At 58.3% G+C, this 55,754-nt stretch carries 55 protein-coding genes and 2 tRNA genes; 29 read left to right on the top strand and 28 right to left on the bottom strand.

Annotated elements, in window-relative coordinates; translation table 11 throughout:
- The first annotated feature begins 89 nt into the window (after window positions 1-89).
- Window positions 90-947, top strand: coding sequence for a LysR substrate-binding domain-containing protein (locus UN63_RS08510; RefSeq protein WP_104486348.1), 858 nt, complete (start codon window positions 90-92; stop codon window positions 945-947).
- A gap of 17 nt (window positions 948-964) precedes the next feature.
- On the opposite strand, the gene UN63_RS08505 is transcribed toward UN63_RS08510, so the two are convergent.
- Window positions 965-1,897, bottom strand: coding sequence for a LysR family transcriptional regulator (locus UN63_RS08505; RefSeq protein WP_104486347.1), 933 nt, complete (start codon window positions 1,895-1,897; stop codon window positions 965-967).
- A gap of 145 nt (window positions 1,898-2,042) precedes the next feature.
- Between UN63_RS08505 and UN63_RS08500 the strand changes: the two genes are divergently transcribed.
- Both UN63_RS08500 and UN63_RS08495 read left to right on the top strand, forming a co-directional pair.
- Entirely contained in the window at window positions 2,043-3,455 is a 1,413-nt protein-coding gene (locus UN63_RS08500) for a sodium:solute symporter family protein (protein ID WP_104486346.1), read from the top strand.
- Between the two features lie 310 nt (window positions 3,456-3,765).
- A complete protein-coding gene (locus tag UN63_RS08495; protein ID WP_104486345.1) occupies window positions 3,766-5,004 on the top strand; it encodes an NAD(P)/FAD-dependent oxidoreductase in 1,239 nt (412 codons plus the stop codon).
- Between the two features lie 85 nt (window positions 5,005-5,089).
- Here the strand turns inward: UN63_RS08495 and UN63_RS08490 are convergent, their stop codons facing one another.
- The 3 genes from UN63_RS08490 to UN63_RS08480 all read right to left on the bottom strand — a co-directional run bounded on the left by UN63_RS08490 (window position 5,090) and on the right by UN63_RS08480 (window position 8,665).
- Window positions 5,090-6,553, bottom strand: coding sequence for a sodium:solute symporter family protein (locus UN63_RS08490; RefSeq protein WP_104486344.1), 1,464 nt, complete (start codon window positions 6,551-6,553; stop codon window positions 5,090-5,092).
- 358 nt (window positions 6,554-6,911) lie between these two features.
- A complete protein-coding gene (locus UN63_RS08485) occupies window positions 6,912-8,123 on the bottom strand; it encodes a M24 family metallopeptidase (protein ID WP_104486343.1) in 1,212 nt (403 codons plus the stop codon).
- Between the two features lie 167 nt (window positions 8,124-8,290).
- A complete protein-coding gene (locus UN63_RS08480; RefSeq protein ID WP_104486342.1) occupies window positions 8,291-8,665 on the bottom strand; it encodes a diacylglycerol kinase in 375 nt (124 codons plus the stop codon).
- A 204-nt stretch (window positions 8,666-8,869) separates the two neighbouring features.
- On the opposite strand from UN63_RS08480, the gene UN63_RS08475 reads away from it, so the two are divergent.
- Entirely contained in the window at window positions 8,870-10,576 is a 1,707-nt protein-coding gene (locus UN63_RS08475; RefSeq protein WP_104486341.1) for a phosphoethanolamine transferase, read from the top strand.
- Here the strand turns inward: UN63_RS08475 and UN63_RS08470 are convergent.
- The 4 genes from UN63_RS08470 to UN63_RS08455 form a co-directional block, all read right to left on the bottom strand.
- Entirely contained in the window at window positions 10,558-11,811 is a 1,254-nt protein-coding gene (locus tag UN63_RS08470) for a sensor histidine kinase (RefSeq protein ID WP_104486340.1), read from the bottom strand. The two genes, UN63_RS08475 and UN63_RS08470, sit on opposite strands and share 19 nt — an antisense overlap.
- Before the next feature lies 1 nt (window position 11,812).
- Window positions 11,813-12,487, bottom strand: a complete 675-nt coding sequence (locus tag UN63_RS08465; RefSeq protein WP_104486339.1) for a response regulator transcription factor — start codon at window positions 12,485-12,487, stop codon at window positions 11,813-11,815.
- A 9-nt stretch (window positions 12,488-12,496) separates the two neighbouring features.
- A complete protein-coding gene (lpxH, locus tag UN63_RS08460; RefSeq protein ID WP_104486338.1) occupies window positions 12,497-13,231 on the bottom strand; it encodes a UDP-2,3-diacylglucosamine diphosphatase in 735 nt (244 codons plus the stop codon).
- 75 nt (window positions 13,232-13,306) lie between these two features.
- Complete coding sequence (locus UN63_RS08455) at window positions 13,307-13,804, bottom strand: peptidylprolyl isomerase (RefSeq protein WP_104486337.1); 498 nt, start codon at window positions 13,802-13,804, stop codon at window positions 13,307-13,309.
- 153 nt (window positions 13,805-13,957) lie between these two features.
- Here UN63_RS08455 and cysS point away from each other — a divergent pair, with 153 nt between their 5' ends.
- From cysS to UN63_RS08440, 3 genes are all read left to right on the top strand, one after another.
- Complete coding sequence (gene cysS, locus UN63_RS08450; protein ID WP_104486336.1) at window positions 13,958-15,337, top strand: cysteine--tRNA ligase; 1,380 nt, start codon at window positions 13,958-13,960, stop codon at window positions 15,335-15,337.
- 125 nt (window positions 15,338-15,462) lie between these two features.
- A complete protein-coding gene (locus tag UN63_RS08445; RefSeq protein WP_104486335.1) occupies window positions 15,463-15,750 on the top strand; it encodes a hypothetical protein in 288 nt (95 codons plus the stop codon).
- 315 nt (window positions 15,751-16,065) lie between these two features.
- Entirely contained in the window at window positions 16,066-16,410 is a 345-nt protein-coding gene (locus UN63_RS08440) for a hypothetical protein (RefSeq protein ID WP_104486334.1), read from the top strand.
- Between the two features lie 222 nt (window positions 16,411-16,632).
- Here UN63_RS08440 and UN63_RS08435 read toward each other — a convergent pair whose 3' ends face one another.
- Together UN63_RS08435 and folD are read right to left on the bottom strand one after the other, a co-directional pair.
- Entirely contained in the window at window positions 16,633-17,451 is an 819-nt protein-coding gene (locus tag UN63_RS08435; protein WP_104486333.1) for an ion transporter, read from the bottom strand.
- Between the two features lie 34 nt (window positions 17,452-17,485).
- The gene (gene folD / locus UN63_RS08430) at window positions 17,486-18,343 is read right to left on the bottom strand and encodes a bifunctional methylenetetrahydrofolate dehydrogenase/methenyltetrahydrofolate cyclohydrolase FolD (RefSeq protein WP_104486332.1); all 858 of its coding nucleotides are present in this window, start codon (window positions 18,341-18,343) and stop codon (window positions 17,486-17,488) included.
- Between the two features lie 184 nt (window positions 18,344-18,527).
- Between folD and UN63_RS08425 the strand changes: the two genes are divergently transcribed.
- Window positions 18,528-18,604: transfer RNA gene (locus UN63_RS08425), tRNA-Arg, on the top strand.
- Between the two features lie 6 nt (window positions 18,605-18,610).
- Window positions 18,611-18,686, top strand: a tRNA-His gene (locus UN63_RS08420).
- A gap of 141 nt (window positions 18,687-18,827) precedes the next feature.
- On the opposite strand, the gene UN63_RS08415 is transcribed toward UN63_RS08420, so the two are convergent.
- The 6 genes from UN63_RS08415 to pspA all read right to left on the bottom strand — a co-directional run bounded on the left by UN63_RS08415 (window position 18,828) and on the right by pspA (window position 23,397).
- Entirely contained in the window at window positions 18,828-19,115 is a 288-nt protein-coding gene (locus tag UN63_RS08415; protein ID WP_104486331.1) for a hypothetical protein, read from the bottom strand.
- A 569-nt stretch (window positions 19,116-19,684) separates the two neighbouring features.
- On the bottom strand, window positions 19,685-20,698 hold the full coding sequence (locus tag UN63_RS08410) for a YcjF family protein (RefSeq protein ID WP_104486330.1): 1,014 nt from the start codon (window positions 20,696-20,698) through the stop codon (window positions 19,685-19,687).
- Window positions 20,695-22,128, bottom strand: a complete 1,434-nt coding sequence (locus UN63_RS08405; RefSeq protein ID WP_104486329.1) for a YcjX family GTP-binding protein — start codon at window positions 22,126-22,128, stop codon at window positions 20,695-20,697. Before UN63_RS08405 ends, UN63_RS08410 begins: the two co-directional genes overlap by 4 nt.
- Window positions 22,125-22,514, bottom strand: coding sequence for an envelope stress response membrane protein PspC (gene pspC / locus UN63_RS08400; protein WP_104486328.1), 390 nt, complete (start codon window positions 22,512-22,514; stop codon window positions 22,125-22,127). Before pspC ends, UN63_RS08405 begins: the two co-directional genes overlap by 4 nt.
- Window positions 22,499-22,732 carry an envelope stress response membrane protein PspB gene (gene pspB / locus UN63_RS08395; RefSeq protein ID WP_104486327.1) on the bottom strand — a complete coding sequence of 78 codons (234 nt, stop codon included), beginning with the start codon at window positions 22,730-22,732 and terminating at the stop codon, window positions 22,499-22,501. The genes pspC and pspB overlap by 16 nt, the downstream gene beginning before the upstream one ends.
- Complete coding sequence (gene pspA, locus UN63_RS08390; RefSeq protein ID WP_104486326.1) at window positions 22,732-23,397, bottom strand: phage shock protein PspA; 666 nt, start codon at window positions 23,395-23,397, stop codon at window positions 22,732-22,734. Before pspA ends, pspB begins: the two co-directional genes overlap by 1 nt.
- 206 nt (window positions 23,398-23,603) lie before the next feature.
- Here pspA and pspF point away from each other — a divergent pair, with 206 nt between their 5' ends.
- The 6 genes from pspF to UN63_RS08360 are packed head-to-tail and all read left to right on the top strand — an operon-like array spanning window position 23,604 to window position 29,855.
- Window positions 23,604-24,605, top strand: a complete 1,002-nt coding sequence (pspF, locus tag UN63_RS08385) for a phage shock protein operon transcriptional activator (protein ID WP_104486325.1) — start codon at window positions 23,604-23,606, stop codon at window positions 24,603-24,605.
- Window positions 24,606-24,607: 2 nt separating this feature from the next.
- Window positions 24,608-26,209 (top strand): ABC transporter substrate-binding protein, encoded by a 1,602-nt coding sequence (locus UN63_RS08380; RefSeq protein ID WP_104486324.1) that lies wholly within the window; start codon window positions 24,608-24,610, stop codon window positions 26,207-26,209.
- A 2-nt stretch (window positions 26,210-26,211) separates the two neighbouring features.
- Window positions 26,212-27,174: an ABC transporter permease gene (locus tag UN63_RS08375; protein WP_104486323.1), complete on the top strand. Its 963-nt coding sequence runs from the start codon at window positions 26,212-26,214 to the stop codon at window positions 27,172-27,174.
- Window positions 27,158-28,051 carry an ABC transporter permease subunit gene (locus tag UN63_RS08370; RefSeq protein WP_104486322.1) on the top strand — a complete coding sequence of 298 codons (894 nt, stop codon included), beginning with the start codon at window positions 27,158-27,160 and terminating at the stop codon, window positions 28,049-28,051. The genes UN63_RS08375 and UN63_RS08370 overlap by 17 nt, the downstream gene beginning before the upstream one ends.
- Window positions 28,051-29,052, top strand: coding sequence for a peptide ABC transporter ATP-binding protein (locus UN63_RS08365; protein ID WP_104486321.1), 1,002 nt, complete (start codon window positions 28,051-28,053; stop codon window positions 29,050-29,052). The genes UN63_RS08370 and UN63_RS08365 overlap by 1 nt, the downstream gene beginning before the upstream one ends.
- Window positions 29,049-29,855 (top strand): peptide ABC transporter ATP-binding protein, encoded by an 807-nt coding sequence (locus UN63_RS08360; protein ID WP_104486320.1) that lies wholly within the window; start codon window positions 29,049-29,051, stop codon window positions 29,853-29,855. Before UN63_RS08365 ends, UN63_RS08360 begins: the two co-directional genes overlap by 4 nt.
- A 233-nt stretch (window positions 29,856-30,088) precedes the next feature.
- On the opposite strand, the gene miaE is transcribed toward UN63_RS08360, so the two are convergent.
- Window positions 30,089-30,865: a tRNA isopentenyl-2-thiomethyl-A-37 hydroxylase MiaE gene (miaE, locus tag UN63_RS08355; RefSeq protein ID WP_104486319.1), complete on the bottom strand. Its 777-nt coding sequence runs from the start codon at window positions 30,863-30,865 to the stop codon at window positions 30,089-30,091.
- 289 nt (window positions 30,866-31,154) lie between these two features.
- Between miaE and rbsD the strand changes: the two genes are divergently transcribed.
- The 11 genes from rbsD (at window position 31,155) to galU (ending at window position 40,407) form a co-directional block, all read left to right on the top strand.
- Window positions 31,155-31,574: a D-ribose pyranase gene (gene rbsD, locus UN63_RS08350; RefSeq protein WP_104486318.1), complete on the top strand. Its 420-nt coding sequence runs from the start codon at window positions 31,155-31,157 to the stop codon at window positions 31,572-31,574.
- A 7-nt stretch (window positions 31,575-31,581) separates the two neighbouring features.
- On the top strand, window positions 31,582-33,084 hold the full coding sequence (rbsA, locus tag UN63_RS08345) for a ribose ABC transporter ATP-binding protein RbsA (protein ID WP_104486317.1): 1,503 nt from the start codon (window positions 31,582-31,584) through the stop codon (window positions 33,082-33,084).
- Entirely contained in the window at window positions 33,081-34,046 is a 966-nt protein-coding gene (gene rbsC, locus UN63_RS08340; RefSeq protein ID WP_104486316.1) for a ribose ABC transporter permease, read from the top strand. The genes rbsA and rbsC overlap by 4 nt, the downstream gene beginning before the upstream one ends.
- 33 nt (window positions 34,047-34,079) lie before the next feature.
- On the top strand, window positions 34,080-34,961 hold the full coding sequence (gene rbsB / locus UN63_RS08335; RefSeq protein ID WP_104486315.1) for a ribose ABC transporter substrate-binding protein RbsB: 882 nt from the start codon (window positions 34,080-34,082) through the stop codon (window positions 34,959-34,961).
- Window positions 34,962-35,042: 81 nt separating this feature from the next.
- Window positions 35,043-35,954, top strand: a complete 912-nt coding sequence (rbsK, locus tag UN63_RS08330) for a ribokinase (protein ID WP_104486314.1) — start codon at window positions 35,043-35,045, stop codon at window positions 35,952-35,954.
- A complete protein-coding gene (locus UN63_RS08325; protein ID WP_104486313.1) occupies window positions 35,954-36,955 on the top strand; it encodes a substrate-binding domain-containing protein in 1,002 nt (333 codons plus the stop codon). The genes rbsK and UN63_RS08325 overlap by 1 nt, the downstream gene beginning before the upstream one ends.
- 113 nt (window positions 36,956-37,068) lie before the next feature.
- On the top strand, window positions 37,069-37,944 hold the full coding sequence (locus UN63_RS08320; RefSeq protein WP_104486312.1) for a DMT family transporter: 876 nt from the start codon (window positions 37,069-37,071) through the stop codon (window positions 37,942-37,944).
- Between the two features lie 83 nt (window positions 37,945-38,027).
- Complete coding sequence (locus UN63_RS08315) at window positions 38,028-38,564, top strand: septation protein A (protein WP_104486311.1); 537 nt, start codon at window positions 38,028-38,030, stop codon at window positions 38,562-38,564.
- 81 nt (window positions 38,565-38,645) lie between these two features.
- Window positions 38,646-38,945 carry a YciI family protein gene (locus tag UN63_RS08310; protein WP_104486310.1) on the top strand — a complete coding sequence of 100 codons (300 nt, stop codon included), beginning with the start codon at window positions 38,646-38,648 and terminating at the stop codon, window positions 38,943-38,945.
- Between the two features lie 164 nt (window positions 38,946-39,109).
- The gene (locus tag UN63_RS08305; protein ID WP_104486309.1) at window positions 39,110-39,400 is read left to right on the top strand and encodes a ComEA family DNA-binding protein; all 291 of its coding nucleotides are present in this window, start codon (window positions 39,110-39,112) and stop codon (window positions 39,398-39,400) included.
- Window positions 39,401-39,501: 101 nt separating this feature from the next.
- A complete protein-coding gene (galU, locus tag UN63_RS08300; protein WP_104486308.1) occupies window positions 39,502-40,407 on the top strand; it encodes a UTP--glucose-1-phosphate uridylyltransferase GalU in 906 nt (301 codons plus the stop codon).
- A gap of 24 nt (window positions 40,408-40,431) precedes the next feature.
- On the opposite strand, the gene UN63_RS08295 is transcribed toward galU, so the two are convergent.
- Entirely contained in the window at window positions 40,432-41,406 is a 975-nt protein-coding gene (locus UN63_RS08295) for a response regulator (protein ID WP_104486307.1), read from the bottom strand.
- 138 nt (window positions 41,407-41,544) lie between these two features.
- Between UN63_RS08295 and UN63_RS08290 the strand changes: the two genes are divergently transcribed.
- From UN63_RS08290 to UN63_RS08280, 3 genes are all read left to right on the top strand, one after another.
- Complete coding sequence (locus UN63_RS08290; protein ID WP_104486306.1) at window positions 41,545-42,225, top strand: DnaT-like ssDNA-binding domain-containing protein; 681 nt, start codon at window positions 41,545-41,547, stop codon at window positions 42,223-42,225.
- Window positions 42,209-43,054 (top strand): DnaA ATPase domain-containing protein, encoded by an 846-nt coding sequence (locus UN63_RS08285; protein ID WP_104486305.1) that lies wholly within the window; start codon window positions 42,209-42,211, stop codon window positions 43,052-43,054. The genes UN63_RS08290 and UN63_RS08285 overlap by 17 nt, the downstream gene beginning before the upstream one ends.
- 101 nt (window positions 43,055-43,155) lie before the next feature.
- Window positions 43,156-45,969 carry an HD domain-containing phosphohydrolase gene (locus tag UN63_RS08280; RefSeq protein ID WP_181068210.1) on the top strand — a complete coding sequence of 938 codons (2,814 nt, stop codon included), beginning with the start codon at window positions 43,156-43,158 and terminating at the stop codon, window positions 45,967-45,969.
- 86 nt (window positions 45,970-46,055) lie between these two features.
- Here UN63_RS08280 and UN63_RS08275 read toward each other — a convergent pair whose 3' ends face one another.
- The 10 genes from UN63_RS08275 to ubiH all read right to left on the bottom strand — a co-directional run.
- Window positions 46,056-46,298, bottom strand: a complete 243-nt coding sequence (locus UN63_RS08275; RefSeq protein WP_104486303.1) for a hypothetical protein — start codon at window positions 46,296-46,298, stop codon at window positions 46,056-46,058.
- 4 nt (window positions 46,299-46,302) lie between these two features.
- Entirely contained in the window at window positions 46,303-46,698 is a 396-nt protein-coding gene (locus tag UN63_RS08270) for a phage holin family protein (protein WP_104486302.1), read from the bottom strand.
- 131 nt (window positions 46,699-46,829) lie between these two features.
- Complete coding sequence (locus UN63_RS08265; RefSeq protein WP_104486301.1) at window positions 46,830-47,141, bottom strand: ElaB/YgaM/YqjD family protein; 312 nt, start codon at window positions 47,139-47,141, stop codon at window positions 46,830-46,832.
- 193 nt (window positions 47,142-47,334) lie between these two features.
- On the bottom strand, window positions 47,335-47,808 hold the full coding sequence (locus UN63_RS08260) for a hypothetical protein (protein WP_219821095.1): 474 nt from the start codon (window positions 47,806-47,808) through the stop codon (window positions 47,335-47,337).
- A gap of 120 nt (window positions 47,809-47,928) precedes the next feature.
- A complete protein-coding gene (locus UN63_RS08255; RefSeq protein ID WP_104486300.1) occupies window positions 47,929-48,318 on the bottom strand; it encodes a host attachment protein in 390 nt (129 codons plus the stop codon).
- Between the two features lie 217 nt (window positions 48,319-48,535).
- A complete protein-coding gene (gene gcvP, locus UN63_RS08250) occupies window positions 48,536-51,418 on the bottom strand; it encodes an aminomethyl-transferring glycine dehydrogenase (RefSeq protein WP_104486299.1) in 2,883 nt (960 codons plus the stop codon).
- Between the two features lie 276 nt (window positions 51,419-51,694).
- Window positions 51,695-52,084, bottom strand: a complete 390-nt coding sequence (gcvH, locus tag UN63_RS08240) for a glycine cleavage system protein GcvH (protein WP_104486297.1) — start codon at window positions 52,082-52,084, stop codon at window positions 51,695-51,697.
- Window positions 52,085-52,116: 32 nt separating this feature from the next.
- Window positions 52,117-53,220, bottom strand: a complete 1,104-nt coding sequence (gcvT, locus tag UN63_RS08235; protein ID WP_104486296.1) for a glycine cleavage system aminomethyltransferase GcvT — start codon at window positions 53,218-53,220, stop codon at window positions 52,117-52,119.
- 320 nt (window positions 53,221-53,540) lie between these two features.
- A complete protein-coding gene (locus tag UN63_RS08230; RefSeq protein ID WP_104486295.1) occupies window positions 53,541-54,752 on the bottom strand; it encodes an FAD-dependent oxidoreductase in 1,212 nt (403 codons plus the stop codon).
- A 3-nt stretch (window positions 54,753-54,755) separates the two neighbouring features.
- Window positions 54,756-55,754, bottom strand: a 999-nt coding sequence (ubiH, locus tag UN63_RS08225) for a 2-octaprenyl-6-methoxyphenyl hydroxylase (RefSeq protein ID WP_104486294.1), incomplete at its 5' end; no start/stop codon positions are given.

Below are 55,754 nucleotides of genomic sequence, written 5' to 3'. Positions count from 1 at the left end.
TTCGTCTGTTTTTCTTTACCGGGGGCTTTCATTTATTAAATTAATGTTAATAATGTGCCCATTGATTTATACAATGATGAGATTTAAAGATGAAGAACCTGCCCACGGATCTGCTGCGCACCTTCGTCACCATCAATCAGCTGGGGGGCTTTACCCCGGCCGGGGAGCGACTGGGCCGCTCGCAACCCGCCGTCAGCCTGCAGGTAAAACGGCTGGAAGAACTGCTCGATATCCGGCTGTTTCACCGTTCCAGCGGCCTGCAGCTGACGGAAGAAGGTCAGCTGCTGCTGGGCTATGCCCAGAAGATGCTGGATTTGAACGACGCTGTGGTGTCGCGACTGAGTTCGCCCAAGGTCAGCGGCTCGGTGCGGCTGGGGATTCCCAACGACTTTGAAGTCTCGTTTCTGGCCACCACCATAGGGCGTTTTTCTCAGGCCTACCCCAACGTAACCCTGGACGTGAGCAGCGACATCAGCGCCAACCTGCTGCATGACTACGGCAAGGGCGAATACGATCTGGTGATGGCGATAGAAGAAAGCAACCGGCCCCAGCCGCAGCTGACCGATTACATCATAGAGCCGCTGGTGTGGGTACGCGGTAATAACCTGATACTGGAGCCCGAGGCGCCGCTGCCGCTGATCCTCTATCCCAAGGGCTGCCTGTATCGCAAGGCGATCATCAACGCCCTGACCCAGGCCAACCTGCCCTGGCGCATCGTGTACTGCACCTCCAGCCTGCTGGGGATTCATGCCGCCATCAAGGCGGGCCTGGGGATCAGCGCCTTGACCAGAAGCACGGTACCCGAGGGGCTGGAAGCCTCGGTCAGCTATGCCCCCTGCCCCACCCTCGGCAATCTGTCCATCGGCTTCTGTTACGACGCCAATGCGCTGACTTCCGCTTCCCGCATGCTGCTCGACTACCTCAAGCATGGACTCAACGCACTCTAGATTAACGAAGGAAGAGCTTATCGTTCGAACCTCTCTGTTGAGAAAGACGTTGCCATCTGATCAAATTCCTCTTTCAAAGCGGTCTGAAACTGATGGCAAAGCCGGGAGACCAAATGAAATTTCGGTAGAATGATAGCCACTTCGAACTCGACTTGCGGCGTAAAAGGCCGTAACACCACTGTGTTGTCATTTCTTTTTCCATATTCCATCGCAGTGACCGGATCGATCAGCGCATAGCCGACCCCCTCATTGACCAGAGCCATCGCCGAGGGGAACAACTGCGTTTCTGCGACCACATTGAGAGAACAGTTGTGTTTGTAAGCCAGGCTGCGCAACTGCATGGTGCTCTGATGCGCATCACCCAGGGTAATGATCGGCCTGCCCTCCAGATCTTCGATGGTGATTTCCTTCTTGTCGGCCAGTGGTGAGCCTGGTGGCAACGCACAAAACATCCGGAAACTATAGGGAAAGATCTCCAGCTCATTTTTTGCTTGTGGTTTTTCCACTATTCCAAGGTCGAAATGGCCGCCGGCAACCCATTCTTCTACCTTCCGGGATGGAAAGGTCTGCAAAGACAGCTTCACGTCTGGATTGTTACGCATAAAGCCGGCAACAATCCTGGGTGCCAGGGTTGCCAGTCCCGGCATGCAGCCTATCTGTAACTTTCCGACCCTGCCATTCTTCAGGTTTTCGGCCAGCTCCTCCAGATTACTCAGCGCCTTCAGTGCTCGCTCAACCCCTTCGGAAAAGGTCTTGGCCTCGATGGTCATCTCGGTGCCGTAGTGGTTCCGCTTGAACAACATAAAGCCCATATCACTCTCAAGGTTGGCAATGGCCGAACTCACCGCCGGTTGCGTAAGACCCAGGCGACGCGCCGCCTTGCTGATACTACCGCTACTCATAACCTCTTGAAATATATAAAGTTGTTTTGCATTTATCTTGGGAATCATGAATAACCTCGAGCAGCGTATGATGTTAACCAACAGGGTAAAGATTTATCTTATACATCCATCAAAAAGTATTATTTGATCTTATACCTCAAGGATTAACATAATGAATACATTCTCACAACAAAAATGGACGTAGGAGAGTGTTATGCACTACTTGGATGTGATGGGCCTGCTGGCCTACTTTATATTGCTGGGGTACATCGGTTACCGAAGTGTCAAAAAGGTAAACTCCAGCGCCGACTTTGCCGTTGCCGGCAACAAGATAACCTGGCCCATCCTGTTTGCCACTCTGGCCGCCTCCTTCCTCGGCGGTGGTGCCTCCATGGGCCGGGCCGGACAGGCATTTGATCACGGCTACGCCTTCATGTTCGCGGCCAGCGCCTTTCCGATAGCTACCGTATTAACGGGGATATTCATTGCTCCCAAACTGAAGCGGTATATTGGCGCTCATACGGTTGGCGACATCATGGAACAACAGTTCGGTCGTTATGCACGGCTGATTACCGGTATCTTTTCACTGATATTCTGTATCGGGATCCTGGGTGCCCAGGCACTGGCGGTCGGGACCGTATTCAATGCCATTATCGGCATTGATATTACCACCGGCATTCTGATCGGCATGGGCGTCGTGCTGCTTTACTCCACCATTGGCGGCATGTGGGCGGTAATACAGACCGACGTGGTCCAGTTTCTGATGCTGGCCATCTTCATGCCGATCACTCTGATGATCGGCATCAATGAAGTGGGTGGGGCAGAACAGCTGATTGCCCGGTTACCCGACAGCCATTTCAGCATCATGGGCGACTACGGCCCCGGCATGTTCCTGAGCCTGTTTATCGCCTTCCTGCTGGGTGAAACCCTGGTGCCACCCTATACCCAACGCGCACTGGCGGCACCCGACTCTCGCAATGCCAAGATAGGCTATACCATCTCGGGTGTGTTTGGTTTTCTGTTCTATTTTGTCAGCTCGACTATTGGTCTGATTGCTCTGATCCTGTACCCGGATATCAGCCCGGACCTGGCCATGCCCGAACTGATCAGAACCGCCTTGCCCCTGGGCATCACCGGTCTGGTACTCGCCTCCCTGCTGGCAGTGGTGATGTCGACTGCCGATTCCTACCTCAACTCGGCGTCGGTCATCTTCGTCAAGGATATCTATCAAGGCTTTATCAACCCCGATGTCGGCGAGAAAAATAAACTGTGGATTGAGCGCCTGGTAAACCTGTTAATTGGTATCGGCGCCGTTGTGTTCGCCCTGTATGCGACCTCCATCATCGATGCTCTGCTGATCAGTTATTCACTGTGGGCGCCAACCATACTCATTCCTTTTGTGCTGGGTGTGCTCCTTGACCTTAAATGCAGCAAGTCGGCCATCGGTGCCATCATCGCCGGTGCCCTGGTCACCATTGTGTGGAAATGGGGCCCCTGGGATCTGAGCGGCATGACGGGACTGTCCGCTCTGGTCGCCGGTGTATCGGCCAATCTTCTGACCTTTACCGTGATTTATCACACCTTTAAAAACAGCCGGCCGGCCACACTCATCACCAAAAACAGTTAACAAGGAGTTCATATATGCATTGGTTCGAATTCGCCATTTATGCCACATCCGCCACCTGTATTCTGACTGCGCTGGCTATCGGTGTTATGTCCTACAGATTCTATAAAGAAAATTAATTAGCAGGGGGGCGCTGCCCCCCTATCAACCCTTATTGCCCTGTTAAATAACCGATGCTCGCTACTTTAGGCCGCAATCAGCTTCCCTCTGGTGCGCCTGGGGTCTGAGCCGATGGGTTCGGCAACATCACGAGCCGTTATTTAACAACGCATCTTGTCACTGCCATTAAAATCAATCAGGTGGTTTTATTAACATGAAACATGTCATCGTGGTCGGCGCAGGTATTGTTGGCCTGTCCGTCTCTAAAACATTACTGGACAAGGGTTATCGAGTGACCTTGCTGGATGAGAGTCAACCCGGCTCGGGTACCTCGTCGGGCAATGCCGGTCTTATCGCCAATTATGCCACCACTCCACTATCCAACCCCGACAGTCTGCGCTCCATGTTCAAGGAAATAATCCGCAGCAAACGCGCATTGTCGATCGCTCCTCATTATCTGCCTGAGCTGACCAGCTTTGGTCGCGCTTTCCTGCACGCCATAGGCAAAGGCCCCTTTACCGAAAACAAGCGAACCCTGGTCGAGCTGGTTGCCAGGGGAACCCTGTTGCAGCAGCAGTTACTGAAAAGCCTGGGCTCGGATGAGGTCTACCAGACCAGGGGATGCCTGCAAGTCTATCGCCAGGCTGCCGCCATGGGCCCGCAACTGGCAAAACTGGCCGCCGCCAAGCAACGAGACGGGGTGCAATGTGAAGCTCTGGATCGGGAGGCGTTGCTGAAACTGGAGCCGGGACTGAACCCCCAAGGTCTGGAAGGAGGCCTCTGGTATCCTGACACCTGGTCGTTGCGTCATCCCCGGCAGCTCTGCACACAACTCCACGAGCAACTGCTGGAGCAAGGTCTGGATTATCATCCGTTATCGGTTGATACGCTCAGGCAGTCGGGTGACAAGGTGCTGGTCCGGGCTGGTGAGCAGGAACTCGTTGCCGATGCCGTGGTGCTCTGCGCCGGTATGGGCAACCAGCAGCTGCTGGCCCCTTTGGGGGTCAAGCTACCGGTGGTCAGCGAGCGCGGCTATCACCTGATGCTGGACGATCCGGATCTGGTGCTGAACCGGCCCGTCGGCTGGCTCGCTCATTATTTCTATGCCACTCCCATGGACAACGGCATCCGCATCGCCGGTACCACACAATTTGCTCAGCCTGCAGCATCTGAAGCAAAAGACCGATATCGGCATATGCAAGAGTGGGCATCAACCCTGTTTGGTCGCCCGGTCTCGGTAGCCTCACGATGGATGGGAGTACGCCACAGCACCCCCGACTCATTGCCCGTTATCGGTCCCCTGCCGGACAATAAACGCGTCATCCTGGCCTTTGGTCATGGCCACTTGGGCATGACTCTGGCCGCGGTGACCGGTCAGTTGGTGGCTGACTGCCTGGCCGGTCGACAACCTGATGAACTGGCCACTGCACTATCACCGGCACGCTTCCTGTAACTGTCCACAATCTCGGTCCGAATAACATGAAAAAGCCCGGAAGATCCGGGCTTTCGATTTAGCTATTACTTGACCATTCAGCGACTCAGTAGCTACGTGCCATGGCGGCGGATGCCACTCCCTGGGTAAGCTTGCTCACCGCCACGTAGATGACGCTGGAAGCCAGGCAACCGTAGAGCGGCCCTTCTACCCAGCCCACATCGGTGAACAGCAGGAAGCTACCACTGGTGACCAGCCCGGTGAACATGGCTGCCAGGGCGCCATAGGCGTTACCCTGCCAGAAGGAAGAGATAAACACGGGGCCTATCATCACCGCCAGCAGGGTGCCGGAGCCGAGAATACCCAGCCAGGACAACATGAAGGGCGGCGCGAACAGCATCATCAGGAAACCGACCACACCGAGAATCGCTACCCAGCTGCGGTTGATCCACAGGATACGCTGGTTGCTGGCGTTACTGTTGGGGAACAGGGCGGTACGCAGGTCGTGAGACGCGGCGCTCGACACCGTATGCAGCAGCGAGTTGGCGGTGGACTTCATGGCAAACAGGATGAACAGGGTGATGATCCCCGCCAGCGCCGGATGCAGGAAGGTAGCCAGATATGCCGGCATGGCCTGATCCGAGTCGGCCAGTTCGGGATGAGCGATGCGCACATAGAGGCCGATAATCGGCACCAGGCTCAGCAAACAACCCAGAGGCGCAACCCAGATAGCCACATGATGCATCTTCACCGACGGTTTGAACGCCAGGAAGCGCACCGCCATATAAGGCAACACAGCGGTAAACAGGAAGGCATAGGGCAACACCAGGAACACCGAGCTCTTGCTCTCGCCGTAAGGCGCCGCGGTCGAAGGATTGAGCAGCTCCGGATCAACCGCGTTCAGCCGATCCACGAATTCGGTCAGGCTGACGTCGGTGAAAATCTGCACCATCATCACCACGGCGCCGATGCACATGCCCACCACCATCAGGGTATCGGTCCAGGCCACGGCGGCCAGGCCACCCAGCATGGTGTAGAGGATGATCACCCCAATCATCAAGACCGCGCTTTCCGTCAGGCTGATGCCCAGCCAGGAAGCTCCCAGCAGACCCACGGCCTTGATCTGACTGGTCAGAAACACCAGCAGCAGCACTATGGTAATGGCGGCGGCAACACCCTTGACCCAACGCTCGATCCGCGAACCACCACCGTGCACCTGAGATACATATTCGGGGATGGTACAGCTGCCCAGTTCTTCTGCCCGCTTGCGCAGGAAGTTGGCAAAATACAGCACGGCAATCACCATGGCCGGGGCAAAGAAGAAGTTACCCAGCACTTCTATCGAACCAAACTCGTAAGCCACCCCGGGGGAGCCCATGAAGCCCCAGCCGCTGAAGCCGGTGGCCACTATGGTACCCGCACCCACGAAGGGCCCCAGGCTGCGACCCGCGACCAGAAAGCCGGCGGCGTCGCTGTCTTTGATCGCCCGACTCGACAGGTAGCCGATCAAAATCAAAACGCCAAATGACCCCAGTAGCAGAGACCAGTTCAAAAATTGATAATTTTCCATCACAAATTCCCTTTAATCCAGGTTTGTCCGACAAACAGGCATCATGGCTCAGCGACCACGACCACCTTTGTGGATAAACTCGCGGTAGCCGTAAGCCAGTACGGACCAGACAATAATCGTGGCATTCAGATAAACGAACCATTCCATGGTCCAGGATTGAGACAACATAATTTCTACCTCTTTGAGCGGCGTATCGCTACGCTGGTTGCACATTCCCTGATTCCACCGGTTTACACCGGCCTCACCAGAAGTAGTCTGGCAATAACGAGTCTCCCTATTATTGCCGGTATCGATATTCTGTTGTTTAAGGTTGTTTAAAGACAAAAAGGGCCCGCCTGAACCGGCGAGCCCCAATCAATTAGCCCTTGATGATGTTGTGCTCGGGACCGAACGGGAAGCGGGTGATGTTCTCTACTCCGCTGTCGCTGATCACCAGGATATCGTGTTCACGATAACCACCGGCACCCGGCATGCCTTCCGGCAGCATGATCATCGGCTCCATCGACACCACCATGCCCGGCTCCAGTACTGTTTCGATATCTTCACGCAGTTCCAGTCCGGCTTCGCGGCCGTAGTAGTGGCTCAGGGTACCGAAGGAGTGACCGTAGCCGAAGGTGCGGTATTGCAGCGCATCCTGCTCGGCGAAAATTTCGTTCAGCTCGTGGGCGATGTCACAGCAGCGAGTACCGGCCTTGATCAGTTCCAGACCGCGGCGGTGTACCTTGCAGTTGAGTTCCCACAGCTCCAGGTGACGGTCAGATACATGCTCGCTGAACAGGGTACGTTCCAGCGCGGTGTAATAGCCACCGATCATCGGGAAGGTGTTCAGGCTCAGGATGTCGCCGGCTTCAATCTTGCGGCTGGTGACCGGGTTGTGGGCGCCGTCGGTGTTGATACCGGACTGGAACCAAACCCAGGTGTCCATCAGCTCGCCATGAGGGAAGGTTTTAGCAATTTCGCGCACCATGGCCTGAGTACCGGCCAGGGCCACTTCGTATTCCGGCACGCCAACAGCGATGGCGTCACGGATGGCTGCGCCGCCCACATCGGCCACACGGGCACCCTGCTTGATCACGGCGATTTCTTCCGCCGACTTGTACATGCGCATCTTCATGGTGGGCACGCCGATATCGACGAACTCGGCTTCCGGCAAGGCGGCCTTGAGCTTGTCCAGGTTTTGCAGGTTGATGTGGTCGAATTCTACGCCCACGCGGCGGGCGCCGCCGATCAGCGACTTGACCGCATAGAAGAAGTTGTCTTTCTGCCAGTCCGTGTACACCAGGTTGTCGCCCAGGGCGTTGCGGCGGTAAGGCTGGCCGCCGTCAATGTTGGCGGTAATGGTGGTGTGAATGTTCTGGGTCACGGCCAGGCCATAGTCACGGCCGAAGCGGCAATAGACGAAGTCACTGAAGTAGTTGATGTTGTGATAAGAGGTAAACAGCACAGCGTCTACGTCGTTGGCGGCCATGTAGCTGCGCAGCTTGGACTGACGTGAGGCCATTTCTTCTTTGGAAAACATGCCCTGGACTTTTTCGCCGTTGGGAATATTCAGGGTCTGTGGCATTTGCATGATAAGGCTTCCTTCCTCTATGACAGTAACTGGGTTGTTTGCGCTGCTGGAACAACCGGGCTTAGCGCATGACCTGATACTAAGTTCGGCCTTGTCATAATAGAAATGAATACTTTAAATCCCATCATTAACAAAGTTAATGATGTGTTATGCAAAAGTGAATGCGATTAACCCACAAACAGGGCATCAAGCAACACCAGACCCCATACCAGCCCCATCAGCAGCATGGTCAGCAGCACCGCCGCCGATCCCATGTCCTTGGCCCGGCCCGACAGCTCGTGATGCTCGGGGCCAATTCTGTCCACCACCGCCTCCAGCGCCGAGTTGAGCAGCTCCACTATCGGCACCAGCATCAGGCTGCCGATCAGCAACAGGGTTTTCACCAATCCCGGGCTCCAGATCAGCGCCACCGGCAGCAGTACCGCCACCAGCCAGCATTCCTGACGAAAGGCCGCTTCATGACGATAGGCGCTCTTCAGCCCCTGCAACGAATAGCCGCCGGCGGCGATGATGCGCGCCAGTCCTGTTTTACCCGGTTTCATAAGCTGCAGTTCCGTTGGTTTGTGTTGTTAAGGCCGTCGATTATATGCCAGAGCGCCCTGCGCCAGCCAGCAAGAGGCTCATCATGATGTGGGGCCGGTGAAAAAAAGGTCGAAAAACGGCGGGCCGATTTGACCTTTTTTTTACCTGCAGGGGCATAGCATGAGGTGATAGTCATCACTTCACCTCAGACAGGGAGCCTGCTCATGGCCTCATTAACCGAGTCGCCGCAAACGACGACACCCCAGCACAAGACCGCAAAAACCGGTTTGTCGCTGACACCGACCCGCTTTGTTTTTTTCGTTTCCTGCTACTTTTTTCTGATACTGAATGTGGCCCTGCTGGCCAAACTGGTCACCATTATCGGGGGTCTGGATCAGGTCCGGCTGGGATTTGTGCTCACCATACCGCTGTTTTTTATCGCCTGCTTCAATGCCATCTTCAGCCTGTTCACCGCCTTTCGTTGCGAAAAACCGGTGATAGTCACTTTCATCCTGGTGTCATCGCTGCTGAGCTATGCCATGTATAACTACGGCATCATTGTGGACCGGGACATGATCGTCAATATTCTGGAAACCAACACCGGCGAGGCCAAATCCTACCTTAATTTCACCGCGGCACTCTGGTTTGTGCTGACCGGCGTCCTGCCTGCAGCCCTGGTCCTGAAAGTGAATATCAGGCGCAGCAGCGTCGTCGGTGAGCTGTTGATGAAGCTGGCCTCCATTATAGTGTCGGTGCTGGTGATCCTGGCCATAGCGGCGTTTTACTACAAGGACTACGCCTCGGTCGGACGCAACAACGCCTACCTCAACAAGATGATCATCCCGACCCACTTCGCCCATAGCCTCTATGGCTATGTGAACGAAAAATACTTCAAGGAAGAAATTCCCTACCGGACCCTGGGTGAAGACGCCAAGGTGACCGGCAAGACCCAGGATGGTCGCAAAAACCTGCTGGTGCTAATGGTGGGCGAAACCGCTAGGGCCGACAACTTCCAGTATGGGGGGTATGAGCGCGACACCAATGCCTTTACCCAACCGCTTGGGGTCACCTACTTTCAGCAGGTGTCCTCTTGCGGTACCGCCACCGCAGTATCGGTGCCCTGCATGTTCTCTCGTTTGTCCAAGTCGGATTTTTCCGACACCCAGGCAAAACATCAGGACAATCTGATGGACATAGTGCAGCGGGCTGGCATCAATACGGTGTGGCTGGACAACGACGGCGGCTGTAAAGGGGTCTGCGGCAATATAAAGACCATCGAATTCAAACCCGATGCCAACAATCCGGTGTGTGACGGGGACTATTGTCAGGATCAGGTGCTGCTGGACGGACTGAGCGACCAGCTCGATCAACTGACCGAACAGAACAACATCATAGTGCTGCACATGGTGGGCAGCCACGGCCCGACCTATTACAAGCGCTACCCTGCGGAGTTTTCCCACTTTCAGCCGGATTGTCAGCGCAGCGATATCCAGAATTGCGATGCCCGCCAGCTGAACAATACCTACGACAACACCTTGTATTATTCCGATTACATCATGAGTGAGGTGATCAAGTTATTGAAGCAACGGCAGGATCTGAGCGCGGGCATGTTGTATCTGTCGGATCATGGCGAATCCCTGGGTGAGTCGGGCCTGTACCTGCATGGCATGCCTTATTCGCTGGCGCCCACAGAGCAGACCCATGTGCCCATGCTGACCTGGTTCTCGGACGCCTTTGTGGCCGACAAGCAGATAGATGAGCAATGCCTGGGACAGGCGGCCAACACCAACGCCTATTCGCACGACAACCTCTTCGACTCCATTCTCGGTTTGATGGATGTGTCGACAGACCTCTACCGACCGGTGCTGGATATGTTCAACGGCTGTCGAGGCCAGGGCCGGCTGGCACTGAATCAGGTCTCGTCAAAATAAACCGTCACCCGGGTGCCGGCGGGCTCATTGGCCGATAACGCCAACCGCCAGCCCTGGTGCTCACAGATACGCTCGACGATCGCCAGACCCAGCCCGAAGCCCGTGGGGTTGGCTTCGCTAATCCCACGGGTGCGCACCTGGTCCTGCAAAGCGGCGGTAATACCGCTGCCGGTATCGGATACCTGCAGTGTGTGCGCACCCAGACGGAGACAAATTTCTCCCTCGGTGGTGTGTTGCATGGCATTGCGCAGCAAGTTGTTCAGCACGGCTATCATCATGGTCGCCGGTCGCTCCCCCACCTCGCCGTTTATCTCAAGCCGCAGCGTCAGTCCTCTGGCATCGGCCAGCGGTTGCCAGTGCGCTAGTTGCCGGGCGGCAATGTCCGCCAGGGGCATGGTCGCATCACTGCCGGACAGCGAGTCGGGGGTGCGGGACAGCTGCAGGAACAATTCCGTCTGCTGCTGCATTTGCTGCAGGGCATCGTCGATTCGCTGCAACTGGCGCAGTACGGCCGCTTGCGGCTCGCTTTCTTTCAGCATGTCGACCGCGCCCCGAATGACCATCATGGGGGTGCGCAGCTCATGACTGGCATTGGCAGAAAACTGCTGCTCCCTGAGCAGCAACTCATTCACTCGCAGCACATAATGGTCAAAGCTGCGCGCCAGCTGGCCGGTTTCGTCATCCGGGTAGTTCATCTCGAGTCGGTGGCCGGGCTGCTGCGGCAAGGTGGCCACCTCGGTAGCGAGTCGCGACACCGGCTGCAATATCTGTCGGCTCAAGCGGCGGGACAAGACAAAGCCCAGCCCCCAGACCAGCAAAACACCGAGGCTCACCCCGGCAAACACCATCAGCTCGTAACGCTCGAACTCGCTCTGATCCTGCACCAGCACATGTGTCCAGCCGCCGTCATGACGCACGAGCAGGTTATAGGCCTTGTTGGGCAGCAGCACTTCGTGCCCACCCTGGGGGTAACCGCGAAAGGCCTCAGGCAACAGCCGCTGATCGGCTCTGGGCAACTTGTAATAGGTCGTATCCGTCATCGGCAATACCAGCGGCTTGGTCACCGCCTGATGGTTGCGGATCTGGTCACTCAGGTCGCTTTGCAGATGGTTGTAGAACAGGGTGTCTTCAAACCAGAAAATCAGCAATACCATGCCCACCGCCGCCAGCGAGCTGGTGGCCACTATCACCAGGTTCAGCACCAGTTGCAGCCGGGACTTGATGGTCATCGGCATATTAGTCGTCCCCGGCCACCAGGCGGTAACCCTGGCCGTGTACCGTTTGCAGCAAGGCGCGGTCAAAAGGTTTGTCCAGCTGGCTGCGCAACAGATAGATGTGGGATTTGAGGCCGTCGCTGTCCGGCGGATCATCGGCCCACAACTGGTCGAACAGCGATTCGCGACTCACCACATTAGGCGAGTAACGCATCAGTATTTCGAGCAGTTTCAGACATTTGGGGTTGAGGCTGAGCAAGTGCCCGCCACGGCTGGCCTGACGGCTGTCGAGATCCAGCGTCACGTCCGCCACCTGCATCCGCCGCACCTGTTGTTTCTGGCTGCGCTTGAGCACCGCCTGAATGCGTGACCACAACTCGGGCAGGGCGAAGGGCTTCACCAGATAATCGTCGGCCCCCACCTCGAAGCCGCCGAGTTTGTCGTTCAGGGTATCCCGCGCGGTCAGCATCACCACCGGCAGCGGATTCTGCTCGGCGCGTAGTTGCCGGCACAGCGCCAGGCCATCCATCCCCGGCAGCGACAGGTCCAGCACCAGCAGATCATATTCCTGCTGTCGGATCTGGTTCAGGGCGGCGGCCCCGTTGTACAGGGCATCCACCACACAGTGTTTCAGGGTCAGGTAATCGACGATATTCACCAGAATATCCGGATTGTCTTCCACCACCAGTATCCGCATCTTGGCTCCTCAGCCTGCCGGCAGGGTTCGGCTCTGCAATTCCACCCCTTTGGGGGTGACCACCAGTACACTGTCCTGAGTGTACCAGTCGCCAAGCACGATACGCTGGGCGGGCTCGTCCTCGATATAAAGCTGATGAATGGCGGGTCTGTGGGTATGACCGTGAATGAGCGAACGCACCTTGTAACGCCGCATCTGGCGCTCTACCTCGGCCTGATTCACGTCCATCACCTGCATCACCTTCACTTCTTTTGACTGGGCACTTTTGCTGCGAATGCCATCGGCAATCCCCATCCGCCGACTCAGCGGCAAACGTAGAAACAGCCATTGCAGCCAGCCCCAGCGCGTGATGCGGCGATAACGCTGATAACCGGCATCGTCGATACAGAGGGTATCGCCGTGCATGATCAGCGTCGGCTCACCGTAGAGATCGATCACCTGATGCTCCGGTAACAGCCTCATGCCAGCTTCGCGGGCAAAACGGCGGCCGACCATGAAGTCCCGGTTACCGTGAATGAAATAGACGGGGGTGCCCTGCTCGGCGCAGGCCTTGAAGGCGGCGGCCACTTCGTCATTCAGCGCACTGGGCTCGTCGTCGCCGATGGAGAATTCGAACAGATCCCCCAGCACATAGAGGGCGTCGGCCTGGTTCGCTTCTTCCTGCATGAAGCGCAGAAAGGCGGCGGTAATGTCCGGGCGCCCAGCGCTCAGGTGCAAGTCGGCAATAAAGAGAGTTCGGGACATTGAACGGGGTTCCTGGATTCAAAGACGACAATGCCCGCCATGGCGGGCATTGTTACAAGACTGGCAAAGACAGGCTTATTCGCTGACGGTTACGCCGGTGATCAGCACGTCGTCCATCGGTACGTCCTGGTGAACATAACCACGAGTACCGGTGGCCACGCCCTTGATCTTGTTGACCACGTCCATGCCTTCAACCACTTCAGCAAACACGCAGTAGCCGTAACCCTGGCTGGTGGCGGATTTGAAGTTCAGGAAATCGTTGTCGTTTACGTTGATAAAGAACTGGGCGGTGGCGGAGTGCGGTTCCATGGTACGGGCCATGGCGACGGTGCCTACCTTGTTGGACAGACCGTTGTCGGCTTCGTTTTGTACCGGGGCGCGGGTTTCTTTTTCTTCAAAACCGGGACCGAAACCGCCGCCCTGGACCATGAAACCGTCGATGACGCGGTGGAACAGGGTGTTGTCGTAGTGGCCGTCGCGGCAGTACTGCAGGAAGTTGGCAACGGTGTCCGGGGCCTTGTCGGCGAACAGATTCAGGGTGATGTCGCCGTGAGTAGTGTGCAAAGTGACCATAATAGTTATCCAGATAGTAGGTTCAGGGCTCGATTTTAGCGCAAGCGGCCGCTTTAGCGAACCCCTGTGGTCGCAAGGCTTGCACCGAATGGCCATTAAAGGTTCAATACGTGTCGACCCATCTCCCTCAATATCTCACCAAGACGTGGAATCATGCTGAAAATCTACAACTCCCTGACCCGACAAAAAGAAGAATTCATCCCTCTGGTACCCGGCAAGGTCGGCATGTACGTCTGTGGTGTCACTATTTACGATCTCTGTCATATCGGTCATGGCCGTACTTTCGTCGCCTTCGACGTGGTCACCCGCTACCTGCGTTATCTGGGCCTTGATCTGACATTCGTGCGTAACATCACCGATATTGACGACAAGATCATCAAGCGTGCGGCCGAAAACGGCGAAAGCTGCGATGCCCTGACCGAGCGGCTGACCGCCGACATGTACCGGGATTTCGACGCCCTGCATATCGCCCGCCCCGACATCGAGCCCAAAGCCACCCAGCATATCCCCGAAATCATTGCCATGGTGCAGAGCCTGATCGAAGACGGTCATGCCTATGTGGCCGACAGCGGCGATGTGCTGTTTGCAGTGAACAGCTTCCAGGATTACGGCAAGCTGTCGGGCCAGAATCTGGAGCAGTTGCAGGCCGGCGCCCGGGTCGAAGTGGAGCAAAGCAAGCGTAACCCGCTCGATTTCGTGCTGTGGAAACCGTCCAAGCCCGGCGAGCCGAGCTGGGAATCGCCCTGGGGACCGGGTCGCCCCGGCTGGCACATCGAATGTTCGGCCATGAACGGCAAGCATCTGGGCAAGCATTTCGACATTCATGGCGGCGGCTCCGATCTGCAGTTCCCCCATCACGAAAACGAAATCGCCCAGAGCTGCTGCGCCAACCACAGCCCCTATGTAAACACCTGGATGCACTCGGGCATGGTGATGGTAGATCAGGAGAAGATGTCCAAGTCACTGGGCAACTTCTTCACCATTCGCGACGTGCTGGGACATTTTGACGGCGAAACCATCCGTTATTTCCTGCTGTCCGGCCACTATCGCAGCCAACTCAACTATTCGGACGACAACCTGAACAAAGCGCGCAGCGCACTGGAACGCTTCTATACCGCCTTGCGTGGTCTGCCGGTGACCGAAGCGGCCGGTGGCGAAGAATTTGTCGAGCGTTTCAGGGCGGCGATGAACGACGACTTCAACACCCCCGAAGCCTACTCGGTACTGTTTGATCTGACCCGCGAGATCAATCGACTCAAGGGCAAGGACGACACCACCGCCGCCGGTCTGGCCGGTCGTCTGCGTGAACTGGCCGGCGTGCTGGGTCTGTTGAGTCAGGATCCCGAGACCTTCCTGCGCGGTAACGCCGGGGCCGACGACGAAGTAGCCGAGATAGAGCGTCTGATCCAGGCGCGCCTCGATGCCCGCAAAAACAAGGACTGGGCCGCCGCCGATGCCGCGCGAGACAGCCTTACCGCCATGGGTATAGTGCTGGAAGACGGCCCTCAGGGTACGCTCTGGCGCCGCAAATAAGCCGTCGTTCGGGCTGTCCGCTCTCGGGAATATATTGAAAAAATGATTCAGGGCGCCATAATTGGCGCCCTGTTTTTTTGACTGGCCATGTAACGGTCATCATCGACCTCTTTAGGAGCCTTGCTATGCGCACCTTTATTCCCATCGTATTACTGGCAACTCTGCTCGGCCTGACCGGCTGTGAGCCTGAAGGCCCGGCGAGTGATATCGGCGACAACATCGATCAGGTGCTGGATAACGCCGTCTCATCCTCAGAACCTCAGCAGGTTGAAACTGTCGCGCCCACCAGTGCGCCCGAGCCTGAAGTAATTGAACAGCAGAAAGAGCAGCTGCAGCATGCGGTGGAAGAAGCCTCGCAGGAAGCCCAGGATCGGCTGGACGAAATACTGGAAAACACCCTGGATCAGCCATAACCGATCAGTCATAAACGACGAGCCGCAGCAGGACCCGTCTGGTTCGCTGCGGCCCCCGAATACCCCCGCATTGCCTCTTTTTTAGGCGTCAGATGACAGCCCCCGTCATATCCGTTGCTGCCTGCCCCGCTCCACTTACGTCATTCTGGTTCGCAACTTGTTATTACTAACTGATTTATTTGGTTATTTTGAAAGAACCCTGCGTTTTTAAATCATTGACCTACTGTTGTTTCATCACCGTCTGGGCTATTACTAGTAAGGTAAAAACACAACAGCGGCTCCCGGCCGCACACTATCCCCAGTGAGGAGCAGAAAATGAAGAAATCATGGCTTAACATATTATTACTGACCTCTGTTGCCGCCTTTGGCCTGTCTGCCTGCGATAACAAGGGAGATGCAGAGAAAGCGGGTGAAAAGATGGATGAAGCCATCGAAAACGTGCAGGAGCAGAGTCAGGAAATGGCAGACGACACCAAGGAAGCTCTGGGTATTGAAGAACAGGGCACCATGGAAAAAATGGGCGAAAAGCTGGATGAAGCCGCCGAAAACGTCAAAGACGCCGCCAGCGAACAGGCAGCAGAAATGGAACAGGCCATGGATGACGCCGCCGCCGAAGCCGACCGCAAGCTGGACGCACTGATGGATGACACCAAAGAGTAATCGGTCGTCACAGTGTAATAACCAAAAAAAGGGAGCCTCGGCTCCCTTTTTTCATGACGGCGTCTTTAGTAACAATCCCGGACAAAGGGCCCGCTCCACCGACTCGCAATGAATCCCTCCATGGAGGCTCTCTGTTTCATCCCTGAAACAGAAGGCCGGTAGAGCAGATCCCTTTGTCCTCCTTGATGCATCAGCATCGTCTGTTTCTTGGTGGAATGGGTATTAATCCTCCGGTTGCTCCATTTCTCCGCCGCAATATTTGCAATAGATGGCATCCTGATCATGCCCGCCTTTGTCACACTGCGGACAATGGCGATGTTCATATTCTCGCCGCATTTCCCGCCCCAGCTCGGCACTGAGAATACCGGTGGGCACCGCAATAATGGCGTAACCCATCAGCATGGTGACGGAGGCAATGGCCTGTCCCAGGGGGGTTTGCGGTGTGATATCGCCAAAGCCGACTGTGGTAATGGTGACGATGGCCCAGTAAATACTGATGGGAATGCTGGTAAAGCCGTTTTCCGGCCCTTCCACCACATAGAGCAGTGAGCCGAACAGGGTCACCAGAATAAAAAGAGTGCTGAAGAACACCAGTATCTTGCGGCGGCTCTGATAGATAGAGCGCAACAACACATTGGCTTCGTTGGCGTAGCGCATCAGCTTGAGAATACGGAAAATCCGCAATACCCGCAGCAAACGGATGATCATCAGGAAACTGGCGCCGGGAATGAAAACGGCCAGATAGGTCGGTAGCACCGCCAACAGATCGATAATACCGTAAAAGCTTCGGACGTAGGCGAGCCGGTTCTGGGAGCAATAGACCCGCACGCCGTATTCCAGGGTAAAGGCCAGGGTAAAAAGCCATTCCAGCCAAGACAGCACACCGCCGTATTGCGCCCGAACCGAACTTATCGAGTCCAGCAGCAAGACGGCGATAGACAGCAGTATGGTGACGATAAGGGCAATATCGAAGCGGCGGCCCGCCGGTGTTTCGGTGCCGAAAATTACCGTGTAGAGCACATCCTTGTCGGGCCACTGCATCGGTTGTCCTTACTGACTGTTTTATTGGTGGTGTTTACTGATCGTGATAGCGTTCGCAGGCGATCAGGGTGTTTTCAATCAGGGAGGCCACTGTCATCGGACCCACGCCGCCGGGCACGGGGGTAATATAGGAAGCCCGCTCGGCGGCTACCGCATATTCCACATCGCCCACCAGACGACCATCGTCCAGCCGGTTGATACCCACATCGATCACCACGGCACCGGGCTTGATCCAGTCACCGGGAATAAAGTGCGGCTTGCCCACCGCCACCACCAGTAGATCGGCTCTTTCCACCTGCGCCTTGAGATCTTCGGTGAAGCGATGGCAGGTAGTGGTGGTACAGCCGGCCAGCAGCAGCTCCAGGGTCATGGGGCGACCGACGATATTGGACGCGCCCACCACCACGGCGTTGAGGCCATGGGTCTTGATATGGCTCCGCTCAAGCAGGGTGATGATGCCCTTGGGGGTACAGGGGCGCAGCGCAGGAATGCGCTGGGCCAGACGGCCGATATTGTAGGGATGAAAGCCGTCCACATCTTTGTGCGGATGAATGCGTTCGATCACCGGGGTGCTGTCGATATGGGCCGGCAGCGGCAGTTGCACCAGAATACCGTCTATGGTGACGTCCTGGTTCAGCTCATCAATCAATTCCAGCAGTTGCTGCTCTGTGGTTTCCTTGGGTAAATCGTAAGACTTGGAAATAAACCCGACCTCTTCACAGGCCCGGCGTTTGCTGCCGACATAGACCTGAGAGGCCGGATTGGCACCCACTAGTATCACCGCCAGACCCGGCGCGCGTTTGCCCGCACGGATTCGTTCGGCCACTCGTTCGGCTACCTGGCTGCGTACCGCCTGTGCAATCGCTTTTCCATCGATTATTTGAGCTGACATCTGCGTTGATTCTCACCTTTATAAACCTGCGCCAATTGTCGCATTTTTTCCCGGCTTTGATAAGCAAGCGCCAGCGGCTTTCGCTCGGTAACCCCGGCCGGATAAAGCCGTTGACCACCGCAAGGCAAATAGGTATCATCCCGCCCCGTTACGCCGCAGCCTTGCTGCCGCTTAATGTCAAAAAGCGCCCTTAGCTCAGCTGGATAGAGCACCCGCCTTCTAAGCGGGTGGTCGCAGGTTCGAGTCCTGCAGGGCGCGCCATCTTTGGTGACCGTAGCTCAGTTGGTAGAGTCCCGGATTGTGATTCCGGTTGTCGCGGGTTCGAGCCCCGTCGGTCACCCCAGTTTCCAGACAGTAATACCGCTCTCAGCCTCAAGGCTAACCTCTTCCGCAATACCTCATTGATTCCAAGCCACAACCAAAACACCGACGTTCGTCGGCGGCTCTGCTATTCCTGCAATACACCGATCGGTATTAAGCGCTCTTAATCCAACAGCGACTGGGCTATCTGCTGCCATTCTTCCCGGGTGGTGCAGCTCGGGCGCTTCTTCCTGGCGCGTCCGTACCAGTAGTCGGCATTCCAGAGCACACCTTCGACATGGTGCAGGTAGGCGTGAACCCAGGCAGAGGGCTGGTCACTGTTATCGCGCACCTGATCGTGCGCGGCCTCCCACTGATCATTGGCGTCCAGCCATAAGGCAATGAGGGCATCAGACAGCCCCTGCGGCGGCTTCGTCTGGCTGAGTGAGGCGTGAAATTCTTTAAAGTTCATAGTGGTGTCTACCGTGCTGTTTTCTGCGGAGATATGGTGAGTCAATAGACCCCGTAGCCTACCATAGGCGGACCACAGGGCTCGTATCGGGTTGAGTCGTTGTCGCATGGCTGAATAAGTACCGCGCTATACCAAACAGATTAAATAACCGATCTATTCGGCTATTCTGTAAAGGTCGGATAAATGGCCCGCTCCGCCGACTCGCTATGAATACCTCCATGTACGCTCTCTGTTTCGTCCCTGAAACAGAAGGTCGGCGAAACAGATCCCTTTATCCTCCCTGATGCCAAGGAGTTGCCTGTTTGCGTCGTCTACAGACAACTCGGTGCTCGAGAAGAGGCAACAGAGAACGACTACCACGACCGTGAAATGCCATGGACGGCATTTCCGAGCCCCCATGGGGCAGCTTGCTGCCGTGTATCTTTGTTGGGTAATGGACCGAATATCCAGTGAATATTCGCAGCCGTTACCCAGCAAAGATGGCTAGCCCAGTGGCGTGTCGTGGGAGGCGGCTGTGTTACCTCTGAGCCCAGATGTAAAAAACGATCAGACTTTTATTCAAATTGACATTATTGCCCGCGGTTCGTCATCAACCGGGCCACCTTGTCGACTAGGGCACGGCGAATGCCGCCCAGCTGTTTTTTCTCGTCGCCCTGCCAGGGCACGGGTCGGCACAGGCTCATGGTTTGCAGCCCCAGCCTGGCGGTCAGCAAACCGGCGCCCACCCCCTGACCGGCCCGTGCCGACAAGCGCCCGGCCAGCTCCAGCCCGAGCAAGTCCATACCGGCGTCGATGGCCGCTTCCGATACCCCGACATAGAGCATGTGGTGCAACACCTGGCGGATCAGCCGCAGTCGGCTCAGGCCGCCAAGGCGAATACCATAACAGGCGCTAATGTCTTCAATCATCTTCAGGTTACGCCACAGTACCAGCAGCATGTCTACCGCCGCCAGGGGGCTGGCCGCCACCATTACCGCCGCCTCGCCGGACCATTTCAGCACCCGGGCCCGGGCCTGCCGGTCCTGCACGCTCAGCACCTGCCGGCTATAGAGCGTAAGGACTTCGGCGTCCTGCTCCTGGTCGGTCAGGCCCTGCTGCCAGCTCCGAAAGGCATCGGTTTCTTCCAACCCGCTGCGCGCGGCCAGCTGCTCGCAGAACGCCCGGGCCTGACCGCAGCCCTGCTCCGTCAGCAACTGTTCGGCTCTTGCCTGCTGGCGCGATACCCGGTCCAGAGTACGCAGCAGCCTCAGCTCTCGCCATAAACGGCCCAGCGCCGCCAGCGCCAGCAGTATGATGGTCAGGCTCCAGGCCACGCCGAGCAGACGGTTGTCCTGCCAGGTCTGCCACAGGCCAAGGGCGGAGTGCACCAGCAACAATGTCAGCAGCAGACTGATGCCGCTCCACCACAGCCAGTGCCGACGACCGGGCCTCAGACTCTCGGTCAGTATCGGCTCCGGGATCTCGTCCAATGCGATAAAGTCGTCCTGCTCCAGTTGCCGGCCGGGGCGCAGAGGCGCGGACCCCGGTTGTTGCTGCGCTTGTTTCAGCGGTTGATCCAGGATCACCTTGCCTTTCAAACTCACGATAATTTGTCTCCCAACAGGAAAGCCAGTGCCTGATCCAGGCGCAAATGGGGCAGCGGCTGTTCCGGCTGCCACTCGGGCGGGGCGAATTCGGTAAAGTCGAAGCCCTGCTGCCGCCAGAAAGCCTCTTCGGGCAAGGACTCGGGGACTTCGCCCGGATACAGAGCCACCGCGTCCAGCTTGTCCAGCCGCCGCCCCTGCAGCGCCGGTATGGTTTCGCCCTGGTGACTGACCTGGCCGCTGCTGGTGGCGCGAATGGCCGCCAGTGCCAGGGTATGAATGTCGATACCGGACAACCGCGCATGACGATGGCCGCCCCGCACCAGGGTGCCGAGCAGGGTGGCCAGTCGGCCGTGCTGATCCGGCGTCAGATGATCGGCCTTGGTGGCGGCAAACAGCAGCTTGTCGATGCGCGGAGCAAACAGCCGCTGCCACCAGCCGCTTTTGCCGTATTCGAAACTCTGCAGTATGGCGTTCAGCGCCCGGCGGAGATCGGCAAAGCTGTCGGGGCCGCGATTGAGCGGCGTCAGGCAGTCCACCAGCACTATCTGGCGGTCGAAGCCGGCGAAGAAGTCCTTGTAAAAGCCCTGCACCAGATGCTTTTTGTAGTGTTCGAAGCGCGCTTCCATCATGCCGTAATGGTGGCTGTCATTCAGCCCGCCCGGCACCGGGTCCCACACCCAGGGCACAAACTGCAACATGGGGGCATCCCGGTACTCGCCGGGCAGAATGAAACGCCCCGGTTGCACCAAATAGGCGCCGCACTCGCGCTTGATGTCGTGCAGCCATTGGGTATAGGCCGCCGCCAGCGGCGCCAGTTTGCCATCCTCGGCAGGGCCGTCGGCGGCAAGTAAAGCCCCGGCCTGCAACCAGGGCGTGGCCAGCTCGGCCAGCGCCGGTGTCTGCAGCAGCTGGCGCTGTTGCTCGCTCCACTGGGCATAGCTCATGCCCAGCAGCGGCAGATCCAGCAGCCATTCTCCGGGGTAGTCGACAATTTCCAGATAGAGGGTGGCGGTGTCCTGCAGCTTGCGCTTGAGCCGGTTTTTGGGCCGGTAACGAATGGCGAGGGTGATTTCACTGATGCCTCGGGTCGGCTCGGGCCAGCATGGCGGCGTGGCCGACAGCTGACCCAGCGCCGCCTCGTAACCGAAGGCCGGCACATGATGATGTCGGCTCGGCACCCGCTGTATGCCGAGCAGTCGCCCCTCCGCCGCCGGCGGCCAGTGCGGCAGCCGGGCATCCAGCCCGGCGTGTTCCAGCTGGTTGACCAGGCTGGTGATAAAGGCGGTCTTGCCGCTACGGCTCAGCCCCGTCACCGCCAGCCGCAAGCGTTGGTCCAGACCCCGTTGCACCCAGGCTCCTGCCTTATTTCGCCATTGAGCGTTTCGCCATTGAGAATTGCGCCACTGATCCAGTGGCGTCCTGCTCATCGATCTTTACCCAAATCATTGAACTCCCGTCGCAAACGAAACTCTTGCGAGGTCAGCAATTGTTCCATTTTTGCCACCCGGCCATTCAGCTGCTGCAACCGGTTGTCCAGCCGGGTCAGCGCCTCTTGTGGCGACAGGCCCGACTGCCAGCCGGCGGTTTTGACATGAGACTGCTCCGCCTCTTCCACCAGGGGCCTGTCTTCCAGCAGCAGCCAGGCGGCAATATAAAGTACAAAGGTCAGAAAACTGGCAAACACCAGGCCGGTGAGCGCCAGCACCCGCACCAGCCAGGGCTCGACTTCGGCCTTGCGGGCAATGCCGGCACAAACGCCGCCGAGTTTGCCATTGCGCTTGTCGCGATACAGATTTATCAAGGTTGACGCCATCCGGGTACCTCCTGATCCAGCAGCCGCTCCAGGGTGGTAACCCTATCGGCCAGTTGCTCCGCCTGCGTCAGACTCTGTTCCAGGCGTTGACGGGCGGTCTCGCCCAGTCCCTCATCGAGCCGGCGCTTGCTGCGATAATGCAGCACCAGCCAGATGGGCACCACCAGAAACAGAAAGATATTCAAGGGGGCCACCAGGGCCCAGGCCAGCTCCGACATCACTGCTCCTCACTCTTGTTCATTTTGGCTTTCAGCTTGTCCAGCTCACGGTTGATGGCGTCGTCCACCTCCAGCTCGGCAAAGGACTGCTCCAGCCCCTTGCTCTTGCTGTACAAGTCCGCCCGGGCTTCCAGCTCGTCTATCTTGCGTTCCATGCGATCGAACTTGTCGACCGACGAGCCGGTTTCGCTGTGACGTACCCGCTCCTGCACCTTGATGCGACTCTGGGCGCTGCGCTCGCGCAACTGCATCGCCTGCTGGCGTGAACGGGCGTCGACCAGCTTGGCTTCCAGGGCGCTAATGGCCTCCGACAGCTTGTTGATGCCTTCTGCCACCGCCTCGTGTTCATGTTCCAGGGCCTTGAGCAGCTCGCTCTGCTTGCTCTTTTCCAGCAGGGCGGCCCGGGCCAGATCGTCGCGCTCACGGCTCAGGGCCAGCTCGGCCTTGCTCTGCCATTCACTCACCCGCTCCCGGTGGCGTTCAATCTGGCGCAACACATCTTTTTTCTCGGCCAGAAAGCGGGCCAGATTGGAGCGCTCGCGCACCAGCTCGTCTTCCATTTCCTGGATGATGAGACGTACCATCTTGGCCGGATCTTCGGCCTTGTCCAGCAGGGAGTTGAGGTTGGCGTTGATGATATCCGCCAGTCGGGAAAATATGCTCATGGTGTTGTCTCCTCGATACCGATGATAGAACAAGACTCGGGTCGTCTTGTATTCTTCCCCTATACATAACAAGTTATGTGCCAACCCGGCAGAAGCCACTAATCATTTGAAATATAGATAAAAACCATAAACAAGCATCACTCGGGCATTGGCCGAAGTCGGCGAATAACGCTATCATCTAGCAAATTTCGCCACTTTGGTGTGCCATGACAGACAATGATCTGATCGGTCAGTCCAATGCCCTGCTCTCGATACTGGAGCAGGTGTCGCTACTGGCGCCACTGAATAAACCGATACTGGTGGTGGGCGAGCGCGGCACCGGAAAGGAGCTGATCGCCCACCGGCTGCATTATCTGTCGCCCCGCTGGCAGCAGCCCTTTATTTCCCTCAACTGCGCCACCCTGGCCGAGACTCTGCTGGAAAGCGAGCTGTTCGGCCACGAAGCCGGTGCCTTTACCGGCGCCCAGAAGCGCCACCTGGGCCGCTTCGAGCGCGCCGACGGCGGCACCCTGTTTCTCGACGAGCTGGCCAGTACCAGCCCCCGGGTGCAGGAAAAGCTGCTGAGGGTTATCGAATACGGTGAATTCGAGCGGGTCGGCGGCAGTCAGCCGGTCCGGGTCGATGTGCGACTGGTCTGTGCCAGCAACCAGGATCTGCCGGTATTGGCTCAAAAGGGAGACTTCAGGGCCGATCTGCTTGATAGACTGGCCTTCGATGTGGTTACATTGCCGCCCCTGCGGGCCCGGGATGACGATATTTTGCGCCTAGCCGAGCATTTTGCCGTTTCGCTGTGCATGGAGCTGGGCTGGCCACTGTTTGCCGGTTTCAGCCCGGCAGTGCGCCGGCATCTGCTGGCGCACCCCTGGCCGGGTAATGTGCGGGAGCTCAAGAACGTGATTGAGCGCAGCCTCTATCATCATGGCCGGCCGGAGGTGGCGCTGAGCGAGCTGTATCTGGATCCCTTCGCCTCGCCCTGGCGACCAGCGTCGCCGACCCGGGGCAATGCCGATACCAGGCTGCCACTCGATCTCAAGGAACATCTGGCCCGAGAAGAAGTCCGGCTGCTCGGGCTCGCCCTGGAGCGGGCCCGTTATAATCAGCGGCAGGCGGCCGAGCGACTGGGCCTGAGTTATCATCAGTTACGTGGCTTGCTGCGTAAATACGCTTCTCTGCTGCCAACCGGCGAGCAGGAAGACCTCAAGGATTAAGCATGCGTTTATGGCTATGGAGCCTGCTGGCCACCCTGTTACTGGCAGGATGTGACGGCGGCAACCGACAACTGGCACAGGAAAGTCTGCTCTATTGTATAGAAGGGACGCCGCTCACCTTTAATCCACAACTGGTCACCTCCACCGAAACCCTGGACGCCACCGCCCATCAGCTCTACGACCGGCTGCTGGATATCACCCCAGACAGCCAGCAGCCGATACCGGCGCTTGCCACCGAATGGGAACGCAGCGACGATGGCCTGCGCTATCGTTTTACCCTGCGCCCCGGCGTGACCTTTCATGATACCGACTGGTTCAGCCCCAGCCGCCCATTGACCGCAGAAGATGTGGTCTTTACCTTCTCCCGTCTGATCGATAAGCAGCATCCTTATCATGCGGTAAGCGGGGGTCGTTACCCGTTTTTCGACAGCATCGGCTGGCAGGCGCTGGTCAGCGAGGTACATGCGCTAAACGAGCACGAGGTAGAGTTTGTGCTTACTCGCCCCAACACCTCTTTTCTGACCAATCTGGCCACCGATTACGCTGTGATACTGTCGGCGGAATACGGGGCGCAGTTGCTGGCGGCAGGTCAGCCACAGTTGCTGGATCAGCAACCGGTCGGTACCGGGCCTTTTCTGCTCAACCTATACCGCGCCGACGAGTTTATCCGCTATCATCGCCATCCCAGCTACTGGCGCGGCAGCGCCCGGCTGGCCCAGTTGGTGTTCGACATTACGCCCAAATCGTCCAAGCGACTGGCCAAGCTGCTGACCGGCGAATGCGACGTCATGGCCCATCCGGCCACCAGCCAGCTGTCGGTCATTAAACAGCACTCCGAGCTGGCCCTGAGCTATGCAACCGGCATGAACGTGGCGGTACTGGCGCTCAATACCCAGAAACCTCCCTTCGATGATATCCGGGTGCGCAAGGCGCTGAGTCTGGCGCTCAACAGAACGGATATTCTGCAGGCCGTGTATTTCGATATCGGCGCGCTGGCCGAGTCGCTGCTGCCGCCGGTGTCCTGGGGCCATGATCCCAACCTCTTGATGCCGCTGCCGGATCAAAGCCGGGCCCGCTGGCTGCTGGAGCAGGCCGGGCTGAGCGATGGCTTTGACATGACCCTGCTGGTGCCTTCCGGGGCCCGTACCTACAATCCGGACGGACTCAAGACCGGCCAGCTTATCCAGCGCCGGCTGGCGACGCTGGGCATCAGGGTGAAACTGCTCAGCCTGGAAGAGCAAATACTGCGCCGGGAGCTGCGGGAAGGAGATCAGGATGCGGTGCTGACCGGCTGGTCGGCCGATACCCCGGATCCGGATAACATGCTGCGTAACCTGCTCAGCTGCCAGGCCATTGCCGCCGGCACCAACGCCAGCCGCTGGTGCCACCCGCTGTTTGAACAACAGCTGGATCTGGCGCTGACCGAACCACAGATGACCCGCCGTATCGGCTATTATCAGCAGGCACAGCAGCTGGCCTATCAGGACATGGCGGTGATACCGCTGGTCCACAGCCAGCGGCTGCAGGCCTATCGTAAACAGGTCAAGGGGTTGCGACTGTTGCCCTATGGCGGTGTCGCCTTTCATCAGGCCTACAAGGAGTAACCATGCTGCGTTATCTGTTGCGGCGCCTCGGCCTGCTGCTGACCACACTGTTGGTGCTGACCCTGGTCGCCTATGTGCTGGAGTTTAAACTCCTGGAGGATGACCAGAACGACCTCATGACAGGCTACCTCGCCTTTCTGCAGCAGCTGCTGGCCGGCGACTTCGGTATTTCCAGCGCTACTGGTCTGCCGGTACTGGAGGCGATAAGCCAGTATTTTCCCGCCACCCTGGAGCTGTGCCTGGCCGCCTTTACCATTTCGTTACTGGTAGGGGTACCCTCAGGTACCCTGGCCGCCCTGCGCCAGGGCCGCTGGCAGGACACCCTGATCCTCACCGGTACCCTGATCGGCTATTCGGTCCCGGTATTCTGGCTGGGTCTGTTGCTGGTGATGTTTTTCTCGCTCCATCTGGGCTGGCTGCCGGTATCGGGTCAGCTCAGCCTCTTGTACGAAATAGAGCAGGTGACCGGCATCATGACCATAGATACGCTGCTGGCCGACAGCCAGTATCGCTGGCCCGCCTTTCTCGACGCGCTCCGCCACCTGATACTGCCGGCACTGGTACTGGCCATAGTGCCAACCACAGAGGTGATCCGACAGATCCGCAGCGCCCTGCTGGAAGTGCTCAGGCAAAACTATATCCGCGCCGCCCTGACCAAGGGGCTGAGCGAAACCCATGTGATACTACGCCATGGTCTGCGCAACGCCTTTCCCATGGCCATTCCCACCCTGGGATTGCAATTCGGTACCGTGCTGACTTCGGCCATCATGACCGAAATCGTGTTCGACTGGCCCGGTCTGGGCCGCTGGCTGGTGGGCAGTATCGCGCTGCAGGATTATGCCGCCATCAAGGGCGGTACCCTGGCCATTGCCACCTTCACCATAGTGGCCAGCTCCGCCGTGGAGGTGCTATCCACTCTGATTTACCCCGCCAGAAGGAGGGCCATTTATGTCCGGCAGAGCTAATATCTACCCGGAATTGCATGTGCGTTCGCCGCGCGAGCAGGCCTGGGAGCTGTTTCGCAAGAATACCCTGGGCATGATTGGTCTGTGGGGGCTGGGGTTGCTGTCGTTGCTGACCTTGTTCGCCCCCTGGCTGGCGCCTTATGCCCCTTACGAGCAGTTCAGCCAGGCGCTGCTGATGCCGCCATCCTGGGCCGACGAAGGCAATATCGACTTTTTTCTCGGCACCGACGATTTGGGCCGCGACATGCTGTCCCGACTGGTGTTTGGTGCTCGCCTCACCTTCGGCAACGCCGTACTGGTGGTACTGGTGGCGCTGCTGGCAGGCGGTTGCATCGGTATTGTCGGGGGCATGAGCAAGGGCTTCAAGGCCAGCATTCTCAACCACTTTCTCGATACGCTGCTGTCGATCCCCTCGCTGCTGCTGGCCATCATTTTCGTCGCCATTCTGGGCCCCGGGTTGTTCAATACCCTGATCGCCATTACCCTGGCACTGACCCCGCAGTTTGCGCGCGCCATCTATAATGCCGTCTCTGACGAAATGCAGAAGGAATACATTACCGCCCTGCGCCTCGATGGGGGTACCCGCTGGCGTATACTCCGATTTGGCATCTTGCCTAACCTGAGCGACACCATCGTCAGTCAGACCACCCGCGGGCTGTCTTCCGCCATTCTGGACATTACCGCCGTCGGCTTTCTCGGTCTGGGCGCCCAGCCGCCCCGCCCCGAATGGGGCGCCATGTTGTCGGACGCCATGGATCTGGTCTACCTGGCGCCCTGGACCGTGACCCTGCCGGGGCTGGCCATACTGCTCTCGGTACTGGTGGTCAACATGGTTGGCGAAGGCCTGCGCCAGGCAATTAACGAGGTAATGGACTGATGCCGCTGCTGGATATTCGTAATCTCACTATAGAGATAGAAACGCCCCAGGGGCTGGTCAAGGCGGTGGATAAATTCAGCCTGACCCTGGCCGACGGTGAAATTCGCGGCCTGGTGGGTGAGTCTGGCTCCGGCAAGAGTCTGGTGGCCGAAACCATCGTCGGCATCGCCAAGGACACCTGGCGGGTCACCGCCGATCGCATGTATCTCGACAACATCGACCTGCTCAGCCTGTCTCACAAGGAACGGCGGCGCATCATGGGTCGGGATATCGCCATGGTGTTTCAGGAACCTTCCAGCTGCCTGGATCCGTCCGAGCGCATCGGCGCCCAGCTGGAAGAAGCCATTCCCGAACGCAGTTTTCAGGGCAAGTGGTGGCAGAGCTGGCACTGGCGCCGCAAGCAGGCGACCGCGTTACTGCACAGAGTGGGAATTCGTGAGCCAAAAGCCGTGATGAATGCCTACCCTTACCAGCTGTCCGAGGGGGTCTGCCAGAAGGTGATGATCGCCATGGCCGTCGCCAACCAACCCAAGCTGCTGGTGGCGGACGAACCCACCAACGCCATGGAAGCCTCCAATCAGGCTCAGATACTGCGGCTGCTGGAGCGGGTCAACAAACTATCGGGCACCACCATCTTGCTGATCAGCAACGATCTGACCACCTTTGCCCGGCTAACCGACAACATCACAGTGATGTATTGCGGCCAGGCGGTCGAGTCCGGCACCCGAGAGCAGATCCTGACCCGGCCTCGCCATCCCTATACCGCCGCCCTGCTGCAGATGATGCCGGATCTGGATGGCAGTTTGCCCCACAAGTCCCGGCTCAACATACTGCCGGGGGTCATACCGCCATTGCAAAACCTGCCCATCGGCTGCCGGCTGGGCCCTCGCTGCCCCAAGGCCCAGAAGCAATGCGTAATAACGCCCCCCCTGGCCAAGATCAAGGGGCAGACCTATTACTGCCATTTTCCGCTCAACATGCCAGAAGGTAAGCCCAAATGAGCCAGGTGCCACTGCTCAAGGTCGATAATCTCAGCAAGGTATTCGTGACCCACAGCGGGCTGTTTCGCAAGGTCACCAAAACCGCCTTCCACCCGCTGTCCTTTACCCTGGAACGGGGCCAGACCCTGGCGGTGATGGGCGATTCCGGCTCGGGAAAAAGCTCCCTGGCCCGGGTGCTGGCCGGGGTTATGCCTCCCTCTCAGGGCAGCATTTACATCGACGGTGACAAAATAGAGCCGGGCGATGACAAGAAACGCTGTCAGCTGCTGCGCATGATATTTCAGGATCCCAACACCTCGCTCAACCCCCGCAACCGCATCGGCCAGATCCTGGAAACCCCGCTCATCCTCAACACGAATCTGGATGCCGAACAACGTGAAACCCTGGTACTGGATACCCTGCGCATGGTGGGCCTGCTGCCGGATCACTACCACTTTTACCCTCAGATGATTTCCACCGGTCAGAAACAGCGGGTAGCGCTGGCCCGGGCGCTGATCCTCTCCCCCAAGATCATCGTGGCCGATGAAGCCATCTCCAATCTGGATATTTCGGTGCGCTCACAGATCATCAACCTGCTGCTCAGCCTGCAGAGTCGCCTGGGCTTGTCTTATGTGCTGGTGGCCAACGACCTGGGCGTGGTACGCCATATCAGCGATCAGGTGATACTGATGCACGAGGGTCATGTAGTGGAAGCCGGCCCCACCCACAAGGTGCTGGCCAACCCCCAGAGCGAGCAGGGTTTGCGCCTGCTGCAGAGTTACAACAACGAATACCGCTGGCATCACAGCGACTCGAAGCGCTAAGCGTTACGCTTCGGCCAAAAGGCCCGCTCTACCGACTCGCCGTGAATCCTTCCATGGAGGCTCTCTGTTTCATCCCTGAAACAGAAGGTCGGTAGAGCAGATCCCTTTGTCCTCCTTAATGCTCCGGCGTCGCCTGTTAGCCCCCTGCAGACAACTCGGTGTATCAAAGGAGGCGGCTGTGTTGCCTCTGGCGCTCCGCCCCAACACCTGATCAGATACTGAATGAGTTGGTATTAGCCAGCCACAGGTACGCCGCTGTGAAAACGCAGCTCTTCGTCGGGTGCCTGTATCAGCTCCGCTTCCCGGGCGCCGAAAAATGCCACCCGTTCATCGATATTCTTGCCGCTATAGTCGGCGGCTAGCGTCAGGTAGTCCTGATAATGACGGGCCTCGGATCGCAACAGCGACACATAGAAGCGGCTCAGCTCTTCATCCAGATACGGCGCCAGCCGGGCGAAGCGCTCGCAGGAACGGGCCTCGATATAGGCGCCGATGATCAGCCGGTCGACGATGGCCGCCGGCTCATGGGTGCGCACATGCTGCAGCAGGCCCCTGGCATAGCCGGATGCCGACAGGGTGCTGTATTCGATGCCTCTGGCAGCCATGATCTCCAGCACCTGCTCGAAATGGTGCAGCTCTTCCTGGATCAGACGCACCATTTTCAGCAGTAGATCGTTCTTGGCCAGCTCGTCGAATACCCGCCGATTTTCATCCAGCAAGGTCTGCTTGCCCAACACCTCGCCTTTTTCCGGCAGGGCGTCGAGCGTCTTGTAAAAATCGAGATTGGGCAATAGCTTGCGCTTTTCTTTCGGCAGGCAATAGCGGCGCACCAGGCTGTGGGCGCTCATCGCCGCCTTCATTTCGCAGTTGGCATGATCCACCAACAGCGCAGCCAGATGTTCCGGCTTCTGCGCCTCGGCTATCCATTCATCGGGGGTTTCACAATGCAGAAAGGCATGAATGGGCGCCAGCAACTGGCTAAACTCTGAATTCAGTGAATGAGGGTGCAAAATAATTACCTGTACCAGGCCGGATGGCGAGATTCAACGTGATGGATGAGACTATTTTATCAATTCGGGCCGTCAACAACAGTCCGAATCACGGCGCCGCCAACTACCCCGTCCAACTACCTCGTCTGGCGACTCCACTTCTGTGACCCACCTCACATTTATTCTTCTTCGCTCACACGAAAAGCGGATTTATTGTCTACAATCGCCCATCGAATCGATTGCGTAACCGTTTCGCTCACCATTTCTGGTTAACTTTCGGAGTCATAAAACTCCAGAACAAGGCGATACCGTGAAGAAAACCACCTTGCTTAACAGTCATTTATCCGCGCTGGTCGCCCGCGTCGGTCATACTGACGAAATAGTGCTGGCCGATGCGGGCCTGCCCATTCCCCCCGGTCCCGAGCGTATCGATCTGGCGGTCAGTCCGGGGTTACCCGGGCTGCAGCCGATACTGACGGCGATGCTGAGTGAATTGCAGCTGGAGTCAGTGGTACTGGCGGAAGAAATTAAAACCGTCAGCCCCGATCTGCACCGGCAGCTGCTGGCGCAACTGGCCGAGGCCGCCGACGCCCAGGGCCGGGAGATTGCGGTAAGCTACATCAGCCACGCGGCGTTCAAGCAGCAAAATACCGGGGCACGCGCCGTGGTTCGCACCGGTGAATGCACCCCTTACGCCAATATCATACTGCGCTGCGGCGTTCCTTTCTGAGGTGAGCATGGAACCCATACTGTCTCTATCCGGCATCGAGAAGGCCTTTCCCGGCGTCAAGGCGCTGGATCAAGCCGGGCTCAACGTGTATCCGGGCCAGGTCATGGCGCTGATGGGCGAGAATGGTGCCGGCAAATCCACCATGATGAAGGTGCTGACCGGCATCTATCAACCGGACGCCGGCGAGATCCATTACCGTGGTCAGCCCTGCCGCTTCAAGGGCCCCCGCGACTCGCAACAGGCAGGTATCGGCATCATTCATCAGGAACTGAACCTGCTGAACGAGCTGACCATTGCCGAGAACATCTTTCTCGGTCGCGAGCCGGTGAATGCCTTCGGCAAAATCAACTGGACCCAGCTCTACGCCAACGCCCAGATCTTGCTGGATCGGTTGCAAATCCGCCAGTCACCCAGAACCCGGGTCGGTGATTTGAGCATCGGCGCCCAGCAGATGGTGGAAATCGCCAAGGCGCTGTCGTTCAAGGCCGACGTCATCATCATGGACGAGCCCACCGATGCCCTGACCGATACCGAAACCCGGGCCCTGTTCCGAGTGATCGAAGAGCTGCGTGCCGATGGCTGCGGCATCGTCTATATCTCTCATCGACTGAAGGAAATCTTCGAGATCTGCGACCGGGTCACCATATTGCGTGATGGCAAGTGGATCGGCGAAGAGGCGGTGAGCGATATCGACGAAGACCACCTGATCGAAATGATGGTCGGCCGCAAGCTGGACGAGCAATACCCGCGTATTCATGTCCCCCAGGGGCCGGAAGTACTGAAGGTGGAAGGCCTGAGCGGCGCCGGGGTAAACGGCGTCAGTTTCAGCCTGCATGAGGGCGAAATCCTGGGCTTTTCCGGCCTGATGGGCGCCGGTCGTACCGAACTGGTCAAGACCCTGTACGGCGCCCTGCCCCGCACCGAAGGCCAGGTCTGGCTGGCGGGCAAACCCTATGCGGCCAACAGCCCGCAACAGGGCCTGGCCGCCGGTATCGCCTATATTTCGGAAGACCGCAAGGGCGATGGTCTGGTGCTGGACCTGTCGGTCAAAGTCAACATGAGCCTGTCGGCGCTGGCCGACCTGAGCCGGGGCCCCCAGCTCGACCACCAGGCCGAACGCGGCGCCGTTGACGAGTTTATTTCGCTGTTCAAGATCCGCACTCCGGGCCGGGAACAGCTGATCGGCAATCTGTCGGGTGGTAACCAGCAGAAGGTGGCCATCGCCAAAGGACTGATGACCCGCCCGCGGGTATTGATCCTCGACGAACCCACCCGCGGCGTCGACGTGGGTGCCAAGAAAGAAATTTATCAACTGATCAACCGTTTCAAGCAGGAAGGCATGGCCATTATTCTGGTGTCGTCCGATATGCCGGAAGTGCTGGGGATCAGTGACCGTATCATGGTGATGCACGAAGGTTGCATTGCCGGTGAATTCAACGCCACCGCCGCGACCCAGGAGCAACTACTGGCCGCCGCCGTTGGTCAGACTCAACAAGAGGAAGATGCATGAACTCCCCCGCCCTTAACAGCCGCCGCTGGTTCAGCAAAGAATGGTTGATTGCCCAGAAATCGCTGATTGCCCTGCTGGTGCTGATCGCGGTGGTCTCTGCGCTGAGCCCCAATTTCTTCACCGTCGACAACCTCCTCAACATACTGCGTCAGACCTCGGTCAACGCCATCATTGCCGTGGGCATGACTCTGGTGATCCTCACCGCCGGTATCGACCTCAGCGTGGGCTCGGTACTGGCCCTGTGTGGCGCCTTTGCCGCCAGCATGGTGTCGATGGAACTGTCTATTTTCATCACGTTGCCGGCGGTATTGCTGGCCGGTTTTGCCCTGGGCGGCGTTAGCGGCATCATCGTCGCCAAGGGTCGGGTACAGGCCTTTATCGCCACCCTGGTCACCATGACATTGCTGCGCGGCGTAACCATGGTCTATACCGATGGTCGCCCCATTTCCACAGGCTTTACCGATGCGGGTGATATCTTCGCCTGGTTCGGCACCGGCTACGTGTTCGGCATTCCGGTACCGGTATGGCTGATGGCCATGACCTTCCTCGGTGCCTGGTATCTGCTTAACCACACCCGCTTTGGCCGCTATATCTATGCGGTGGGCGGCAACGAAGCGGCGGCGCGTCTGTCGGGTATCAACGTTGCCCGGGTCAAGATGGGCGTTTATGCCATCTGTGGCATGCTGTCGGCACTGGCAGCCATCATCGTCACCAGCCGCTTGTCATCGGCCCAACCTACCGCAGGAACCACCTACGAGTTGGATGCCATCGCCGCCGTAGTACTGGGCGGCACCAGCCTGGCCGGCGGCAAGGGCGCCATCATGGGCACCCTGATCGGGGCGCTTATCATCGGTTTTTTGAACAATGCCCTCAACCTGCTGGATGTGTCCTCCTACTATCAGATGATCGCCAAGGCCTCGGTGATCCTGCTGGCGGTACTGGTCGACAACAAACACAAGTGATCCCAAACCACGATACAAAAAGGAAGCTGAATCATGAAAAAACTGACGACCCTGCTCTCCGCTGCCCTGGTAAGCGCCACCATGACCTCCGGTGCCTATGCCAAAGATACCCTGGCACTGGTGATCTCGACCCTCAACAACCCCTTCTTCGTGACCATGAAAGAAGGGGCGGAACAAAAAGCACAAGAGCTTGGCTATGACCTGATCGTGCTGGACTCCCAGAACGATCCGGCCAAAGAGCTGGCCAACGTGGAAGACCTGAGCGTACGCGGGACCAAGGTGCTGCTGATCAACCCTACCGACTCCGATGCGGTGACCAATGCCATTCGCCTGGCCAACCGGGCCGGCTTGCCGGTACTGACCCTGGACAGAGCCGCCAACCGGGGTGAAGTGGTGTCTCATATCGCCTCCGACAACGTGGCCGGTGGCCTGATGGCCGGTGACTATATCGCCGAACAGGTCGGTGCCGACGCCCGGGTGATTCAGCTGGAAGGCATTGCCGGCACCAGCGCCGCCCGCGAGCGCGGTAAAGGTTTCGCTCAGGCCGTAGATAAGCACGGCTTCGAGCTGATGGCCAGCCAGCCTGCCGACTTTGACCGCACCAAGGGCCTGAACGTGATGGAAAACCTGCTGACCGGTAATCCGACGGTGCAGGCGGTCTTTGCCCAGAACGACGAAATGGCGCTGGGTGCCATGCGTGCGCTGCAGGCGGCCAACAAGAAAGACGTGCTGATCGTCGGCTTTGACGGCACCGAAGACGGCATCAAGGCGGTACAGGGCGGTCGCCTGGCTGCCACCATCGCCCAGCAGCCGAATGCCATCGGCGCCATCGCCGTGGAAACTGCCGACAAGATCCTGAAGGGTGAAACCGTGGCCAGCCATATTCCGGTCCCGCTGCAGGTGATCAGCGAGTAAGGCTCAGGGTAAAAAATAACAGGCGGGGGCTCTGTACTGCTAACGCAGCCGGCCCCCGATTTAATGAATAAGGCAAACACCATGACATTAACCGTAGTAGGCAGCATCAATATCGATCATGTGATCCGGTTGCCGCAGTTTCCGCGCCCAGGTGAAACCCTGACCGGCAGCGATTATCGCATCGTTCCCGGCGGCAAGGGCGCCAATCAGGCGGTGGCCGCCGCCCGTGCCGGGGCCGCAACCCGCTTTATCGCCTGCGTGGGTGATGATGCCCTGGCCCAGAGCCTGGTCGACGGCTTTGCCGCCGACGGTATCGATACCGGCGCCATCGACCGCATTACCGGTATCAACACCGGCGTGGCCTTGATCCAGGTGAATGGCGAAGGCGAGAACACCATTTCGCTCGCCGCCGGTGCCAATGGCCGACTGACACCCGAACAGCTGAATCGGCACAGTGAGGGTCTGAACTGCGAGCAACTGCTGCTGCAGCTGGAAATTCCGCTCGACACCAATATCGCCGCCGCCAGCCAGGCCAAGGCTCAGGGTGCCCGTGTAGTGCTCAACCCGGCCCCGGCTCAGGCGCTGCCCGATGCGCTGCTGTCACTGGTAGATATGATCACCCCCAACGAGACCGAGGCCGAACGACTGACCGGCGTGGCGGTCAACGACGATGCGGGCGCGGCGGCGGCGGCCCAGGCACTGCACGACAAGGGCATAGCCACCGTCATCATCACCCTGGGTGCCCGGGGCGTCTGGCTGAGCGAACAAGGCGAGGGACGCGTGATCCCCGGCTTCAAGGTCAAGGCGGTCGACACCACGGCGGCGGGCGATACCTTCAACGGCGCCCTGCTGGCAGCATTGCAACAACAGCAACCACTGGAGCAGGCGGTACGCTTCGCCCAGGCGGCAGCGGCCCTGTCCGTGACCAAGCCCGGGGCCCAGACCTCGGTTCCTTACCAGGCCGAGATCGTCGCCCTGCTGGAGTCCCGTTGATGGCGACCATCAAGGATGTGGCGCGGCGGGCACAGGTTTCGACCTCCACCGTCAGCCATGTGCTGAACAAGACCCGCTTCGTCAGCCCCGAGATCACCTTGCGGGTCGAACAGGCCATCGACGAGCTCCACTACGCGCCCTCGGCGCTGGCGCGCAGCCTCAAGAGCAATGAAACCCGGACCCTGGGCATGCTGGTCACCGCCAGCGCCAACCCTTTTTTCGCCGAAGTGGTGCAGGGCGTAGAGCAGCGCTGCTTCGAGCTAGGCTACAGCCTGGCACTGTGCAATACCCGGGGTGATAAAGCACGGCTTAACGCCAGCATGGAAATGCTGCTGCAAAAGCGGGTGGACGGTATTATTCTGATGTGCACCCAGGTGCGTCTGGCCGCCGGGCTCTTCGACCGTTATCCCAGCGTGCCCCTGGTACTGGCCGACTGGGGTCCCATGGACATGGAAGCGGATCTGATCCAGGACTGTGGCCAGCAAGGCGGGCGCCTGGCAACTGAACACCTGATAGGTCTCGGTCATCGTCATATCGGTTGTATCACGGGTCCGCTGGGCAAGCGGGCAGCAGACGAGCGACTGGCAGGCTTCAGGACGGCGATGGCCAGTGCCGGCCTGACAATACGCCCGGAGTGGGTGGCCGAGGGTGACTTCGAGCTGGCCGGCGGCAACAGCGCCATGACGGCCCTGCTCGCCCTGCCCGAACGACCCACGGCGATGTTTGTCAGTAACGACATGATGGCCATGGGCGCGCTGCGGGCCCTGGCCGATGCGGGTATCTCGGTGCCACAGCAAATGTCATTGGTGGGTTACGACAATATCGAGCTGGCTCATTACCTTGTGCCGGCGCTGACCAGCATAGAACAGCCCAAGGCCGGACTGGGCGCCCTGGCGGTGGACACTCTGCTGGCCCGTATCAAGGCGCCAGACAGCCCTCGCCGGGTGCTGACCCTGACGCCCGAGCTGGTGGTAAGAGACAGCAGCCAGACTTCCGCCTGAATAGCGACGCGGCATAATATGTGATCCCGCAGCGAATGGTTCACCCTGCACGGCTGGCAATCCCGGCTCACTCTGGTTAGCATCGGGCTTTACTCACCGTCAATGCAAGTGCCATGGATAACCATCAGAAAGGATTTCTGCTTACCGCTATTGGGGTCCTCATTATTTCCCCCGACGCGCTCTTGCTGCGCGTGATCAGCCTGCCCGCCGAGCAGGTCGTGTTGTGGCGGGGCCTGCTCAATGTGCTGGGGTTCTGGTTGATAGTGGTGGCCCGCTATCGGGGCCAGTGGTGGCGTAGCTATCTGGTCTGTGGTCGAGCCGGTCTCGGCTGCGCCCTGCTGTTCAGCTTCAGCACCATCGGTTTTATTCTGGGCAATCATTTTACCAAAGCCGGCAACGTTCTGGTCATTCTCGCCTCGGCTCCCTTGATTGCCGCCCTTCTCAGCCGCCTCTTTCTGCAAGAGCGTCTGCCAATGCGCACCTGGTTGGTCATCGGCGTTTGTCTGTTTGGCATCAGCCTGATCGTACTAGATGACGCAGGTGCAGGCTCTTGGCTGGGTAGCGCCTTCGCCCTGATGGCCGCGGTAGGACTGGCTGGTAACCTGACTCTGGCACGCAGCCGGCCCGAAATAGACATGAGCCCCATGCTGGCCCTCAGCGGCCTGATAACAGCCGGCCTGGCAGGGTTCTGGAGTGGCGAGGTATTGCTGCCGGATGCGGTAAACATGAGCTGGCTGGTTCTGCTGTGCCTGATTTTAATGCCCGTGGGCTTTACCCTGATCCAGCAGGGGCCTCAGTACCTGCCCTCGGCAGAAGTCAGCCTGCTGCTGTTACTTGAAACGCTCTTCGGCACCCTGCTGGTCTGGCTGTTTTTAAGCGAACGCCCTACCAATATGGGGCTACTGGGCGGCGCCATCGTATTAATGGCCATGCTGGCAAAGAGCGGGCTGGAAAGATACCAGCCGCTCATAGTACGACGTGAAGGGTAAATCAGGGATAGCAGCAATGTTTTGCCAGCCGCCGGTGCTATGGGTAAACTGCTTTCATCTTTGTTGTACGGGTTCATTCTTCTATGAAGCAGTTTGCCGAATTTATTCCCCTGATCATTTTTTTCGCGGTGTACAAGACCGTCGATATCTACGCGGCCACCGGCGCGCTGATGGCCGCGACCTGCATCCAGATGCTGGTGGTCTGGCTGAAGCACAAGAAGCTGGAAAAAATGCACCTGGTCACCCTGGTGCTGGTGCTGTTCTTTGGTGGCCTCACCATGTTTTTTCAGGATGATGCCTTCATCAAATGGAAGGTCACCGCGGTGAATGGTCTCTTTGCCATCGGACTGCTGGTAAGCCGTTACGGCTTCCGTAAAAACCTCATCAAGCAGATGCTCGGCAAGGAAATGACAGTACCCGACACCATCTGGGACAGGGCCAATCTGGCCTGGGTCGGCTTTTTCAGTTTCTGCGGCGCTCTCAATGTGTATGTAGCTTTCAACCTGCCTCAGGAAGTCTGGGTCAACTTCAAGGTCTTTGGTCTACTGGGGCTGACCCTGTTGTTTACCTTCGCCACCGCCATTTACCTTTATCGTCAGCAGCAGGCGCTGGAAAAGTAACCCGCCATCATCGGTACCAACAGGGGAGGCTACGCAAGTGGCCTCCCCGTTTACACTCCATCATGTAACAAGGAATACACCATGTGGTATGTCATTTTCGCTGAAGACAACGCCAACAGCCTTCCGCTGCGTAAAGAAGCCCGCCCGGCCCATCTGGCCCGGTTGCAGGCGCTGACCGATGAGGGCCGCCTCCTGGTCGCCGGCCCCAACCCGGCCATCGATGCCGAAGATCCCGCCGAGGCCGGCTTTACCGGCAGTACCGTGATTGCCGAGTTCGACTCTCTTGCTTCGGCCCAGGCCTGGGCCGACGCCGATCCTTACGTGGCGGCCGGCGTCTATGCCTCCGTGGTGGTCAAGCCCTTCAGAAAAGTACTGCCCTGATACAAACCGGCTTCGGCCGGTTTTTCGATGCAAGTCCCGTTCTTCTTTAATTTTTTCGACAATATTTTTCGACTTTATTGGCAAAAAACGCCCTTATGGACAAGGCTTGATAGGGTCCGAAATGGACTAAACGCCAAACGAATCTAATACAAGGAGAGACGGGAATGAAAAAAATACTGTTATCCACCTTGCTGACCGGGTTACTGGCCGTCACGGCACCGAGCATGGCTAACGAGCCGACGGCGGCTCAGGATGCCGTGGTCACCAGCATCGATATCAATAACGCCACCCAGGATCAACTGGCCATGCTGACCGGCATAGGTCCGGCCAAGGCGGCGGCTATCGTGGAATATAGGGAAGCCAATGGGCCCTTCAAGGCGGTCGACGACCTCACCATGGTCAGTGGTATAGGCCCGGCCACCGTAGACAAAAACCGACACCTGCTCAGCAACTAAGCGCTGGCCCTCCCGGGCATGGTCGGGAGGGCCGCTATTGGTTATCATAGGCGCCCATTATTTTTTTGATGACACTCATGCCTGCAACGACGCCTCAAAACATGCCTTCACAATCCTCGATTCGTAAGGCGGTGATCCCGGTCGCTGGCCTGGGCACTCGTATGCTGCCCGCTACCAAGGCCATCCCCAAGGAAATGCTGCCGGTGGTCGACAAGCCCCTGATCCAATATGTGGTGAATGAAGCCGTACAGGCCGGGATCAAGGAAATCGTGCTGGTCACCCACGCCAGTAAAAATTCCATCGAAAACCACTTTGATACCAGCTTCGAGCTGGAAGCCACCCTGGAAAAACGGGTGAAACGGCAGTTGCTCGAAGAAGTACAGAAAATCTGCCCTCCCGACGTGACCATAATGCATGTACGCCAGGGCGAGGCCAAGGGTCTGGGCCATGCCATTCTTTGCGCCCGCCCGCTGGTCGGCGACGCTCCCTTTGCCGTGCTGCTGCCCGACGTGCTGATCGATGATGCGGGCTGCAACCTGCAGCAGGATAATCTGGCGGCCATGATCCGGGCCTTTGGCGACAACGGCCACAGCCAGATTCTGGTGGAGCCGGTGGCTGACGAGCTGGTCGATCAGTTCGGTATTGTCGATATCGGCGGTTATCAGCTGGGTCAGGGAGAGTCGGCGCCGATTGAAGCAATGATAGAAAAACCGCAGCGGCAGGAAGCGCCTTCCAATCTGGCGGTGGTGGGCCGTTATGTGCTGTCGGTCGACATCTGGCCACTGCTAAGCAAGACCCCGCTCGGCAAGGGCGATGAAATCCAGCTGACCGACAGCATCGCCATGCTGATGGCGCAACAGCCGGTAGATGCCCATCATATTACCGGCAAGAGTCACGATTGCGGCAGCAAGCTTGGGCTCATGGTGGCCAATGTTGAATATGGCCTGCGCCATCCCGAGCTGGGACCCGCCCTCACCGACTACCTGCAACAGCTCAATTTGCGGTAAGCCACTTCAGTAACGACCATGGTTTCAACACTGACCATGGCGAGCCGTCAGCTGGATTTCACCGCCAAAGCCGCCATGCAAGGTCAGGTCGAAGGGAAAAGAACAGGGGTAGCTAAGCTGGCTGGCGCTGAAGGTTCCCGCTCCCAGCGGGCCAGCATCACACCGGGCCAGCCAGTCATTGCCGGTCATACCGCCATTGGCCATCATCACCTTGTTGCTGCTGGCCTGTAACCGGAATAACGCCAGGTTCACCCGGCAGTTCAGCCCCGCATCCAGGATCAGACGATTGATGTATTCCAGGGTGCGGCCCGGGTTGTTCAGCAGGGAACCCGGCTGAATCTGATGCTGACGCTGGGGCTCATGCAACAGAAAGGCAATCAGCGTCATCACCGCAGGGGTATCCATACTCAACGGGTCGAACTCCGCCAGCAGAAGCAACAGATCCTGATCCAGCCTGACATAGTCGGCGAGCAACCAGGGTGAGCTTTGCCGACAGCTAAGCTGCCAGGTTCCCAGATCGCGCTCCGGCAACTGACGCAAGCCCTGACACAGACGACTGGCGGCCATGTCTTCCCGACGAAAGAACGCCAGATGTTCGTTCAGTTCATCGAATATCCGCCGCAGATCAGGCTTGAGACAGGCGGTAATGGCATCAAACACCTGCCGCCAGTTACGAATAGGCTTGATCAGATAATCTCCGGCACCGGCCCGCAGCGCCTGCGCCACATCGACCATCTTCAACCGAGCGGAAATCGCAATCACGGGCAGCACCGGATAGCATCGTTTCAGGCGGGTTATCACCTCGAGACCATTCGGTGCCGCCAGCAGCAAATTGATCAAGACCAGATCAGGTGCCTGCTCCCCCGCCAGCCGTATGCCTTCGTCGCCATTGTCCACTTCGATCACTCTGGCGCCCCACAATTCAAGGTAGGTCACCATCAACCGACGGAACACGGGGTCATCTTCTATGAGCAGAATAAGCGGGGAACGTTCAAACATCAGATTAGGTAACAGAGTAATGGGGGATATACTGAGCCTAGCCGAATTTCGGCCGCTCGGCAGGGGCTCCGTCATGGTGGCTGTATTCTATTGCGGCTTTGTTGGATAATAGCCTCCTCATTCGATCACAGTGGCACTATGACACCGGCAGAATATCAGGCGCTGACCTCTCCCAAACTGTCTCACCCGGCCCGCAGCCTGTATCAGCTCTATCTCAGACATCTGGCGCGAGGGGATAATACCCAACCGCTGGATTACCCCTTGCTGGGCAAGGCGCTGGCTGTGCAGGGCGACGGGGAATATCGCTATCGCGTCACGCCGATGGATCTGACCGGGCTGGTCGATGAGCTGCTGGAGGCAGGCTTGCTGAGTGTGGTGCATAATCCTCACCCCCAGCATTATCACGGGGCCGTGTTCTCGCTGCCACTGAAACAGCTCGAAGGGCTGGCCCCGCTGCCATCTCGCCAGTTTGCCATGCACCCACAGTGGCGCCCGGACGAACAGTTCGAGGGCCTGGCCAGACTCTGTGGTCTGCTCGACAGCCATATCGATGAAACCGAGCTGGGCGAGTTTATTGCCTACTGGCTGGGCCGGCCCGAAGTATTTGAAAACCAGCATCAGTGGATGCTGAAACTGGTACGCAAACTCAAGAATCAGCGCAGTATCAAGCGCGCGCCAGCGCCGCAGGATAACGGTGGCTACCAGCAGTTGCCGGCCAAAATCGACGCAGGCCCCAGCAAACGGGCCCGTGAAATGATGGCCGAAGCCCAACGTCTCAGCCCGGATAACCAGGAAGACCGCAATGAAAAAGACACCTGAAGAAATTGCCGCCGACCTGAACGACATTGCTCGTCGTCGACGCCGCCCGAAACCACAGAAAGACATATCACCGACTGCCGCCGGTGGCGATGTGAAGGGGCTACTGGGCCGACTGCAGCGGCTGCGGGCCGGTGGTAACCTGCCCGAATACGATTATCTCGACCTCAAGCGCCAGTATGAACAGCAGGCGAATATCGAGGTGCGCCAGGCTCAGAAAGAGGCGCAACAGAAACGTACCGAACGTTTGCTGGCCCAGGCTGATCTCAACCCGGAGTGGGTGTTCGACAACATGGACCGCGACGATCCTGTGCTGAGCCATCATATCGATACCGCCCATCATTTCATCAACGCCTTCGATCACTGGGAAGAGAAAGGCGGTGCCGCCATTCTAATCTATGGCGACTTCGGTACTGGCAAATCGACCCTGGCCGGGGCCATTGCCCACGATCTGATCTACCAGCACCAGAAGTCGGTGATTTTTCAGCAATGGGCCTCGGTGGTGGACAGGCTGTTTTTCGGGGTAATAGAAGATCAGGAAAGCCGCAACCAGTATCGACGTGCGCTGGAAGAAGTCGACTTGCTGGTGCTTGATGAAGTGGCCGCCAACCGCACCCGACTGGCCGAAAGCCAATCCAGCTTTCTCGGCCATCTGCTGCGTCGCCGGCGCAACCTGGCCAAAAGCGTCATCATCATCACCAACCATGATCCCCAGGCCCTGCACCGGGCGTTAGGCGATTTCTGCTTCGAGGCCATCAAGGCCTTTCATCCGGTCGACATCGCCCTGAACGGCCCCAGCCGACGACCCGATATCGGTGACTACCGAAGTTAAGTCTCGCTGCAGTTAAAGCAGGTGACTGCAAGCAAAGATACCAATGGCAGCCCTCTGATCGGCAACTACGCTTATGACTGTTCTGGTTACGGATGCCGGCCATGCCTCCTTTCTATTCACGTTTCAGCCTGCGGGTATACATCACCTGCATGTTTGCTACCCTGGTCATTCTGCTGGGTACCGTGCTTATCTATGCGCAGCACCGCCATAACAGCGCTTTTCTGCTGGCCAACAGCGAACACCGCCTGAGCGTACTGAAAAGCCAGCTGAGCCAACGGCTGGAACACGAACTGAGTAACATTAATACCAGCTTGACCCTGATGCGCGCCAATGGCGTCACCCTCGTCGGCACAGAGCAGGAGCCAGCTCGCTGGTGGCCCCTGTTGCATCCCTTGCTGGCCGCCAGCCCTCAGGTCACCGCTTTCTATGTGGGCGAATACGATGGCCGTATGCTGGTGTTTCGCATCATGCACGATCAACAAATGCGCACTGCCTTCGCCGCACCACAAGCCGCCGATTTGGTGCTGGAGATCATGACGCCGGGCAGTGCCACCCGGCGCTTCTATTTCGACCGCACTTATAGGATGGTCGACGAGGTCGAATTCTACGCCGAGTCCTTCGATAGCCGTACCCGCCCCTGGTTCGATTCCACCCTGGCGCAACCGGGTCTGCACATCACCCCGCCCTACCTTTTTCACGCGTCACAAAAACAGGGGATTACCCTGTCTCTGGGCGATGCCACCCAGCAACGGGTGTGGGCAGCCGATTTACTGCTGAGCGAGCTGGATGCACAGCTCGAACAGGGATTACCAGAGGCCCGCACCCTGCTGTTGCTGGCGCCGGAATTTCAGATACTGGCCGGCAGCCAGCCCGACTCGGTATCCGACGATGTTCAACCGGCCTTTAATGGCCTGGAGGGCTTCGAGGTACTGTCGAGCCAACCCGATCGAGAAAGCTGGACGGTCGAGCTGAACGGTGACCTCTGGCTGGGTCAGCAGATACCGCTGACCCTGGCCGCCGGCAACAACGGCACCCTGGATTTGCGGCTATCCACGCTGATCCCCTATCGCAAACTGATGGCGGAAGCGCTGAACTTTGGTCGCTCCCAGGCGTGGTTGACGCTGCTGATTGTGGCATTAAGCCTGCCGGTGGTCATCATGGCATCTCGTGCTATCTCGCGCCCCTTGCGACAAATGGCGGAAGACTTGAAAGGGATTCAGGAATTCGACTTTGACGGTCTTAAAGAACGACACTACTTCTACCAGGAGCTGGATGCCCAGGCCCACGCCATCACGCTGATGCATCGGACCCTGGCCGGCTTTATTCAGGAACTGCACAGCCTGTCGCAGAGCGATGATTTCAACAACATGCTGCAACGGCTCAGCCAGGGTATACAACATCTGAGCGGCGGACAACGCTGTCTGGTTTACCGGGCCAGGCAACAAGAAAACGCACACTGCCTGGTGTTACTGGATAAGGAGCAGGAACAGCAACATCAGATCCCCCTGCCCGACAATGCCGGGCCCGACGAGCTGTCGGCACTGCTCCTGCAAACACTGGAAGGCCATGGCCTGCGATTTGAGCCGCCCTGGCTTTTGTATGATCGCTTTGGCAAGCTCAACGGCGCCATTATGCTTGGCCTGAGCTACGGGACAGCCCGCCTTTCTGCCGGTAAACGTCGCTTTATCTCCCATTACAGCGAATTCGCCAATCTGGCACTGGAAGACATGGCTTTGTTTGAACAGCAGCAGAAAATGACCGAATCGATGATCCGCGTCATCGCCTCCGCCATCGACGCCAAGTCCCCCTACACCAGCGGTCATTGTCAGCGAGTGCCGGAGCTGACCCTGATGCTGGCCCGCGCCGCCCACCACAGCGAGACCGGCAACTATGCGGATTTTCGGCTTTCCGAGCAGGAGTGGGAGGCGCTCTACCTGGCCTCCTGGCTGCACGATTGCGGCAAGGTGGTGACCCCGGAACATGTAATAGACAAGGCCACCAAGCTGGAGACCATTTATAACCGGCTGCACGAAATAAGGACCAGGTTCGAGGTACTCAAGCGCGATGCGGACATCATTTACTGGCAGGGTCGGGCCGACGGCGAGGACGAGCACCGGCTTGCGTCGATACGGGCAGATCAGCACCGGCAACTGGATGAGGACTTCACCTTTATCGCCAACCTGAACCAGGGCGGTGAAACGGTCAGCCAGACACAACTTGAGCGCCTGAACCGCATCGCCGAGCGGCGCTGGCTACGCACCCTGGACAATACACTGGGACTGTCGTGGGAAGAAGAACAACGACGCGGCGACATCGAGCCGGTACCGGCATGGGAACCGCTGCTGGCCGACAAGCCCTGGCATCGGCTCCCCTACCCGACCAAGGAGCGCATCGACCACGACAATCTCTGGGGGATTACCCTGGTGCAGCCCGAACTCAAGCTGGATCTGGGAGAGCACTATAACCTGGCCATTGCCCGGGGCACCCTGACCCCGGAAGAGCGCTACACCATCAATGCCCACATGGTGCATACCCTGATCATGCTGAGCGAACTGCACTATCCCGATCACCTCGGCGAAGTCCCCATGCTGGCCGCCGGTCATCATGAGCGCATGGACGGCCAGGGCTATCCGCGCAGCCTGAAGGCCGGTGAATTGCCGTTACAGGCGCGCATGATGGCGCTGGCCGATGTATTTGAGGCCCTGACCGCCGCCGACCGCCCCTACAAAAAGCCCAAGAGTCTGAGCGAGGCGCTGACCATAATGGCGACCATGGTCAAGAAGCAGCACCTGGACCCCGGACTGTTTCGCTTTTTTGTCGAGCAGGAAATCTATCTGCAATACGGAAGCCGCTTTCTCGCACCCGAGCAGCTGGATCCGGTAAACAAACAGCAGATACTGGATTTAATGTGTTGAACGCAATTCAGGTAAGCAGAAGTAAGAAATATCCCGGTACCTGGACTCTGGTACCGGTTTCGGTTTCGGCATGAATGAAAGCCGACTCAGAAGCGCAGGTAGATGACCGCCAGCAAGGCCCCGCCCAGTAGTAGCTTGTTTCTGAGCTTGCGGGGCATGTTGGCCAGCCGCCATACCAGCCCGGCCCTGGGCAGCTGGCTGGCCATCTGCCACAAACCGGACTCGCTTTGTTGCTGCTGCCGACGCAATTGATTGGTCAGCAGCTTCAGCCGCAGCGCCTCCGCCTTCAGCTGTAATAACTGTTGTTCCTGTTGTAACGACTTGTGCATAGACTCAGTCCTTCAAAGACCAATCGGACATGTTTTTTTTGCCCTGAATATAGGCGACATCTTCCTGCAGCTCGTGCAGCGTCTCGGCCAGAAATTTGCGCTGGCTGGCGAGGTTGCGGGCGATGGACCAGAAAGCCCCGCACATCAGCAGCAGCAAACCCGCCGACAGCCCGAAAAACACCCACAATTTGGCCGTATGGGACAGCACCAGATTCAGACCGAACAGCAGGCTGATGTAAGACATGAAGAACAGAAAAACCGCCGCCAGCGCCAGTATACCGAGCCGCACCATCCGCTCCTTCTGGGCGACAAACTCGATGCGGGCCATCTTGAAGCGGACAAACAACAGCTCGGTAATGGTATGCAACAACTCCTTCAACGAATTGATCTGGCCACTCATTGAATCTTCCTTATGGCGTAAATCTCCGCTTGGGCGGCGCTGAACATTGCCGCCCGAGGACTTTATCCTGCCTGCTACGCAACTGGCCGCCCGCTGTGGGCCTGGCCATCACACCAACAGGCAGCAACGACTCACCGGCGGCTCAGCAAGGCCCCCAGCACCAGCCCGACCAAGGCCGCAATGCCCATGGCATGATAGGGTTTGCTGTGCACCAGATCATCGGTCTGCGCCGCCGCCTGACGGGTACGCTCCACCACTGAACCTTCCAGCTCCGAAAACTGCTTCTGCGCCCGACCCAGCTGGGCTTTCAGCTTTTCTTTCAGCGCCTTGCCTTCCTTGGTGCCATCATCGACTGCCGCCTGATAGAGTGCTTCGGCGTCTTTGAGTACCTGCTTGACGTCATCCATCAATACCGCTCTTTCCGCTTCGTAGTTCCGGCTCATGTCGCCTCCTTGTCTCGTCAGAAATAAACACTTTGATTACGCTGCACAGTGTCTGTTCACCATATCCACTAACCGGCGAAGTAGCCAGTCCACCACCATATTTTTGGCCATTAACGAAGCTTTCAACGACTGGAGCTGACCGATGACTCCCATTTGGAAGAGAGCAAAATACCGGTCTCGATACGGCCATCGATTAGTCTGCCACCGTCAGGCGGTAGTCGGGGGTGGTATTCAACGGGCAGGAATAAAGATATTCGCCGGGTTCAAGCTCGATGTCATAATCCCGGCTGGCTCCGGTCACCAGACCGCCGCCGGAGACGCTGGGCAACAGCGCCCTATCCAGCAGACTGGCTCCCCGCAGCCAGAACCCCAACTCGTAGGGCACATCCCTGTTGTGCACCCTGAAGATATAGCGACCGGGTTCCAGCTCCAGCGTGCGAGCCCGGGCCAGACGCTCAACGGCGGTCTCGGCATTGATACGATCACAATCGGCCTTGCTACGAGTGACATAGCCGTGATCGACGCCGTTCTCGCTTTCTATAAACTGGCAACCGGTCTGAGTCAGCTCGATTACCCTGGCCGTGTCGGCCTGCCCGACGACAGGCACAGCCAGCAGCAATAAGCAAAAGCCGGCGCGTATCAGTGAGTAGCAAAAGGATCTGTACATAGGAGCCTCCTTAACCGAATGCCCGGTCATTCCTCCTGTTTACGAAGCTTGATGACTCAAGCCGGAACTCACCAGAGGTAGGTTCCGGCAGTTGAAGCGGAATCAGGATGCAAGGGCGAGTCAGGCGAAGGCGGCAATCACCTCGCTATGAGACGCACCGCTCAAATTTTTATCCAGATCCCTGTATAAAGCCTTGCGCAGATGATCATCCATAACCTCGCGTAATAAGCCGAGAAACTGAGGCGGGGCCGCAAGATAAAAGCCCCGAATTTCATTGGTGTCGAGGGCATGACGAATCCGGCCGATAATGTCACGCGCAAAGCGCTGGTTCTCGGTATGTCGAGGGTCGCTTATCTCCGGAATTCTCAATACGTCGCTGGTCAGCTCACTCGCCTTTAAACGCGCTTCAGGATGGGCAAGGTCCATTACCTCCTCAAACACGCCTTCGATCCTGTCTTGCAGGTAAACAACGGCTTTTGAAGCATCAGCCACTACGATCCAGTCTGCCATATCGCACCTCCTGTTGAGGATAGGAACATCCAAGGGTAGTTAAGATTCCTAAGTATCGTCCATTTTTCACAAACCACATCGCGGACTTGAGTGCGACTTTGATCTGGCTGATATTGATACCGGCAAAAAAAAGCCCTGCTGAATAGCAGGGCTTTTTACAAGGGTTTCCAACTTAATTGTCGGTCTCCAACTTAAATGGTCGTGATCACCTTATCGCTTACTCGCCGTAGGCTTCGGTCGGCAAACAACTGCAGAACAGGTTGCGGTCGCCGTACACATCGTCGATGCGGTTGACGGTCGGCCAGAACTTGGAACGGCGCACGTCGTCGGACGGGAACACCGCCAGCTCGCGGCTGTAGGCACGGTTCCACTCGCTGTCCATTACATCATCCTGAGTATGCGGCGCATTGACCAGGGGGTTATCTTCCAGGGTCCAGGTGCCGTTTTCTACCTGACGGATTTCTTCGCGGATCTGCTTCATGGCGAAGATGAAGCGGTCGATCTCTTCCTTGGACTCGGATTCGGTCGGCTCGATCATCAGGGTGCCGGCCACAGGGAAGCTCATGGTCGGCGCGTGGAAGCCATAGTCGTTGAGGCGCTTGGCCACATCCATTTCGCTGATGCCGCTGGCTTCCTTCAGGGGACGCAGATCCACGATGCACTCGTGGGCGACGCGGTCGTTACGACCGGTATAGAGGATGGGGTAATCCTCGGCCAGGCTCTTCATCAGGTAGTTGGCGTTGAGAATGGCCAGCTGAGTGGAGCGTTTCAAACCTTCGTCACCCAGCAGCGCGGTATACATCCAGCTGATGGGCAAGATGCTGGCAGAGCCGAACGGGGCGGCAGACACGGCGCCGTTGTCACGGCTTTCCTTGTCGGTTTTCACCACCGCATGGCCGGCCACGAAGGGTGCCAGATGTGCTTTAATACCGATGGGGCCCATGCCCGGGCCGCCGCCGCCGTGCGGAATGGCGAAGGTCTTGTGCAGGTTGAGGTGCGATACATCGCCGCCGATGAAGCCGGGTGAGGTAATACCCACCTGGGCGTTCATGTTGGCGCCGTCCATGTACACCTGGCCGCCGTAGCTGTGAATGACTTCACACATCTCGCGGATGCTCTCTTCGTACACGCCGTGGGTAGACGGATAGGTCGCCATGATACAGGACAGGTTCTCGCCTGCTTCAGCTGCCTTGGACTTGAGGTCCGCCATGTCGACGTTGCCTTTCTTGTCGCAGGCCACGACGATCACCTTCATGTTGGCCATCTGGGCAGAGGCCGGGTTGGTGCCGTGGGCAGAGCTCGGGATCAGGCAGATATCACGGTGGCCTTCGTTACGGGACTCGTGATATTTCTTGATGGCCAGCAGGCCGGCATACTCACCCTGGGCGCCCGAGTTGGGCTGAATGCAGATGGCGTCGTAACCGGTGACCTTCACCAGCCAGTCTTCCAGCTCGGCAATGATCTGCTGATAGCCCTGGGTCTGATCCAGCGGCGCGAAGGGGTGGATCTGGGCCAGTTCGGGCCAGCTCACCGGCACCATTTCGGCAGTGGCGTTGAGCTTCATGGTACAGGAGCCCAATGAAATCATGCCGTAGTTGAGTGCCAGATCTTTCATTTCCAGCTTGTGGATGTAGCGCAGCATCTCGGTTTCGGAGTGATACTTGTTGAACACTTCGTGGGTCAGGATTGCATTGTCACGCTTGAGCTCGGCCGGGATCGAATTGGTGCCGGCAGCGGCTTTGGTATCCAGTACTTCTACGTCCAGGCCATGGCCTTCGCCAAGGAAGATATCGAACAGCTCGGCCACATCATTACGGCTGGTGGTTTCGGACAGAGACACTCCCAAGGCGCCGTTCAGATCGGTGCGCAGGTTGACGCCTTTGGCCAGTGCACGGGCGTTGATGGCGTCTTTGTCTGCACTGATCACGGTCAGGGTGTCGAACCAGGTGTCGTGCTTGAGGGCCACGCCCTTGGACTGGAGGCCCAGCGCCAGAATATCGGTCAGGCGGTGTACCCGGTTGGCAATACGCTTGAGACCTTCCGGACCGTGATAGACGGCGAAGAAGCTGGACATGTTGGCCAGCAGCACCTGAGCGGTACAGATGTTGGAGTTGGCCTTTTCGCGGCGGATATGCTGCTCGCGGGTCTGCATCGCCATGCGCAGGGCCGGCTTGCCACGGGTGTCCTTGGACACGCCGATAATACGGCCCGGCAGCGAGCGCTTGTGGGCGTCACGAGTGGCAAAGAAGGCAGCGTGCGGGCCACCGTAGCCCATGGGCACCCCAAAACGCTGGGCGTTGCCCAGTACCACGTCGGCACCCAGGGCACCCGGGGCTTTCAGCAGCACCAGAGACAGAATATCTGCGGCCACACAGGCAATGCCCTTCTGGCTCTGTACCTTTTCGATCAGACCCTTGATGTCGCGGATCTGGCCGGTAGTAGACGGATACTGGAACAGGGCGCCGAACACCTGGTGCTCGACCACGGCATCGGCCGGGGCCACCACTATTTCAAAACCGTAGTGTTCGGCACGTTCCTTGACCACGTCAATGGTCTGAGGGTGCACGTCATCACCGATGAAGAAGATGTTGGCTTTCTTGTTCTTGCTGACGCGCTTGGCCAGGGCCATGGCCTCGGCGGCGGCGGTGGCTTCGTCCAGCAGCGAGGCGCTGGCCAGATCCAGACCGGTCAGGTCCTGAGTCAGTTGCTGGAAATTGAGCAGTGCTTGCAGACGGCCCTGGGCAATCTCGGGCTGATAAGGGGTATAGGCGGTATACCAGCCCGGGTTTTCCAGCACGTTACGCTGAATCACCAGGGGCACATGGGTGTCGTGATAACCCATGCCGATATAGCTCTTGTTGACCTTGTTCTGCCGGGCCAGGGATTTCAGGTAAGACAGAGCCTCAACCTCGGTGCGGCTGGCACCGATGCCCAGCGGCTGGTCGTTGAGGATATTGGCGGGCACCGTCTGGTGGATCAGGTCGTCCAACGACTCGGCGCCCACCACGGCCAGCATCTCGGCTACATCTTGCTCGGTCGGGCCGATATGGCGACCGATAAAGGCATTATTCTGCTCAAGTTCAAACAAAGACTGGGTCATTTCTTCACTTCCTTAATAGGCCAGCAGCCCGGAAAAAACACAGGCGAGCGGCCCCTGGGGGGGTACTTGCCGGCAAGGTCTGGAAATTTGATTGCAGGGTCTGCTTTATTCGACCAAACACCACGGCGGGGCAGGATTTGATCAAGGAACATGGCTCCCGAGAGCAGCCGGAGCACAGGCGTTATCAAACAGAATTCGCCTATCTCGGCCGTCGGCTGGTCCATTGAAACAGACCCTGCGGGGCATTACAAAGCCCCCAAATAAGGGGGCTTGTGATTACTCTTCGTCGATGCTGCTTTCGTAGCCTTCTGCATCCAGCAGCTCGTCCAGATCGGACTCGTCGGCCAGCTTGATGCGGAACAGCCAGCCGTCACCGAAGGAGTCTGAGTTGACCAGCTCGGGGCTGTCTTCCAGATCTTCGTTTACGGCAATGATTTCACCGCTGACCGGCGCATAGATATCGGAGGCGGCTTTTACCGACTCGGCCACGGCGCAGTCTTCACCGGCATCGACGGTGCGGCCCACTTCGGGCAGTTCAACAAACACCATATCACCCAACAGCTCCTGCGCATGCTCGGTAATACCGACCACAGCCTCACCGTTAGCTTCCAGACGTACCCATTCATGGGAGCGGGCATACTTCAATTCACTGGGGATATTGCTCATCAGTTGTTCCTCTTGTTTCTTGAACTTGATTCTTAAAATTCGGCGACCGCTTTGCCGAAGCGTACGAAAGTCGGTTTTACTACCGACACCGGCATCCATTTTTTACGCATTTCAACTTCTGCATTGGCTCCTACAGAGCGCGGAACCCGCGCCAGGGCAATGCTGTGTCCCAGTGTAGGCGAGAAGGTACCGGAAGTGATAATGCCCTGCTGTTCCTGCCCCTGGTCGTCGGTAAAACGCACCGGGGTACCGGCGCGCAGCACGCCTTTTTCTTTCATCACCAGGCCCACCAGCTTGTGCTGCTCACCGGCGGCTTTCTGGGCTTCCAGGGCGGCACGACCGATAAAATCACGCTCGGCCGGTTCCCAGGCGATAGTCCAGGCCATGTTGGCGGCCAGCGGAGACACGGTTTCGTCCATGTCCTGACCATAGAGGTTCATGCCCGCTTCCAGGCGCAGGGTATCGCGAGAGCCGAGGCCGCAGGGCTGGACGCCGGCGTCCAGCAGGGCATTCCACAGGGCGGCGGCCTGGTCGACGGGCACCACGATTTCGTAGCCGTCTTCGCCGGTATAGCCGGTGGTGGCGATAAAGAGGTCGCCGGCTTGCACACCGAAGAAGGGCTTCATGTCTTCGACTGCGACATTTTGCCCGGCATTAAAGACCTGGGCGGCCTTGGCCTTGGCGTTGGGGCCCTGTACCGCGATCATCGCCAGCTCGGGGCGCTCGGTCAGGGTGACATCAAAGCCCTGGACCTGCTGGTTCATCCAGGCCAGATCCTTGTCGCGGGTGGCGGAGTTGACGATCATGCGATAGTCGTCGTCGGCGAAGAAATAGGTGATCAGATCATCAATCACACCGCCCTGCTCGTTGAGCATGCCGCTGTAGATGGCTTTGCCGGGCTGGGTGACGCGAGCCACATCGTTGGCCAGCAGTTTTTGCAGAAAGGGTTTCGCCTGGCTGCCCTTGACGTCGACGATGGTCATGTGGGAAACGTCGAACATGCCGGCGTCTTTACGCACAACATGGTGCTCCTCAAGTTGAGAACCATAGTTAATGGGCATATCCCAACCGTGAAAATCCACCATCTTGGCACCGGCTTCCAGGTGCTGAGGGTGCAAAACTGTTTGCTGAGTCATGGCGCTTCCTTTTATACCAGGCCTAGCCTGTGAGCGATAATCCGATATTGCACCCCGATTATACCCAAGCCGGCCCGGGATAAAACCGCACCGAGCCCAAAAAAAACTTATCGTTTCAGTATCAACCTCAAAGTGTGATCCAGCATGCAACAGTCGTTTCAACGAAAGGAAGTGCCAGTAGCGGCATTAACACCGCATAATTAACATTAATTTAATATTAAATGTGATCAAATGCCGATTAATAAGCATAAGCACAAGTAATGAGGAGATAAGCAGAGAAAATACACCCTCAAGAAAACTAATCCCGACAAGTACCCAGATTAGTTTTTCTCAGGTGTCGACAGCCTGGGTTGCAGCCCGCCGGTACCCAGTGCATGGGTGGCCAGCTTGCGTTTAAGCGGCGTCAGCCGGTCGGTCAGACTCAATCCCAGGCCACGCAGGCCGCGAACCAGCGGATGCGGATGGGTAAATAGGCGCTTAAGCCCTTCCATCGCCGCCAGCAGGGTCGCGGCTTCGGCCTTGCGCCAGCGCTCGAAGGATTTGAGCTCCGACAGGGCGCCGATGTCCCGCCCCTGACCATGCAGGGTTGCCAGTGTCTGGGACAGGGCGGCGGCATCCTGCAATCCCAGGTTGACGCCCTGCCCCGCCAGCGGATGTATGGTATGAGCCGCATCGCCGATCAGCGCCCAGCGTGGGCCGCAGAACTGCTGGCTGAAACGCGCCTTGAGCGGAATGGCCATGCGTGGCCCCAATACCTCGCACCGGCCCAGGCGCAAGTCGAAGTCATGAGACAGCACCTTGTTGAACTCGGCGTCTGATAACGCCAGCCGCTCCGACGCCTGTTCCGGCGCACAGGACCAGACGATGGAGCACTGATGCGGGTCGGCCAGCGGCAGAAATGCCAGAATATCGTTACCGCGGAAGATCTGCCGAGCGGTCCGGCCATGGGGCTCGGTGGTGGCCACCGTCGCCACCAGGGCGCTGTGGTCGTAGTCCCACTCGACCATGCCCGGTTGCAGCTGGTCACGCAGCCAGGAGCGGGCCCCGTCGGCGCCAACCAACAAACGACCGGTAATGGGGGTGCCGTTATCGAGCAGCACAAAGGCGCCCTGCTCGCTCACCGATACCGAGGCCGCTCGCGCCGGCATATGCAGGCTGATATGAGCACAATGACGAGCCCGGGCCAGCAGGCTTTGCTGCAACAGGCGATTTTCGACAATATGCCCCAGGTGAGGCTGATGCATCAGTGTGGCGGAAAACTCGATGCGGGCGGCGCTGTCGGCCTCCCACACTTCCATGTCGGTATAGGGGCCGAGCCGTTCTTTCTGGCTCGGCCAGGCCTGTAGCCGTTCGAGCAGAGTCTGGGACGCCAAATTGATGGCGCTGACTCTGTTGTCGGGAATGGACGGCAGTTCCGGGTCCGGTGTCTGACCTTCAATTACCGCCACTTTCAGGCCGCTGTCTTCCAGCGCCAGCGCCAGGGTCAGCCCCACCATGCCGCCGCCGATCACGATCACATCTGTCGCTTGCATGCCTTACCTCTTGCCCATGGCCCGCCAGGCCAGTTTGTCTTTGAAAGAGCCACTGGCCGCCATGGCCATCAGCCCCAGGTTACGTCCGGCGGCCAGCGCCGGATGATCGTTGGAGAACATCAACGCCAGCGCCGTGGTCAGGCCGACAATGGTCGACTGATCCGGCTGACGTGTCTGACCGTAGTCAGACAGCACCGGGTAACTGCCGATATCCCGTTCGTCTATCAACGCCTGACGCACGGAATCAACCAGGGCCGCCACGTCGCGCAGTCCCAGGTTGAACCCCTGCCCGGCGATAGGATGCAACAGGTGAGCCGCATTACCGACCAGCGCCACTCTGTGATGCCAGGGCCGCTCCACCTCATCCAGCGTCAACGGATAACAGTGCCGTTGGCCGGTGCGTTGCAGCCGGCCCAGCCGGTAGCCGAACTCCTGTTGCAACTGCTGCAGAAAGGTCTCGTCATCGAGGGTCATCAGCTGTTCGGCCCGTTCGGTGGACGCGCACCACACCAGCGAACAACGCCCCTCACCCATCGGCAACAGCGCGATGGGCCCTTCCCGAGTGAAACGTTCGAAGGCTCGGCCCTGATGCGGGACCGCGGTCTGCACATTGGCGATGATGGCACCCTGCCGATAGTCCAGCCGGCGGCTGGGAAGGCCCAGTTGCTGGCGCACCACGGAGCGACTGCCATCGGCGGCCAGCAGCAGCGAGGCCGCAAGCGATTGGCCGTCGGCAAGCGTCAACAAGACACGTTCGGGCTCTTGCACCAGGGTCTCGATACGGGCAGGACACAACAGCTCTATGGTGCTGCACTGCGTCATGTGCCGGTACAAAAGCCGCCCCACCGGGTGGAGTTCGACCACATAACCCAGCGCCGGCACCGGATAGTCGTCGGCACAGATATTCACCTGGCCAAAATGGCCCTGATCGGATACTTGGATATGGGTAATGGGGGTGATCAGATCGGACAACAGCGGCCACAACCCCAGCTGTTCCAGCAG

The organism is Oceanisphaera arctica (genome assembly GCF_002936955.1).
Taxonomy (GTDB): Bacteria; Pseudomonadota; Gammaproteobacteria; order Enterobacterales; family Aeromonadaceae; genus Oceanimonas; species Oceanimonas arctica.
Note: the sequence above shows the minus strand (reverse complement) of the source record. Positions and strands in the feature narration are given on the sequence as shown.

What these genes read in the sequence shown, in the direction of transcription:
- UN63_RS08510 (WP_104486348.1), top strand. Translation starts at nt 90, where the DNA reads ATGAAGAACCTGCCCACGGATCTGCTGCGCACCTTCGTCACCATCAAT.
- UN63_RS08505 (WP_104486347.1), bottom strand. Translation starts at nt 1,897, where the DNA reads ATGATTCCCAAGATAAATGCAAAACAACTTTATATATTTCAAGAGGTT.
- UN63_RS08500 (WP_104486346.1), top strand. Translation starts at nt 2,043, where the DNA reads ATGCACTACTTGGATGTGATGGGCCTGCTGGCCTACTTTATATTGCTG.
- UN63_RS08495 (WP_104486345.1), top strand. Translation starts at nt 3,766, where the DNA reads ATGAAACATGTCATCGTGGTCGGCGCAGGTATTGTTGGCCTGTCCGTC.
- UN63_RS08490 (WP_104486344.1), bottom strand. Translation starts at nt 6,553, where the DNA reads ATGGAAAATTATCAATTTTTGAACTGGTCTCTGCTACTGGGGTCATTT.
- UN63_RS08485 (WP_104486343.1), bottom strand. Translation starts at nt 8,123, where the DNA reads ATGCAAATGCCACAGACCCTGAATATTCCCAACGGCGAAAAAGTCCAG.
- UN63_RS08480 (WP_104486342.1), bottom strand. Translation starts at nt 8,665, where the DNA reads ATGAAACCGGGTAAAACAGGACTGGCGCGCATCATCGCCGCCGGCGGC.
- UN63_RS08475 (WP_104486341.1), top strand. Translation starts at nt 8,870, where the DNA reads ATGGCCTCATTAACCGAGTCGCCGCAAACGACGACACCCCAGCACAAG.
- UN63_RS08470 (WP_104486340.1), bottom strand. Translation starts at nt 11,811, where the DNA reads ATGCCGATGACCATCAAGTCCCGGCTGCAACTGGTGCTGAACCTGGTG.
- UN63_RS08465 (WP_104486339.1), bottom strand. Translation starts at nt 12,487, where the DNA reads ATGCGGATACTGGTGGTGGAAGACAATCCGGATATTCTGGTGAATATC.
- lpxH (WP_104486338.1), bottom strand. Translation starts at nt 13,231, where the DNA reads ATGTCCCGAACTCTCTTTATTGCCGACTTGCACCTGAGCGCTGGGCGC.
- UN63_RS08455 (WP_104486337.1), bottom strand. Translation starts at nt 13,804, where the DNA reads ATGGTCACTTTGCACACTACTCACGGCGACATCACCCTGAATCTGTTC.
- cysS (WP_104486336.1), top strand. Translation starts at nt 13,958, where the DNA reads ATGCTGAAAATCTACAACTCCCTGACCCGACAAAAAGAAGAATTCATC.
- UN63_RS08445 (WP_104486335.1), top strand. Translation starts at nt 15,463, where the DNA reads ATGCGCACCTTTATTCCCATCGTATTACTGGCAACTCTGCTCGGCCTG.
- UN63_RS08440 (WP_104486334.1), top strand. Translation starts at nt 16,066, where the DNA reads ATGAAGAAATCATGGCTTAACATATTATTACTGACCTCTGTTGCCGCC.
- UN63_RS08435 (WP_104486333.1), bottom strand. Translation starts at nt 17,451, where the DNA reads ATGCAGTGGCCCGACAAGGATGTGCTCTACACGGTAATTTTCGGCACC.
- folD (WP_104486332.1), bottom strand. Translation starts at nt 18,343, where the DNA reads ATGTCAGCTCAAATAATCGATGGAAAAGCGATTGCACAGGCGGTACGC.
- UN63_RS08415 (WP_104486331.1), bottom strand. Translation starts at nt 19,115, where the DNA reads ATGAACTTTAAAGAATTTCACGCCTCACTCAGCCAGACGAAGCCGCCG.
- UN63_RS08405 (WP_104486329.1), bottom strand. Translation starts at nt 22,128, where the DNA reads ATGAGCAGGACGCCACTGGATCAGTGGCGCAATTCTCAATGGCGAAAC.
- pspC (WP_104486328.1), bottom strand. Translation starts at nt 22,514, where the DNA reads ATGGCGTCAACCTTGATAAATCTGTATCGCGACAAGCGCAATGGCAAA.
- pspB (WP_104486327.1), bottom strand. Translation starts at nt 22,732, where the DNA reads ATGTCGGAGCTGGCCTGGGCCCTGGTGGCCCCCTTGAATATCTTTCTG.
- pspA (WP_104486326.1), bottom strand. Translation starts at nt 23,397, where the DNA reads ATGAGCATATTTTCCCGACTGGCGGATATCATCAACGCCAACCTCAAC.
- pspF (WP_104486325.1), top strand. Translation starts at nt 23,604, where the DNA reads ATGACAGACAATGATCTGATCGGTCAGTCCAATGCCCTGCTCTCGATA.
- UN63_RS08380 (WP_104486324.1), top strand. Translation starts at nt 24,608, where the DNA reads ATGCGTTTATGGCTATGGAGCCTGCTGGCCACCCTGTTACTGGCAGGA.
- UN63_RS08375 (WP_104486323.1), top strand. Translation starts at nt 26,212, where the DNA reads ATGCTGCGTTATCTGTTGCGGCGCCTCGGCCTGCTGCTGACCACACTG.
- UN63_RS08370 (WP_104486322.1), top strand. Translation starts at nt 27,158, where the DNA reads ATGTCCGGCAGAGCTAATATCTACCCGGAATTGCATGTGCGTTCGCCG.
- UN63_RS08365 (WP_104486321.1), top strand. Translation starts at nt 28,051, where the DNA reads ATGCCGCTGCTGGATATTCGTAATCTCACTATAGAGATAGAAACGCCC.
- UN63_RS08360 (WP_104486320.1), top strand. Translation starts at nt 29,049, where the DNA reads ATGAGCCAGGTGCCACTGCTCAAGGTCGATAATCTCAGCAAGGTATTC.
- rbsA (WP_104486317.1), top strand. Translation starts at nt 31,582, where the DNA reads ATGGAACCCATACTGTCTCTATCCGGCATCGAGAAGGCCTTTCCCGGC.
- rbsC (WP_104486316.1), top strand. Translation starts at nt 33,081, where the DNA reads ATGAACTCCCCCGCCCTTAACAGCCGCCGCTGGTTCAGCAAAGAATGG.
- rbsB (WP_104486315.1), top strand. Translation starts at nt 34,080, where the DNA reads ATGAAAAAACTGACGACCCTGCTCTCCGCTGCCCTGGTAAGCGCCACC.
- rbsK (WP_104486314.1), top strand. Translation starts at nt 35,043, where the DNA reads ATGACATTAACCGTAGTAGGCAGCATCAATATCGATCATGTGATCCGG.
- UN63_RS08325 (WP_104486313.1), top strand. Translation starts at nt 35,954, where the DNA reads ATGGCGACCATCAAGGATGTGGCGCGGCGGGCACAGGTTTCGACCTCC.
- UN63_RS08320 (WP_104486312.1), top strand. Translation starts at nt 37,069, where the DNA reads ATGGATAACCATCAGAAAGGATTTCTGCTTACCGCTATTGGGGTCCTC.
- UN63_RS08315 (WP_104486311.1), top strand. Translation starts at nt 38,028, where the DNA reads ATGAAGCAGTTTGCCGAATTTATTCCCCTGATCATTTTTTTCGCGGTG.
- UN63_RS08310 (WP_104486310.1), top strand. Translation starts at nt 38,646, where the DNA reads ATGTGGTATGTCATTTTCGCTGAAGACAACGCCAACAGCCTTCCGCTG.
- UN63_RS08305 (WP_104486309.1), top strand. Translation starts at nt 39,110, where the DNA reads ATGAAAAAAATACTGTTATCCACCTTGCTGACCGGGTTACTGGCCGTC.
- galU (WP_104486308.1), top strand. Translation starts at nt 39,502, where the DNA reads ATGCCTTCACAATCCTCGATTCGTAAGGCGGTGATCCCGGTCGCTGGC.
- UN63_RS08295 (WP_104486307.1), bottom strand. Translation starts at nt 41,406, where the DNA reads ATGTTTGAACGTTCCCCGCTTATTCTGCTCATAGAAGATGACCCCGTG.
- UN63_RS08290 (WP_104486306.1), top strand. Translation starts at nt 41,545, where the DNA reads ATGACACCGGCAGAATATCAGGCGCTGACCTCTCCCAAACTGTCTCAC.
- UN63_RS08285 (WP_104486305.1), top strand. Translation starts at nt 42,209, where the DNA reads ATGAAAAAGACACCTGAAGAAATTGCCGCCGACCTGAACGACATTGCT.
- UN63_RS08280 (WP_181068210.1), top strand. Translation starts at nt 43,156, where the DNA reads ATGCCTCCTTTCTATTCACGTTTCAGCCTGCGGGTATACATCACCTGC.
- UN63_RS08275 (WP_104486303.1), bottom strand. Translation starts at nt 46,298, where the DNA reads ATGCACAAGTCGTTACAACAGGAACAACAGTTATTACAGCTGAAGGCG.
- UN63_RS08270 (WP_104486302.1), bottom strand. Translation starts at nt 46,698, where the DNA reads ATGAGTGGCCAGATCAATTCGTTGAAGGAGTTGTTGCATACCATTACC.
- UN63_RS08265 (WP_104486301.1), bottom strand. Translation starts at nt 47,141, where the DNA reads ATGAGCCGGAACTACGAAGCGGAAAGAGCGGTATTGATGGATGACGTC.
- UN63_RS08260 (WP_219821095.1), bottom strand. Translation starts at nt 47,808, where the DNA reads ATGTACAGATCCTTTTGCTACTCACTGATACGCGCCGGCTTTTGCTTA.
- UN63_RS08255 (WP_104486300.1), bottom strand. Translation starts at nt 48,318, where the DNA reads ATGGCAGACTGGATCGTAGTGGCTGATGCTTCAAAAGCCGTTGTTTAC.
- gcvP (WP_104486299.1), bottom strand. Translation starts at nt 51,418, where the DNA reads ATGACCCAGTCTTTGTTTGAACTTGAGCAGAATAATGCCTTTATCGGT.
- gcvH (WP_104486297.1), bottom strand. Translation starts at nt 52,084, where the DNA reads ATGAGCAATATCCCCAGTGAATTGAAGTATGCCCGCTCCCATGAATGG.
- gcvT (WP_104486296.1), bottom strand. Translation starts at nt 53,220, where the DNA reads ATGACTCAGCAAACAGTTTTGCACCCTCAGCACCTGGAAGCCGGTGCC.
- UN63_RS08230 (WP_104486295.1), bottom strand. Translation starts at nt 54,752, where the DNA reads ATGCAAGCGACAGATGTGATCGTGATCGGCGGCGGCATGGTGGGGCTG.